The sequence below is a fragment of the Streptomyces durocortorensis genome, assembly GCF_031760065.1.
Lineage (GTDB): Bacteria > Actinomycetota > Actinomycetes > Streptomycetales > Streptomycetaceae > Streptomyces.
The window spans coordinates 5,556,840-5,614,510 of record NZ_CP134500.1; the positions used below are offsets into that span (position 1 = coordinate 5,556,840).

The following is a 57,671-nucleotide window of genomic DNA, read 5'->3' on the forward strand; positions in this document are numbered from 1 at the left end:
ACCCGCGACGGGGTGATCCGGCAGAACTACCTCTACCGGGGCGTACGCCACGACTCGGAGGTCTGGTCCGTCCTCGCCCCGGAATGGCGGGCCCGCGCCGGGCGCTGAGCTTCGGGTGAGGCCGGGGTCTCGCGGATTCCGGCCCTTGCGTTAAGGGCGCTCTCATCCGGGGCCCCTAGCGTGCGGCGTATGAAGACCACCCCCTCCAAGACGACCACGCCCGCCGACGACCCCGAGAAGAGCACCGACGCCGCCGCCGTTACGGAGGACCTGCCCACGGACGGGGCGCCGGAGACCGAGGCCTCCGACGAGGCCGGGACTTCCAAGGAGGCCGGGGCTTCCAGCGAGGCTGAGGCTTCCAAGGAGGCCGAGACCTTCACCCAGGCCGAGGCTTCCAACGAGGTCGGGGCCGAGGCCGACGACCTGGAGCCCGACCCCTTCACCGAGGCCCGGCACGGCGTCGGCGCGGGCGCGGCGGCCGTCGTCTCCGCCGCCCTCGGCGTCGTCGCCCTGACCGGCGCCTGGTCCGGCCGGGTCGCCGCCGAGCGCGAGACCCTGATGGGCCAGATCCAGACGGCCGGCGGCTCCAGCGCGGCCGAGCAGATCTCCGCGATCTACGGGGACGCCTGGCACACCACCGCCCTGGTCAACGGCGTCTTCGCCGTCCTGGCCCTCCTCGTCGGCATCTTCGTCCTCGTCCGCCCCGCCTTCGGCGCCCCCTCCGACCGGCCGCAGCCCGCCTGGGTCCGGGCGGTCGCCCTGGCCGGCATCGCCCTCGGCGTACTGGGCGTACTGATCTCCGCGGGCATGTACTTCGACCTCTTCGTCTCCCTGCCCAGCGCGGGCGCACCCGCGGGCGGCTGACCCGGGCCCGGGGTGAGCCGAAGCCTGGGCCCAGTACGGCACGGGCCTAAGGCTTCTGCTCACTTCCTGATCACCCCGGTCCAGCACGGCATGCTGCTGGCGGCGGGGCAGGGACGGCTCGCCGAGGCGCGGGCCGCCTTCCAGGAGCTGGCCCGGCCCGGCTTCCCGCCCGGCACCCAGCGCTACGCCCTGCCGCTGCTCCAGTCCGCCGCCATGATCGAGGCGGACGCCCGGGGGCTCCCCGCCGCCGAAGCCGGGCGGCCGGAGATCCTCGCCCTGATCCGCCGGTGCGCGAAGAGCCTGCCGCTGCTCGTGCCCGTGTGGGCCGCCCACGGCGTCTTCATCGAAGCGGAGCTGGCACGTGCGGAGGGCGCGGACACCCCTGAGCACTGGGCACGGGCCGCCGAGGCCTTCGGCCCGCTGAGCCGCCCCTACGAACTGGCCCGGATCCACCACCGCTGGGCCGAGTCCCTGCTCATCGCCCCCGGCGACCGGTCCACCGCCACGGCCCTGCTGCACCGGGCCCACACGGTCGCCCGCCGGCTCGGCGCCCGCCCGCTGGCCGAGGCGGTCGGACAGCTGGCGGCCCGGGCCAGGATCACCCTGGACACGGCGGACCCCGGCGAGGGGGACCACCCGGTCATCCTGACCGCACCCGTCGATGCCACCGGGGAGGAGGCCGAGCCGTTCACCGACGAGAAGGCTGGCCCCGCGATCGCCGCCGTCGAGTCCTTCGGGCTGACCCCGCGCGAGCAGGACGTACACCGGCTGGTCGCGGCCGGGCACACCAACCGGAGGATCGCCGAGGAGCTGTTCATCTCGCCGAAGACCGCGAGCGTGCACGTCTCCAACATCCTGGCCAAGCTCGGCGTCTCCAGCCGCGGTGAGGCGGCAGCCCTGGCCCACCGCCTCCGCCTCTACCCGGTCGCATAGGGAGATTTCCAGCGTGTGAGGAGGCTTCCAGGGGGTTGTGTCCGGCGCCCGCCCTCGCGGGATCGCCCCGACCCTAATGCTCCTCGTCCTCACCGCGCTCCGGACCGCTCACCGGCCTTCCCGGGCGGGGCCGGTCGAGCACGGCGTCCTGCTCGGGGGCTGTCGGCCGCATACGCCGGGGGCCGGGCTCGGGCGGACCGCCCGTGCCCGGGTCTGTGTCCGGGGCGCGGACGGTCACCTTGCCGGAGGACAGGTCTATCGGCCCCCGGCCGGGATCGCCGACGCCGAAATCCACCCGGCTCAGCTCCAGCCGCTTCTGCTCGTCCGCGGCGTGCCTGCGCCCCGGGGCGAACAGCTCCTCGAAGAAATTGAACACCGGCCGTGCTCCCTCCGACGCGCAGCGCGGACGGGCGGCTACTCCACCTCCACCAGGAGAATCCTGTCGTCTCCCGGCTGCGGCGTCCCCCGGCCGTCCGTGTTGCTGGTGACCAGCCACATCCGGTCGCTTCCCGCACTCACCACCGTACGCAGGCGGCCGTGCTCCTCATCCAGGAACGACTGGGGATCCGCCAAAGGTTCCTCGGCCTTGTCGCCCGACAGCGGAATCCGCCAGAGCCGTTCACCGCGCAGCCCCGCCATCCAGATCGATCCCTCGGCGTACGCGATCCCGCTGGGCGAGGCCTCGGAGGTCTCCCACTGGGCCACAGGGTCGATGAACCCCTCTTCGCCCTCACGGCCCTCGGCCTCGGGCCAGCCGTAGTTCCCGCCGGGCTCGATCAGGTTCAGCTCGTCCCAGGTGTTCTGGCCGAACTCGGCCGCCCACAGCCGCTTCTGCGCGTCCCAGGCGAGCCCCTGCACATTGCGGTGCCCGTACGAGTACACCACCGAGTCCGCCTCGGGGTTGCCGTGCACCGGCTCCCCGTCGGGGGTCATCCGAAGGATCTTGCCCGCCAGCGACTCCTTGTCCTGGGACAGGCCCGTGTCCCCGGTCTCGCCCGTGCCCGCGTACAGCATCTTGTCCGGACCGAACGCGATCCGTCCGCCGTTGTGGACGCTGCCCTTCGGGATGCCGCGCAAGACGGTGTCCGGCGCCCCCAGCCGCTGTCCCACCGGGCGCCTCTCGTCGTAACTCATCCGTACGATCCGGTTGTCGGACGTGGTCGTGAGGTAGGCGTACACCAGCTGGTCCGCGCCGAAGGTCGAGGAGACGGCGAGCCCGAGCAGCCCGCCCTCGCCCGACGGGGACACCCCGGGCACCGAGCCCAGCAGCGTCTGCTTCCCGCTCTCGCCGTCGATGAGGTGGACGGTCCCCTCGTCCCGTGAGGCGACCAGCAGATCACCGTCCGGCAGCGCGGCCAGCCCCCAGGGCGACTCCAGGCCCTCGGTCAGCGTCGAGACCACCTTCACCGAGCCCTTGGCGGGCGGCTGGTCGGCCGACGCGCCCGGCGAGGGGGAGCCGGAGCTCCGCGAGGCGGTCGGTGAGGCGGAGGCCGTACCGGACGGTGATCCCTCCGCCCCGCCCGAGGAGCACGCGGCGGACAGGAGCAGCGAGGCCGTCGCCAGCGCGGCCACCACCCCCCTGCGCACCGCGGGGGACTGAACAGCTCCGAACACAGCACCGCGCACTGAACCGATCCTTTCGACGGCCGTCCGACTCTCTGCCCGTACTACCTGCTGCTTGCCGCCCGCTACCTGTTTCATACACGGCGGCCATGCCAGGAGTTCCCGGTGCGGCCCATTCTCCCGCCACCTTCCGCCGGGCGCGCGGTCTCAGTCCCAGGAGCCCCGCGCCGGGGGCAGCCCGGCTATCTCCGCCAGGTCCCGCTCGTCCAGGGCCACCCCCGCCGCCCCCGCGTTCTCCACCGCCCACCGTTCCCGCTTCGCCCCCGGCACCGGCACCACATGCGGGCCCTGGCGCAGCACCCACGCGAGTGCCACCTGTGCCACCGTCGCCCCGCGCCGCTCCGCGATCCGCCGCAGTCCGGCCACCACCGGCTGGTTCGCCGCCATCATCTCCGCCGTGAACCGCGGATGCCTGGCCCGCAGATCCTCCGGCTCGAACCCCTGGCCCGGTTTCAGCGTCCCGGTCAGATAGCCGCTGCCCAGCGGCATCGCGGCCAGCAGCCCGACCCCGCGCGCCGCGCACCAGGGCAGCAGCTCCTCCAGCGCCTCCGGCGACCACACCGACAGCTCCGCCTCCACGGCGCTGACCGGGAAGACCTGCTGAATCCGCGCCAACTGCCGGATCGTTCCCGCATACAGCCCGGCGCCCGACCTGCGCGGGGCGTGCGCCCCCACCGCGCAGAGCCCCAGCGAACGGACCTTGCCCGCCGTCACCAGCTCCGCCATCGCCCCCCAGGTCTCCTCCACCGGCACCTCGGGGTCGGCCCGGTGCAGCTGGTACAGGTCGATCACATCCGTCTGGAGCCGGCGCAGCGAGGCGTCACAGGCCCGCCGCACATACCCGGGCCGGCCGTTGGCCACGATGTGCTGATCGCCCACCAGCAGCCCGCACTTGGTGGAGACGAACGCCTCGGACCGGCGGCCCTTGAGCGCCCGGCCGACCAGCAGCTCGTTGGTGAACGGCCCGTACATGTCCGCGGTGTCGAGCAGTCGGACGCCCGCATCGAGTGCCGCGTGCACCGTCCGCACCGAACGGTCGCCGCGCTGCTGCGATGCGCTGTAGCCCCAGCTCATCGGCATACAGCCCAGCCCGACCGCGCCCACGGCAAGCCCCGCCGCCCCGATAGTCCTGCACTCCAACTCCCCGAACCCTCCCTCGTTCCCGCGGTCACGGGGCCGTACCGCACCCAAAGCTAACCTCTGGCCGAACCGCATCCGGCGTCAGCCGTCCTGGAGCACTCGCACGCCTGTCGCATAGCCTCCTGACCATGACTGCGACGACTGCCGACGTATGGCTGCCCTTCCGGGCCGACGAGATCGACGCCCTCCCCGAAGGCCTCAACTACCTCTTCTGGGACGGTGGCCCGGACTTCCCCGGCGATCCGGCCGACTGCGCCTACTACGTCGTTCCCTACATGAAGGGTTCCGAGATCGCGGTACGGCCACTCGCCGCCATGAGCACCGTCCAGGTGGTCCAGACGCTCTCCGCGGGCATCGACCACGTGGAGCCGGGCCTCGGACTGCTGCGCGCGGGGGTGCGCCTCTGCAACGCCAAGGGGGTGCACGAGGCGTCGACCGCCGAGCTGACGCTCGCCATCATCCTGGCCTCCTTGCGCGGCATTCCCGGATTCGTGCACGGCCAGGACAAGGAGGAGTGGCGGTCCGGCTTCTATCCGGCGCTCGCCGACAAGTCCGTGCTGATCGTGGGGTACGGCTCCATCGGCTCGGCCATCGAGGACCGGCTCGGCCCCTTCGAGTGCGCGCGGGTGGCGCGCGTCGCGCGCTCCGCACGGACCACCGCACGCGGTCCCGTACACACGCTCGACGATCTCCCCGCGCTGCTGCCCGAGGCCGACGTCGTCATTCTCTCCACCCCGCTGAACCCGTCCACGCGGGGACTGGTGGACGCCGACTTCCTCGCCGCGATGCGGGACGGGGCCCTTCTCGTCAACGTCGCCCGGGGCGGAGTCGTCGACACCAAGGCACTGCTGTCCGAAGTCGAGTCCGGGCGACTGCGGGCCGCGCTCGATGTGACCGACCCGGAACCGCTGCCGTCGGGCCATCCTCTCTGGCATGCTCCGAATGTCTTGATCACACCTCATGTGGGCGGCAGCACCTCGGCGTTCGAGCCGCGCGCCAAGCGGCTGCTGGCCGCACAGCTCACCCGGTTCGCCGCCGGAGAGCCGGTGCGCAACGTGGTACTCACCACCGGCTGACCGGCCCCGGGCGGCCACGCTACGGGGCGGTCCGGATGCACGCAGTGCCGCTCACCTCGCATTTCGTCACAGAGCGTAGAGAAGCTATGGCCCTGAGTGACGGATTTGGTGTATCGTCCGCACCGGAGGGCTGCGCCGTGGAAGGGAAGGCGCGGGGGGAGCATCGGAACGCGAGGGGGCGACGGGCGATGTGCTGGCCATGGAGAGACGATCCGACGCGGGCGGGCGGGCGGCCGGGGCCCTCGGAGCGGATGCGGCGCTCCGCCCGCCCGTGGCCGGATTCCGGCCCCGGTTCCGCACTGGCGACGAGGCCGGGCCCGGGGCGGGGAGCCCTCCGGTGAGCGCGCTGGGGGCCCTGCTCTCCCCGCGCTCCGCCTCCGGCGGTGCGGGCCTGCGGTCCCGGATTCTGCTCGGCGTCGTCTGCGCGGGGTATTCGGTGGGTGCCGCTGTCGGCTGGGGGTCACCCCGACTCGCGCTCGTCATGGGGGACTTCGGCCTCGCAGTGGCGGCGCTGGTCGCCGCCGTCTCCTGCTTCCTCTACGCGCGCACCGGCGCGGGGCGGCTGCGCCCCGCCTGGCTGCTGTTCTCGCTCTCCTCCCTCATGGCGGCCTGCGGAAACGCCGTCTGGGGCTGGTACGAGGTGATCCTCTCGGTCCCCGTGCCGACCCCTTCCCTCGCCGACGTCTTCTTCCTCTGCTTCGCGCCGCCCGCCATCGTCGGGCTGCTCGTGCTCGCCAAGCGCCCCGTCACCCGCGCCGGCTGGGTCTGCCTGGCCCTGGACGCCTGGCTGATCGCCGGCTCCCTGTTGACGCTCGCCTGGAGCCTCGCCCTCGCGCACGCCGCGCACATGGCGGGCTTCCAGGAGGCCAGTGTGGCGCCCGCCGCCCTCTCGCTGGCCTATCCGCTGCTCGACATCGTGCTCGTCTCGATGGTGCTCGCCCTGCACTTCCGCCGGTCCGGCGCCAACCGGTCCGCGGTCAACACCACCATCGCCGCCCTGGCGCTCACCGTCCTGAGCGACGCGGTCTTCACCTCGCCGCTGCTGCGCTCCACCTACCACTCGGGCCAGCTCCTCGACGCGGGCTGGTTCGCCGGTTCGCTGCTCCTCGCCTACGCCCCCTGGGGCGCCCGGCGCGGGGCCGGGGCCGCCGAGCGCCCCGGACCGCCGCGGGCCGCCGCCAGCCGCCCGATCGCCGGTTCGCTGGCCGCCCTGACCCCCTATCTCGCCGCCGCCGTCTGCACCCTGGGCATCCTGTACAACGTGGTCGAGGGCCGCCGGGTGGACCGGGTCGTCGTCCTCACCGGCTGTACGGTCGTCCTGGCGCTCGTCGTCCGCCAGGGCATCATGCTCCTCGACAACATCTCGCTCACCCAGGAGCTGGCCCAGAAGGAGAACCACTTCCGCTCCCTGGTCCAGGGCTCCAGCGACGTCATCATGATCGCCGCACCCAGCGGGACCCTGCGCTACGTCAGCCCCGCCGCCGCCGGGGTCTACGGGCGCGAGGCGGAAGATCTCGTCGGCTCCGAGCTGTCCTCGATCATCCATCCCGAGGACCTCGGCCGGGTGGTCCACGAAGTGCGGCGCTTCCTCGCCGCCCCACCGCACGAAGAGCCCACCACGCGCATCGAGTGCCGCTTCCGCTCCGGAACCGGCGACTGGCTCAACGTCGAGTCCACCGTCAACCGCCACCAGGGCGGCCTCCTCCTCAACAGCCGCGACGTCACCGAACGGGTCAGGCTCCAGGCCCAGTTGCAGCACAACGCCGAGCACGACCCGCTCACCGACCTGCCCAACCGGGCGCTGTTCACCGCCCGGGTCCGCAAGGCGCTCGGCGGCCGCCGAGCGGGCGACTCCGGCACCGCCGTCCTCTTCATCGACCTCGACGGCTTCAAGGCGGTCAACGACACCATCGGCCACCAGGCGGGCGACGAACTGCTCATCCAGGCTGGCCGCCGCCTCCAGGAGTCCGTCCGGGCCGGGGACACCGCGGCGAGGCTCGGCGGTGACGAGTTCGCGGCGCTCATCATCGGCGACGGCACCCGCGACCAGGGCGCCCGGGAGTATCAGGTCCACGAGATCGCCGACCGACTGCGCCTCACCCTCTCCCAGCCCTACCGGATCGGCTCCAGCGAGGTCCGGGTGGCCGCCTCCATCGGCGTCGCCTTCGCCGAGCCCGCCATCAGCCCCACCGACCTCATGCGCAACGCCGACCTCGCGATGTACCGGGCCAAGGCGGGCGGCAAGGACCGGGTCGAGCTGTACGCCCCGCAGATGCAGGCCGATGTCGTACGCCGCTCCGAGCTGGCCACCCGGCTGCGGACCGCCCTGCGCGACGGCGAGTTCGCCCTGCTCCACCAGCCAGTGGTCCATCTCGCCAGTGGGTCCGTGGCCGCCGTCGCCGCCCAGGCCCGCTGGAGATCCGCCCAGGGCATCCTGTTCACCCCCGCCGAGTTCCTCCGGGTCACCGGCGACGACGACCGCACCGCCGAGCTCGGCCGCTGGCTCCTGGAGGAGTCCGTCGCCCAGGCCGCCGACCGGGCCAGGGCCGGGCACCCCGTACCGGTCGCCGTCCGGCTGTCCGCCGCCCGGCTGCTGGACACCGCCGAGCCCTTCGGCTCCATCGAAGCGCTGCTGACCCGGCACGGCCTGCCCTCGGGCGCCCTGATGATCGAGGTGGCCGACAGTGACCCCCGCGTCTCCTTCGACGCCCTGGAGCAGCGCCTCGTGGCCCTGCGCCGGCTCGGCGTACGGATCGCGCTCGACGGCTTCGGCAGCGGCTTCGCGGCGATCAACGCCCTGCGGCGGCTCCCCATCGACGTACTGAAGCTCGACCGGAATCTGGTCGAGGGGGTGGTCGAATCGGCCAGACTGCACAAGATCACCAGCGGGCTGCTGCGGATCGCCTGCGACCTCGGCCTCCAGTCCGTCGCCGACGGCGTCGACGTCCCCGACCAGGTCCTCGCCCTGCGCGCCATGGGATGCACGCACGGCCAGGGGATGGCCTTCTCCGGGCCGCTCGACGAATACCGGCTGCGGCGGGCGCTGGTCCGCGGGGAGTTCCCCGTGCCGGGCATTCCGGGCCCCCGGCCGGCCATGGCGGGCGGCTCGATCCCGCTGCTCACCGGATCACATACTGAGACGCCCGTCCCACCCCCTTGACACGTCATGCGTGCCGGAGAGAGGGTCAATGCCATGCGCACCCGAATTCTCGTACTTGGAAAGCGCGTCGGCTGAAGCAGAGTCACTCCACGACACTCTGCGGACCACTCCGGCGCGCTCCCCTCGCTTGCCTCACGGCACGAGGGGTTTTTTGTTGCACCGACACCGCTCAAACCGCTGCAAAACACCCGCGAAAACCCTCAGCTTCGAGAAGAGAATGCCGATGACCGAGCAGGCCACCGGGGCCCATCACCCGCAGCCGCGCGCCCGTAACGGCGGACAGCCGTCCGCCACCGTCGAGCACGTCACGGGCGCCCAGTCCCTCATCCGTTCTCTTGAGGAAGTCGGCGCCGACACGGTATTCGGCATCCCCGGCGGTGCGATCCTCCCCGCCTACGACCCGATGATGGACTCCACCCGCGTCCGTCACGTCCTGGTCCGCCACGAGCAGGGCGCCGGTCACGCCGCCACGGGGTACGCGCAGGCCACCGGCAAGGTCGGCGTCTGCATGGCCACCTCGGGGCCCGGCGCCACCAATCTGGTCACCCCGATCGCCGACGCACACATGGACTCCGTGCCGCTCGTCGCGATCACCGGCCAGGTCGCCTCCAAGGCCATCGGCACCGACGCCTTCCAGGAAGCCGACATCTGCGGCATCACGATGCCGATCACCAAGCACAACTTCCTGGTGACCAAGGCCGAGGACATCCCGCACACCATCGCCGAGGCCTTCCACATCGCCTCCACCGGCCGCCCCGGACCGGTCCTCGTCGACATCGCCAAGGACGCCCTCCAGGCCCGGACCACCTTCAGCTGGCCGCCCACCCAGGACCTGCCCGGCTACCGCCCGGTGACCAAGCCGCACGCCAAGCAGATCCGCGAGGCCGCCAAGCTGATCACCCAGGCCAGGCGCCCCGTGCTGTACGTCGGCGGCGGCGTCCTCAAGGCCAGGGCCACCGCCGAGCTGAAGGTCCTCGCGGAGCTGACCGGAGCGCCCGTCACCACCACCCTGATGGCGCTCGGCGCGTTCCCCGACAGCCACCCGCTGCACGTGGGAATGCCGGGCATGCACGGCGCGGTCACCGCCGTCACCGCGCTGCAGAAGGCCGACCTGATCGTCGCCCTCGGCGCCCGCTTCGACGACCGCGTCACCGGCAAGCTGGACAGCTTCGCCCCGTACGCCAAGATCGTCCACGCCGACATCGACCCGGCCGAGATCGGCAAGAACCGCACCGCGGACGTCCCGATCGTGGGCGACGCCCGCGAGGTCCTGGCCGACCTGGTCCAGGCCGTCCAGGCCGAGCACACCGAGGGCCGCACCGGCGACTACGCCGCATGGTGGAAGGACCTCAACCGCTGGCGCGACACCTACCCGCTCGGCTACGACCTGCCCGAGGACGGCAGCCTCTCCCCGCAGCAGGTCATCCAGCGCATCGGCAAGCTCGCCCCCGAGGGCACGATCTTCGCGGCGGGCGTCGGCCAGCACCAGATGTGGGCCTCCCACTTCATCGACTACAAGCAGCCCGCCACCTGGCTCAACAGCGGCGGCGCCGGGACGATGGGCTACGCGGTCCCGGCCGCGATGGGCGCCAAGGCCGGCATGCCCGACCGCACGGTCTGGGCCATCGACGGCGACGGCTGCTTCCAGATGACCAACCAGGAACTGACCACCTGCGCGCTCAACAACATCCCGATCAAGGTCGCCGTCATCAACAACGGCGCCCTCGGAATGGTCCGCCAGTGGCAGACCCTCTTCTACAACCAGCGCTACTCCAACACCGTCCTGCACTCCGGCCCCGACAGCGACGGCGGTCCGGCCAGGGGCACCCGCGTCCCGGACTTCGTCAAGCTCTCCGAGGCCATGGGCTGCTACGCCATCCGCTGCGAGGACCCGGCCGAACTGGACAAGGTCATCGAAGAGGCCAACTCCATCAACGACCGCCCCGTCGTGATCGACTTCATCGTCCACGAGGACGCCATGGTCTGGCCGATGGTCGCCGCCGGCACCTCCAACGACGAGGTCCAGGCCGCACGCGGCGTCCGCCCCGACTTCGGCGACAACGAAGACGACTGAGAGACAGAGAGAGAACGACTCCATGTCCAGCAAGCACACGCTCTCCGTCCTGGTCGAGAACAAGCCCGGTGTCCTCGCCCGGATCACCGCCCTGTTCTCCCGACGCGGCTTCAACATCGACTCGCTCGCGGTCGGTACCACCGAGCACCCCGACATCTCCCGCATCACCATCGTCGTGAATGTCGAGGACCTGCCCCTGGAGCAGGTGACCAAGCAGCTCAACAAGCTGGTCAACGTCCTGAAGATCGTCGAACTCGAGCCCGCCGCTGCGATCCAGCGGGAGCTCGTCCTGGTGAAGGTCCGCGCCGACAGCGAGACCCGCTCCCAGATCGTCGAGATCGTCCAGCTGTTCCGCGCCAAGACCGTCGACGTCTCCCCGGAGGCCGTCACGATCGAGGCGACCGGAGGGGCCGACAAGCTGGAGGCGATGCTCAAGATGCTGGAGCAGTACGGCATCAAGGAGCTCGTCCAGTCCGGCACCATCGCCATAGGGCGCGGCGCGCGCTCGATCACCGACCGGTCCCTGCGCGCCCTCGACCGCTCGGCCTGAGCCGACGCGCCCGAGCGGGGCGGCCGTCCGCCCCGCTCGGATGGCGAGACCCGACCACACTCACGACGCACCCCGCCGTACGGTGGGACGCAACACCTGCACACCAAGGAGAAGACCCAGTGGCCGAGCTGTTCTACGACGACGATGCCGACCTGTCCATCATCCAGGGCCGCAAGGTCGCGGTCATCGGCTACGGCAGCCAGGGCCACGCCCACGCGCTGTCGCTCCGTGACTCCGGCGTCGACGTCCGCGTCGGTCTGCACGAGGGCTCGAAGTCCAAGGCCAAGGCCGAGGAGCAGGGCCTGCGCGTGGTGACCCCCGCCGAGGCCGCCGCCGAGGCCGACGTCATCATGATCCTCGTCCCGGACCCGATCCAGGCCCAGGTCTACGAGGAGTCCATCAAGGACAACCTCAAGGACGGCGACGCCCTGTTCTTCGGCCACGGCCTGAACGTCCGCTTCGGCTTCATCAAGCCGCCGGCCAACGTCGACGTCTGCATGGTCGCCCCCAAGGGCCCCGGCCACCTGGTCCGCCGCCAGTACGAGGAGGGCCGCGGCGTCCCGTGCATCGTGGCCGTCGAGCAGGACGCCTCGGGCAAGGGCCTGGCGCTCGCCCTGTCGTACGCCAAGGGGATCGGCGGCACCCGTGCCGGCGTCATCAAGACCACCTTCACCGAGGAGACCGAGACCGACCTGTTCGGTGAGCAGGCCGTTCTCTGCGGTGGCACCGCCGCCCTGGTCAAGGCCGGTTTCGAGACGCTGACCGAGGCGGGCTACCAGCCCGAGATCGCGTACTTCGAGTGCCTGCACGAGCTGAAGCTCATCGTCGACCTCATGTACGAGGGCGGCCTGGAGAAGATGCGCTGGTCCATCTCGGAGACCGCCGAGTGGGGCGACTACGTCACCGGCCCCCGGATCATCACCGACGCCACCAAGGCCGAGATGAAGAAGGTCCTCACCGAGATCCAGGACGGCACCTTCGCCAAGAACTGGATGGCCGAGTACCACAACGGTCTGCCCAAGTACAACGAGTACAAGAAGGCCGACAGCGACCACCTGCTGGAGACCACCGGCCGTGAGCTGCGCAAGCTCATGAGCTGGGTGAACGACGAAGAGGCCTAGGCCTCGGGGAGCGGGGCGGGTCCGGAAGGGCCCGCCCCGCTCCGCATCACCGGGAGCACTACCGGAAGGTGCGGGTTCTGTGCGGGTGTACACCACGTCCACCCCGTGCGGGTGATCCTTCCACCAGGGCGCAGTAGAAGGCCCTCCGCATGACTACACTTCTCAACACATACACGCGTCAGGGCCCACAGTGTCGTGCGTCTACCACGCGGCTAGCCCCTCCACCGCCTGCGGCCGTCGGGACGGCCGTCCGCACTGGACTTGTGAGGACTCACGTGAGCTCGAAACCTGTCGTACTCATCGCTGAAGAGCTGTCGCCCGCCACGGTCGACGCTCTGGGTCCGGATTTCGAGATCCGGCACTGCAACGGCGCGGACCGCGCCGAGTTGCTCCCCGCGATCGCCGATGTCGACGCGATCCTGGTGCGCTCCGCTACCAAGGTCGACGCCGAGGCCATCGCCGCCGCCAGGAAGCTCCGGGTCGTGGCCCGCGCGGGCGTCGGTCTGGACAACGTCGATGTCTCCTCGGCCACCAAGGCCGGCGTGATGGTCGTCAACGCCCCGACCTCCAACATCGTCACCGCCGCCGAGCTGGCCTGCGGTCTGCTGGTCGCCACCGCGCGGAACATCCCGCAGGCCAACACCGCCCTGAAGAACGGCGAGTGGAAGCGCTCCAAGTACACCGGCGTCGAGCTCAGCGAGAAGGTCCTCGGCGTCGTGGGCCTCGGCCGCATCGGTGTCCTGGTCGCCCAGCGCATGTCGGCCTTCGGCATGAAGGTCGTCGCCTACGACCCCTACGTCCAGCCCGCCCGCGCCGCGCAGATGGGCGTCAAGCTCCTCAGCCTGGACGAGCTGCTGGAGGTCGCCGACTTCATCACCGTGCATCTGCCCAAGACCCCCGAGACCCTCGGCCTCATCGGGGACGAGGCGCTGCACAAGGTGAAGCCCTCGGTGCGCATCGTCAACGCCGCGCGCGGCGGGATCGTCGACGAGGAGGCGCTGTACTCCGCGCTCAAGGAGGGTCGCGTCGCGGGCGCGGGCCTCGATGTGTACGCGAAGGAGCCCTGCACGGACTCCCCGCTCTTCCAGTTCGACCAGGTCGTCTGCACCCCGCACCTGGGCGCCTCCACCGACGAGGCCCAGGAGAAGGCGGGCATCGCGGTCGCCAAGTCCGTCCGCCTCGCGCTCGCGGGTGAGCTGGTCCCGGACGCGGTCAACGTCCAGGGCGGCGTCATCGCCGAGGACGTACGCCCCGGCCTCCCGCTCGCCGAGAAGCTCGGCCGGATCTTCACCGCACTCGCGGGCGAGGTCGCGGCCCGGCTCGACGTCGAGGTGTACGGCGAGATCACCCAGCACGACGTGAAGGTGCTGGAGCTCTCGGCGCTCAAGGGCGTCTTCGAGGACGTCGTAGACGAGACCGTCAGCTACGTCAACGCCCCGCTCTTCGCGCAGGAGCGCGGTGTCGAGGTCCGCCTCACCACCAGCTCCGAGTCGCCCGATCACCGCAATGTGGTCACCGTGCGCGGCACGCTCTCCAGCGGCGAGGAGGTCGCGGTCTCCGGCACGCTGGCGGGCCCGAAGCACCTCCAGAAGATCGTGGCCATCGGCGAGCACGACGTGGACCTGGCCCTCGCGGACCACATGGTGGTCCTGCGCTACCAGGACCGTCCCGGTGTGGTCGGCGCGGTCGGCAAGATCCTCGGCGAGGCCGGGCTGAACATCGCGGGCATGCAGGTCTCGCGGGCGGCCGCGGGCGGCGAGGCGCTCGTCGTCCTCACCGTCGACGACACCGTCCCGCAGACGGTGCTGACCGAGATCGCCGACGAGATCGGCGCCTCCTCGGCCCGCTCGGTGAACCTCACCGACTGACACACCCCGCACGACCCCGCCCTGTACCCGGTGGCCGGGCCCCTCGTCCCGTACGAGAGGCCCGGACGCCGGGTACAGCGCTTTCCGCGGACAGCCAACCCGCCGGGGTGGGCCCGGGGTTGGGCCCTGGGGCCCACGACGCGCGGCGGCCCCCGACCCTAGGGTGACCGATTATCAGGTCACTCAGGGGTACCGGGGGTCGGATCACGTATGTCTGCTGTCGGTGGCATACCCGTAGCGGGAGGGCCGGCCCCGGCCGCCGCCCCGCGGCGTGAAATCCCGGGCCCCCTCGTCCTCGTAAGAGCGCTGCTCCTCGTCCTTCTCGGCGCGACGGTCCTGGGCGCGATCGGTCTCTCCGGCTCCGCGCTCGCCGTGGACGCGATGGGCGCCGAGGTGCTCGGCATCCTGCTGTACGCCTCCGCGCCAGGGGTGCTCGGCGCGCTGCTGGCGCGGCACGTACGGACCGGCGGCACGCGGGTGCGGTGGGGGATCGTCGCCGTTCAGGGGTGGCTGATCCTCGGCGGGCTCGCCAACCTCGGGAACGGTTCTCCGGACGGGCTGACCCAGCTGGTCCTGCCGATCCTGATCATCGTCCTGATCAGCCGGTCGCCGAGCCGTGCGTGGTTCCGGCTGCCGTCGGCCGAGCGGGGCCGGCCGCCGAAGTTCTCGCTCCCGCACATGATCACCTGGCGCCGGGACCGGGGGCAGACCGCCCTGGAGTACCTGGGCCTCGTCCTGATCGTCGTCGCGCTGATCGCGGCCCTGACAGTGGGCGGCCTCGGCGGCCGGATCACCGACGGCCTCCAGTCGGCGATCTGCTCGCTGACCGGCAGCTCCTGCCCGGTGTCCGGAGGCAGCGACTCCGTCGAGGCGGGGGACGGCCCGGGCGGGGGAGCGGACGGCGGAGCCGACGGGGGTACGTCGGGGAGCGCGGACGGCGGTGCGGACGGCGGTGCGGACGGCGGCGCTGATGGCGGCGCTGATGGAGGTGCCGACGGCGGCGCTGACGGTGGGTCGACAACCACGGGCGGGGCGACCGGCGGCGATGCGACGGGCGGGACGGGGAGCACGGGAGGTACGGGAGGTACCGGCAGTACTGAGGGGACGGGCGGGACCAGTGGTACGGGTGGGACCAGTGGTACGGAAGGTACGGGCGGGAGCGCCACCGGCGGCACCGCGTCCGGCGGCTCCGGAAGTACCGGCGGAACCGGGGGCGGCACCGGCGGGCCCGACGACACCGGGCGTCCCGGCACCGGTGAGGACACCTTCCCGGAGAAACACGAGGAGCCCGAGGCCGCCTACGACGTGCCCGCCTCCGCCGAGGGTGAGGACGAGGGCGGTGGGGAGCAGGCCGAGGAGAAGGAGGACTGCGGCGGCTGGGGCTTCTTCGGCTGCGCCTGGGACCGTACGACCCAGGTCTTCAAGGGCGTCGTGGTCGACGGGATCTGGGGCGACATCACCGGGATCATCGACCTGTTCAAGCCCGAGACCTGGTCGGGCCTCGTGGAGTACGGAGGCCGGCTCGCCGACCAGTGGGCGGCTGACTCCGCGGGCGCGGGCGACAAGTGGGCGGACGGCGACTACCTGGGCGCGCTCCGGGACTGGGGCGGGGCCTCGGTCAACACGGTGATCACGGTCGGCGACGACGTCTTCGTCGGGGACGAGGTCCGTGAGCGCTGGAACAACGGGGAGAAGACCCGGGCCGTCACCGATGTGATCTGGAACGTCGGCTCGCTGTTCATCCCCGGCTACAACGTCGCGAAGGTGGTCAGCAAGGCCGGGAAGCTCGGCAAGGTCGGCAAGGCGGCCTCCGAGGTCGCCGACGCGGCGGGCGACGCGAGCGCGGCCGCCCGCCGGGCCCGGCAAGCCGCGGAGGCGGGCGACCTGGACGGCGTACGCAAGGCGGCGAAGGAGGCCGACGAGGCGGCGGACAGCGCCGAGGACGCGGCGCGCCGGACCGGTTGTGCCATCGCGTCCGGGACGCCGTCGGTGCGGTACGGGGGAGGCGGCACCGGTGGAGTGCCCGGCTCCGGTACCGGGGTGCTGGCGGGCGGCCCGCCGGGCCGGATCATCCTCGCGGAGGGCGGCTGCGACGAGGCGGCCAGGAAGTCGGCCGAGGAGGCGCGGGCGGCGGAGCGCCAGGCGCATCTGGACCAGAAGCGGCTGGAGGAGCCCGAGCGGGCCCGGAAGGCCGAGCTGGACAAGAAGAAGTACCCCGAGCCGCAGCGCAACGACACCTCCGACCCGCGCAACTACAACCCGCCGTCCTGGGCCGAGGGCCTCAAGGACCGTACGCTCGGCGACGCCGACGCGGGCGACGGCTACTGGGCCGGCCGGGACCGCAACCCCGCGCCGAACTGGAAGAACGAGTCCTGGCTCCGCTACCAGGAGCAGATCACCGGGACGAACCGGGGCCAGGAGTACGTCGTACCGCACCCGCGCGAGGGCAAACCGGCCGTGGAGTACGACGGGTGGGACTCCTCCCGGCAGACCTACCTGGAGGCCAAGAACGGCTACGGCAGCTATCTGTCCAAGACCGACCGCTCCAGCCTCACCCCGTCCGGCAAGGACAAGTTCGTCGCCGAGGCACGGGCCCAGGTGGAGGCGTCCGGCGGCCGCGCCGTGGAGTGGCACTTCTCCGACCCGGACGTGGCCAAGGCGGCCCGCAAGGCGTTCCGCGAGGAGGGGCTGCCGATCAAGGTGATCAACACCAAGCCGCACCCCGGCGACAGCACCAGGAAACCGGAAGCATTCGACTGAGGGCTGTCCCGCCAGGGATGACCCGACAGCCCTCAGCGGCCGAGTAGCCTGCAACGCGTGGTGCCCCCGGCCGCCGGGCCCCGTCGGCGTGCGACTGGGGGAGCCGCGCGACGCGGGACGGCCGGCCGACGGAGGAGAGACGAGAATGCGACGTGTAGTGCGGGGTTTCTGGGGCCCGAGGCCCGAACCGGTCGAGGCCCTGGCCGACCGGTGGCAGCGGACCCTGGACGGGTTCGCCGAGCTGGTCCCGCAGGCGGCCGACGTCTGGAGCCAGGTGCACGGGAGCGGACCCGCGACCGCCTTCACCGCGGGAGGGGACGGTCTGCTCGGCGCGCTGCGGACCGCCCAGGACGCGGCCGACTGGTCGGACCTCACCGGTACCGGGCTGCGGCTCGTCGGCACGGGGGCGCCCGGCTGGGAGGCGGAGGTCAGCGGACTGGCCGGGGGCTCACCGCGGTTCCTGCTCCAGTCGCTCGCGATCGTCCTCCACGCACCGGACATCGCCGTGGTCCCGGAGGAGGAGATCCTGTCCCTCCTGGCCCGGGTGTGGGAGCCGGACTTCGGTGACGTGAGCGACGACGACGTGCTGGACGCCCTGGAGGACGACGCCGGGTACTCCGTCGGCGACCCGGTCGTCGGCCGCACCGGCTACCTCTCCCCGGCCCGCGCCGCCCTGATCCCGGTCGGCCTGGAGGTGGTCCGGCAGCAACTCCCGGCAGGCGGCGAGCTGCTGAGCATCGCGGCCCCCGGCGACAGTGCGACGGTGGTGCGGGTGTACGAACGGCTGCGCGAGGCGGGGGCGCTGGCCCCGCTGCCCCGCCCGTTGGACCGGCCGGTACTGTGACCGCCCGGGCCGGGGAGGCCTTCGAGGCGGACCGGGCGGTCGCCGAGGTCGAGGAGCTCCTCGCCGCCCCCGTACCGGCCACCGGCCCCACCGCCGCCGAGGGCGACCCGGCCACCGGCGAGTGGACGCTCAGCACGGGGGCGGGGTTCCAGATCGTGCCGCTGTGGGAGGGCGACCCGCTGACCGGCGTGTACGCCCCCGAGTGGAACGACGCCGAGGAGGCGGCGGCCGCCCGGCTCGACTCCCTGGCCCGAGTACTGGACGCCCGCTGGGGTCCGCGCCGCACGGTCCCGCTGCACGGGCCGCTGCTGCGGTGGCGGGGCGGTTCGCCCGTGGAGCCGCTGTTCGAGGCGCTGTTCGCGGAAGATCTGTACGGGGACCTGAGCGTCTGGGGTCCGGTCGGCTCCGGCGGAGCGGCCCCGGGCGGGCGCTGGGTCGCGCTGACCGTCGGTCACAGCGACGCGGACGCGCCGATGGTGCTGGCCGCACTGGTCAGCGACCGGCCGGTGGTCGAACCGGAGGGCGCGGACGGCCCGTTGTGAGGCCCCCAGGCCCCGCCGTCGCGCTCCCGTGCGACCCCGCCGGGGGTGGCCGCGGACGCTGGTAGGGTCCTTCGGCACCACCCATCCCGTGATGGAGAAGGTCCATGAAGCTGCTCCCCCTGTTCCTGCGACGCCCGATCGAAGCGGTGTACGAGCGCCGGCTCGCCGCCACCCTGGTGGGGCTGCCCCGCCCGCAGCACGTCGGGATCATGGTGGACGGCAACCGGCGGTGGGCCCGCAAGGCCGGGCACACGGACGTCCGGGAGGGGTACCGGGCGGGCGGCGCCAAGGTGACCACGTTCCTCGGCTGGTGCACCGCCGCGGGGATCGAGCACGTCACCCTCTTCATGCTCTCCGACGACAACCTGGGCCGCCCCGCCGAGGAGCTCGGCCCGCTGATCGAGGTCATCGAGGAGACCGTCCGCGACATCACCGCCGAGGGCCGAGACTGGGAGGTCCAGGTGATCGGCTCGCTCGACATGCTGCCCGGCTCCAGCGCCCGGGTGCTCAAGGAGGCCACCGCCGCCACGAGCGGGCGCGGCGGGCTCAAGGTGGACGTGGCGGTCGGCTACGGCGGCCGGCGCGAGATCGTCGACGCGGTGAAGGCCGCCTTCGAGGAGCACATGGCCGCCGGGGGCGACCCGGCCGAGCTGGTCGCGCGGTTCGGGATCGACGACATCTCCCGGCACCTCTACTCGCCGATCGCCGACCACACCGACTTCATCATCCGGACCTCCGGCGAGCAGCGGCTCTCCGGCTTCCTGCTCTGGCAGTCCGCGTACGCCGAGATGCACTGGGTGGACTGCTACTGGCCCGCTTTCCGGCACGTGGACTTCCTGCGGGCGCTGCGCTCGTACGCGAACAGGGAACGCCGCTTCGGCAAGTGACGCTCCCGGCACCGCACTCAGGTCTCGGAGCGATCCGTCGCGGTGTGCGGGCCGCCCGTGGACGACCGTGAGCAGCACCGGCAGATCCGGCAGCCCGGTGGCCGCGGTGGTCAGCGGGCTGTCGGCCAGGACCGTGAGGGCGGCGCGGCAGCCGAAGGCGAGCCGCCCCGCCTCGGCCCCGCGCCGTCCGTCGCAGGCCGATGTCACGGGCCCCGGTGCAGCGGACTACAGCCGCGCCCGCTTCACCGCCATGTGCAGCAGCAGCCGGTCCTCGCCCTCGTTGAGGTCGAGGCCGGTGATCTGCTGGATGCGGGAGAGCCGGTAGTAGAGCGTCTGGCGGTGGATGCCCAGGGCGGCGGCCGTCCGGCTCGCCTGACCCGCGCAGTCCAGGAACACCTCCGCCGTGTGCGCCAGCTCCCGGTGCGGCGGGGTCAGCAGCGAGGCGACCGCCGGGTCCCCGGCGTCCGTGCCGGTGCCCGGGAGCGCGGTCAGCAGGCGGTACGGGCCGATCGCCGACCACCGGGCGACCGGGCCGAGACGGGTCTCCGCCCGGGCCGCGCGGGCCGCCGCCACCGCCTCCCGCCACGAGACCGTCAGCTCGTCCAGCCCTCGGCGGGGGCCGGCGATCCCCCCGGTGGCCGCCGGGGGGCCACTCGCGCGCAACCGGTCCGCCGCGTTCAGGGCCGGGTCCAGGCGGTCCGCCGAGCGCAGCCGGATCAGTGCCGCCAGCGCCGCGGGCCCGGCGGCCCCGGGCGCGGCGACCGTCGCCAGCGCGGCCGCCGAGGCCACGCCCCGTACCGAAGGCGTGTCGTCCGTCCACGGGGTCACGCACACCACCGCGTGCAGCCCCTCCGCGTCCCGCCCCAGCGCCTCGCCCAGCGCGGCGACAGCGCTGTCGTGCTGCCGCCCCGGCCCGGCGGTCAGGACAGCGCCCAACTCCCGCGAGAGGTCGGCACCCGCCCGCGCCTCGTCGGCGAGCAGCGCCCCGATCCGGGCGGTGACCTCCATCGCGGCGGCCAGCCGTTCGTCGGCAGGCCCCGGGTCGGTGTCGAGCAGCCAGACGTAACCGAGGACGACACCCCGATGGCGTACCGGAAGGCAGATGCGGTCCCGGAACACCCCGGCCTCGGGGGCGGCGGGGATGCGGACGGGGCCGGTGGCCCGGGTGATGCCGAAGCCCTCGAACCAGGCGCGGACGGCGGGGGTGGAGCGGCGGGTCAGGATCGAGCGGGTGCGGACCGGGTCCATCGCCGTGTCGTCGTCGCTGTCGTGGGCCCCGAAGGCGACCAGTCCGAAGTCCCGGTTCTCCAGGGTGGCCGGGGCGCCGAGGAGGGCGGAGATCTCGTCGACCAGTTCCTGGTAATCGCCTGTCACCCGGCCATTCTCGCACCCCCTCCCGGCCATCTTCAGACAGATGTCTGAGATGGCGGCCACGGATGCGTGACAGGTGTCGATGGCACAGGGCCGACGGGGTGCCTAGATTTCACGGTGGTTATCCGTGCCGTACCAGTGTGTTCATGTCTGTACACCTACGTTCATGTACGTACCGTTACGGCCCTTCGTTCGTTCATCCGTGGAGGTACCCCGTGCTGGGTCCCGTGATTCTCGCCGCATCGCGCAGCGACAAGATGCGCCGGTTCGTCTCGGCCGCGCCCGGCACCAAGCAGGTCGTCGACCGCTTCATCGCCGGGGAGACCGTCGACCAGGTCGTGCCGATCGTCGTGGACGCCGCGGACAAGGGCCTGGAGGTCACGCTCGACGTCGTCGGTGAGGACATCACCACCCCCGGGCAGGCCGAGGCCGCGCGCGACGCGTACCTGGAGCTCATCGAGCGTCTGAAGGCCCTGGACCTGGGCCCCCGCGCCGAGATGTCCGTCAAGCTGTCGATGTTCGGCCAGGCGCTGGAGAACGGCCACGAGCTCGCCCTCGCCAATGTGCGCCCCGTCGTCGAGGCGGCGGCCGCCATCGGCACCACGGTCACCCTGGACGCCGAGGACCACACCACCCTCGACTCGATGTTCGCCATCCACGAGGAGCTGCGGAAGGACTTCCCGCAGACCGGATGCGTCATCCAGTCCTACCTGTTCCGCACCGAGGACGACGCCCGTCGGCTCGCCGCCGCGGGCAGCCGCGTACGCATCGTGAAGGGCGCCTACAAGGAGCCCGCCTCCGTCGCGTACCAGGACAAGGCCGAGATCGACAAGGCGTACGTCCGTATCACCAGGATCCTGATGGAGGGCGAGGGCTACCCGATGATCGGGTCCCACGATCCCCGTCTCATCGCCATCGCCCAGGAGCTGGGCCGCCAGGCGGGGCGCAAACTGGATGAGTACGAGTTCCAGATGCTGTACGGCATCCGCAGCGACGAGCACATCCGGCTCGCGGCCGAGGGCCACCGGATGCGCGTCTACACGGCGTACGGCACCGACTGGTACGGATACTTCATGCGACGCCTCGCGGAGAAGCCGGCCAACCTGCTGTTCTTCGCCCGTTCGGTCCTCACCAAGGGCTGAGCACCCGGCCCCGACCCCGGGCTGAACCGGCCACGGCCGACACACCCATCCCCGCCGACACCAAGGAGACAAGGCAACCATGGACGCCGTCACCCAGGTCCCCGCGCCGGTCAACGAGCCGGTCCACTCCTACGCCCCGGGTTCCCCGGAGCGCGCCCGCCTGGAGGTGAAGCTCAAGGAGCTCGCCGACAATCCGATCGACCTGCCGATGACCATCGGCGGCGAGAAGCGGATGGGCGGCGGCGAGCGTGTGAACGTCGTACAGCCGCACAACCACAAGGCCGTCATCGGCACCTTCGCGGGCGCCACCGAGCAGGACGCGCAGGACGCCATCGACGCGGCCCTCGCCGCCGCTCCGGCCTGGCGCGCGATGTCCTTCGACGACCGCGCGGCGATCATCCTGCGCGCCGCCGAGCTGCTGTCGGGCCCCTGGCGCGAGACGCTGGCCGCCTCCACGATGCTCGGCCAGTCCAAGACCGCCCAGCAGGCCGAGATCGACACCCCCTGCGAGCTGATCGACTTCTGGCGCTTCAACGTGCACTACGCGCGCCAGATCCTCGCCGAGCAGCCCCCGGCGAACTCCCCGGGCGTGTGGAACCGCATGGACCACCGCCCGCTGGAGGGCTTCGTCTACGCGATCACGCCGTTCAACTTCACGGCCATCGCGGGCAACCTCCCCACCGCCCCCGCCCTCATGGGCAACGTCGTGGTGTGGAAGCCGTCCCCGACCCAGACCCACGCCGCCGTGCTGCTGATGCAGCTCCTGGAGGAGGCCGGTCTGCCCAAGGGCGTCATCAACCTGGTCACCGGCGACGGCAAGGCCGTCTCCGAGGTGGCGCTGAACCACCGCGACCTGGCCGGTATCCACTTCACCGGCTCGACCCCCACCTTCCAGCACCTGTGGAAGACCGTCGGCAACAACATCGCCAACTACCGCACCTACCCGCGGCTCGTCGGCGAGACCGGCGGCAAGGACTTCGTCGTCGCGCACCCCAGCGCCGACCGCGCCGTCCTGAAGACCGCGCTGACCCGCGGCTCCTTCGAGTTCCAGGGCCAGAAGTGCTCGGCGTCCTCCCGGGCGTACGTCCCGGCCTCCATCTGGAACTCCGGTTTCAAGGAGGAGTTCGCGGCCGAGGTCGACTCCATCAAGATGGGTGACGTCACCGACCTGACGAACTTCATCGGAGCCGTCATCGACGAGCGCTCGTTCGCCAAGAACAAGGCCGCGATCGACCGCGCCAAGTCCGACCCGGCGTGCACGGTCGTCGCGGGCGGCACCTACGACGACTCGGTGGGCTACTTCGTCCGTCCGACCGTCATCGAGTGCTCCGACCCCGAGAACGAGGTCTTCACGACCGAGTACTTCGGCCCGATCCTCGCGATCCACGTCTACGAGGACGAGAAGTACGACGCCATGCTGGAGCAGATGGAGTCGGTGTCCGACTACGCGCTGACCGGCTCGGTCATCGCGGGCGACCGCGCGGCCGCCGCGTACACGATGGACAAGCTCCGCTACGCCGCGGGCAACTTCTACATCAACGACAAGTCGACCGGCGCCGTCGTCGGCCAGCAGCCCTTCGGCGGCGGCCGTGCCTCCGGCACCAACGACAAGGCGGGCGCCCCGCAGAACCTCCAGCGCTGGACTCTGACCCGGGCCATCAAGGAGACGCTGGTCCCGCCGACCGACTACACCTACCCCCACCAGGGCTGACGCCCTCCCGGGGCGCCGCAGCACGCCGCCCCGGGCCCCAGGGGCTCTCCGCCGCGGGAGAGCCCTTCCTGAGCACCGCCCCCCGACCGGTCCCCCTACCGGCCGGGGGGCGGTTTCCATGGCGGGGCCTTTCTGCGAGGCGGCCCGTCAGATCTCCACCAGCACCTGATCCAGCGACTTGCGTACCAGGTCGGGGACCTCGCAGTCGTCCGCGGGATGGCCGACGGGGATCACGGCGAACGCCTTCTCGTTCTCGGGCCGGCCCAGCACCTCGCCGAGGAAGCGCATCGGGCTCGGGGTGTGGATCAGCGCGGCGAGCCCGGACAGATGCAGGGCGGTGAGCAGCATGCCCACCGCGATCCCGACCGACTCGTCGACGTAGTAGTGCTTGCGCTTGGTGCCGTCCTCGCCCAGCCAGTAGCGCTGCTGGAAGACCACGATCAGGGCGGGCGCGTCCGTCATATGGGCCTTGACCTCGTCGGTGCCCAGCGGGCGCAGGGCGGCGAGCCACTCCTCGCCGAGCCGCCCGTCGTAGCTCAGCTTCTCCTCGTGCTCGGCGGCCTCCCGGATGTGGCGGCGTACCTCCGGGTCCTTGACCAGGACGAAGGTCCACGGCTGCTGGTGGGCGCCCGAGGGGGCGGTGGCCGCGCAGGCGATGGCGTCGCGCAGCACCTGCTCGGGGACGGGGTCGGGGGAGAAGGCGCGGACGGTCCTGCGCTCGTCCATCCGGCGGCGCAGCCGGGCGGCATGGGCCAGGGATGTCCCCGGGGCGATCCGTTCGGGGCGGTAGGGCGTGGGGCGGTACGGGTCGCCATGGGTGGGCGACCACTGCTGAGGTGCGGGTGTCGTGTCGGACATGGGCGCAGTGTGCGCGGTGGCGGAGGCCGGGGGAAGCGGTGCTTCGGACAGGACGGGAGCGGGTCCCGGTCAGTGTCCGATGACCGGGACCGACCGTCCGCCGATGCCCCTGGGGTGCGCGGCCTTGGATGCCCCCGGGGCACGCACCCTTGTGGTTAGGTAATGAACATGTCAAATTCCTTTTCGGTACGTCCCCACACGTCACCCGAGAAGGAGTCCCCCCCATGAGACGCAACTCCCGCGCGCGCCTCGGCGTTTCCCTGCTGCTCGTCGCCGGCGCCCTCGGCCTCGGCGCGGCTCCCTCCGCCTCCGCCGCCGACCCGTCCGCCTCCGCCGCCCCCTCGGCGATCCCCGCCCCGTCCGCGTACGCGCTCGACGCCAAGGTCGAACGCGTGCTCGGTGCCGACACCGCGGGAAGCTACCTCGACCGCAGGACCGGCGACCTGGTCGTCACCGTCACCACCGACCGGGCCGAGGAGCAGGCCCGCGCCGCCGGGGCCACCGTCCGCCGGGTGACCCGCAGCGCCGCCGAACTCCGGTCGGCCATGGACACCCTGGAGGCCGAGGCGAAGATCACCGGCACCTCCTGGGGCGTCGACCCGCGCACCAACCAGGTCGTGGTCGAGGCCGACTCCTCCGTCTCCGCCCGCGACATGGCCCGCCTGGAGGCCGTCGCCGAACGACTCGGCGGCGCGGCCGCCATCAAGCGCGTCCCCGGCGAATTCCGCCGCGAGGTGCTGGGCGGCGGCGCGATCCACGGCGGCGGCAGCCGCTGCTCGGCGGCCTTCAACGTCACCAAGGGCGGGGCCCGCTACTTCGTGACCGCCGGACACTGCACCAACATCTCCGCCAACTGGTCGGCCCGCTCCGGCGGTCCGGTCATCGGCGTCCGGGAGGGCAGCAGCTTCCCGACCAACGACTACGGCATCGTCCGCTACACCGACGGCTCGTCGCCCGCCGGAACCGTCGACCTCTACAACGGCTCCACCCAGGACATCACCTCCGCGGGCAACGCCGTCGTCGGCCAGGCGATCCGGAAGAGCGGGTCCACGACCAAGGTGACCTCCGGAACGGTCACCGCCGTCAACGTCACCGTCAACTACAGCGACGGGCCCGTCTACAACATGGTCCGCACCACCGCCTGCTCGGCCGGAGGGGACAGCGGCGGCGCGCACTTCGCCGGATCCGTCGCCCTCGGCATCCACTCCGGCAGCTCCGGCTGCTCGGGCACCAACGGCTCGGCCATCCACCAGCCGGTGACCGAGGCGCTGTCCGCGTACGGCGTCACGGTGTACTGATCCGCCACCGGTTCCCCGCTCCACGGTCCGCCCGGACCGGCACGCGCCGGGTCCGGGCGGGCTACCGGTCTTTCTCACGTGCGGACCGGACCGCCCGCGCGCGAGGATGGGCGGCATGACCGAGCCCGCCCCCGCCGTCCCCAGGTCGGATGCCGTCCTCAGGCCGGACGCTGCCGCCACGCCGGACACCGCCCCCAGGCCGGGCGCCGCCCCCGCCGTGCGTACCGTCCACACCTTCGAGCTGACCGCCGCCGAGCGCGCGAAGATCCGCGCCCTGCTCGACACCGCCTTCGACGGCGACTTCGCGGACCAGGACTGGGAGCACGCACTCGGCGGCATCCACGCCCTGATCCACGACGAGGACGGCCTCCTGGTCGCCCACGGCGCCGTAGTCCAGCGCCGCGTCCTGCACGCGAACCGCTCCTACCGCGTCGGATACGTCGAAGCCGTCGCCGTCCGAGCCGGCCACCGCCGGGGCGGCCTCGGCCACCGGGTGATGGCCGCGTTGGAACACGTCATCGACACGGCCCACGACTTCGGGGCCCTGTCCGCCTCCGACGCGGGCGCCGCCCTGTACGCGGCACGTGGCTGGCAGGTGTGGCCGGGCCGCCTCACCGCCCTCGGCCCGGACGGCCCGGTCCCGCTCCCCGAGGAGGAGGGAAGCACGTACGTACGCCCCGCGGCCGGACGCCCACTGCCAGCCCCCGCCCACCCGCTCGCCTTCGACTGGCGGGAGGGCGACCTGCTGTGACGGCCTCCTGTGACGGCGATCCGCTGTGACCGGGGAGGGGCGCGCCCGACGCGCTCAGTCGGCGATCCGGATCAGCATCTTCCCGGTGTTCTCGCCCCGCAGCATCCCGAGGAACCCGTCCACAGTCCGCTCGAACCCCTCCACCACGGTGACGTCCGGCACGACCAGCCCGCTCCGCAGATGCGGCACCAGAAGGGCGTCCAACTCCTGCTGCACGTCGTAGTGGTTGCGGACCATCACCCCTTCCAGGCGCAGGCTCTTGCCCACGATGTCGAACAGGTTGCGCGGGGCGGCGGGCGGCTCGTGCGCCGAGTGGTACTGGGAGATCGCACCCACCCACGCGATCCGGCCGTGCTCGCGGAGCACCGAGATCGCGCCCTCCAGATGGTCCCCGCCGACGTTGTCGACGTACGCGTCGATGCCGTCGGGCGCCGCCTTCGCCAGCAGCTCGCCGACCGGTCCTTCGTGGTAGTCGAAGGCCGCGTCGAAGCCGAGCTCCCCGGTCAGCCGGGCCACCTTCGCGGGCGACCCGGCGCTGCCGATCAGGCGCCCCGCGCCGAGCAGCCGGGCCATCCGCCCCACCGCCGTGCCGACCCCGCCCGCGGCCGCGGAGACGAACAGGTCCTGGCCCGGCCGGAACTCCAGGGTGCGGGTGAGCGCCACATACGCGGTGAGCCCGGTGCCGCCGAGCAGTGAGAGGTGGGCGGTGAGCGGGACCCCTTCGTACGCCGGGACCTTGCGCACCCCGGCCGTGCCGAGGGAGACCAGCGCATGGGTCCGCCAGCCCTCGCGGTGCAGGACGAGATCGCCCTCCGCCAGCCCCGGGTCGCGCGAGGCCGTCACCCGGCCCAGCGCCCGCCCCTCCAGCGGCACGCCCAGCTCCCAGCCGCCGTCCATCTCCTCCCGGTGGTAGGGGTCCACCGACAGATACAGGTTCTCCACCAGCGCTGTGCCGGGGGCCGGCTCCGGTGCGGGGGAGGTGTCGGCGGCGAAGAGGTCGGGCGTGGGGAAGCCGTCCGGGCGGGCGGTCAGCCGGAAGGTGCGGGCGGTGCGCTGTGTCGTCATGCCGCTGACGGTAGAAGGGGCCGGGAGTGTTCTGGCAGGGGGTGGCGTCGATGGAAGAATCGTTTCCATGAACAGCTCTCATAAGCAGAGGTCACGGGCGTTCGGGCGGAGGTCTCGGGCGTTGCGCGGCGGGTGGTGCGGGTCGCGATGACGGACCTCGCCCCGCGTGAACTCCGCGTCATCGTCGCCGTGGCCGAGGGCCGCGGGTTCTCCACCGCCGCCCAGGCCCTCGGCATGACCCAGTCCGCCGTGTCCCACTCCGTACGCACCAGCGAGCGCAAGATCGGCGCCGTGCTGTTCGACCGGGGCCGCCTCGGCGCGACCCCCACCCCTGCCGGGGCGGCGGTCGCCGGCCACGCCCGGCGCGTCCTGCGGCTGCTCGACGTGCTGGGTGCCGAGGCCCGGGGGATCGCGGCGGGGCCCGGCTCCGCGGACACGGTGAGCGGACCGCTGCGGATCGCCGCGTTCCGCAGCGCCGCCCTGTATCTGCTGCCGCCCGCACTGGAACGCCTCACCGCCCGCCATCCGGGCATCGAGCCGGTGGTGCGGATGGTCCGCGAGCTGGGCCCGGGCACGGCGGGCGAGGTGCTGGACGGGCGGGCCGACGTGGCGGTCGCGACGCTCGGGACCACCTCTCCCCTGCCGCCCGGGCTGGTGGGCGGAGTGCTGCTGGAGGAGGAGTACGCCCTGGTGCACCCCGCCGGGCACGCCGCGCCCCGGAGCCTGCCGTTGGTCGACTGGGCCGAGAACTGCACCTCGTACACCCGCGACTGGTGGGCGGCCCAGGAGTGGATCCCCCGGGCGACCGTGGAGGCCGAGGACGACGGAGCGGTGCTCTCGATGGTGTCCCGCGGTCTCGGCATGGCGATCATGCCCGCTCTGTCCCTGCGCGGCGCACCCGACGGCATGGACATCACCGCTCTCGGACCCGACCGGCCCACGCGCTCGATCGGCTACGTCACCACGCCTGAGCAGGCGCGATCCCTCGCCGTACGCGCGCTGATCCGGGAACTGCGGGCGGAGCGCGGAGTGGAGGCCGTCTCAGATAGTAGGAAGTCCGACTAACTGTGGAGACAGAGCGGCTCGGCTGTCCTAGCTTGGTAGGAGCCGAACGAATCGCTCGATCGAGCGACTGCGGCGGTCGCGGGCGCACGCCCCGAAGCAGGTAACCCCTGCGGCGTACGCTCCCCGCCCCTTCCGGCGCCTCGAAATCCGATCCCGGCCCGGCCCCGGCACCGCACCGCCCCGCAATGCCCCGCACGGCGCTGTCCTGCACGGCACTGCATCGCGATGCGCCTGCCCGCCCGCCCCTCCCGGCATCCATGCGATCTCAAGGAGTCGATCCATCATGGCCAACACCACCACCCGCCGCGTCCGCCGCAGCTCCCGTCCGGCCGAGGCCGAGCGCAAGAACGCCGCCGCCGCCCTCCAGCGCGCCCTCGACCGCCGCGACAACGGTGGCGAGACCGGCCACTGAGCCACCGGCCCACTGAGTCACCGGCCCACCGCCTGCGGCCCCGGAGTCGCAGGCGCACCGCCCGCGCGCACCGTCCCCACCCCGAACACCCTTGCCGCGTCCGTATGGTGGACATCGGATGTCATGGGGTGGGACGCACCGTTAGGCTTCCCGCATGTCTCGCAGCATCGATCTCGCAGTGATCCCCGGTGACGGAATCGGCCAGGAAGTTGTGGCCCAGGGCCTCAAAGTCCTCAACGCTGTCCTCCCGCAGGATGTGAAGCTGGAGACCAAGGAGTACGACCTTGGCGCCCAGCGCTGGCACCGCACCGGCGACACCCTCCCGGACGCGGAGCTGGAGGCGCTCAAGAACCACGACGCCATCCTCCTCGGCGCGATCGGCGACCCGTCCGTGCCGTCCGGCGTCCTGGAGCGCGGGCTGCTGCTGAAGCTGCGTTTCGCCTTCGACCACTTCATCAACCTGCGGCCCTCCAAGCTCTTCCCGAACACCGCGACCCCGCTCGCCGGCCGCCCCGACATCGACTTCGTCGTCGTCCGCGAGGGCACCGAGGGCCCGTACACCGGTAACGGCGGCTCGCTGCGCACCGGCACGCCCGCCGAGGTCGCCACCGAGGTCAGCGTCAACACGGCGTACGGCGTCGAGCGCGTGGTCCGGGACGCCTTCGAGCGCGCGGCCGCCCGCCCGCGCAAGAAGCTGACGCTGGTCCACAAGAACAACGTCCTCGTCTACGCCGGCCACCTGTGGAAGAACACCTTCGACCGGGTCGCCGCCGAGTACCCGCAGGTCAGCACCGACTATCTGCACGTCGACGCCGCGACGATCTTCTTCGTCACCCAGCCGGAGCGCTTCGACGTCATCGTCACCGACAACCTCTTCGGCGACATCCTCACCGACCTCGCCGCCGCCGTGACCGGCGGTATCGGCCTGGCCGCCTCCGGCAACATCAACCCGACGGGCGCGTTCCCGTCGATGTTCGAGCCGGTCCACGGCTCCGCCCCCGACATCGCGGGGCAGGGCAAGGCCGACCCGACCGCCACGGTCCTCTCCGTCGCCCTCCTGCTGCGCCACCTCGGCTACGAGGCCGAGGCCGTACGCATCGAGGACGCCGTCTCCGCCGATCTCGCGGAGCGCGACGGGGCCGCCACGCGTACGACCGACGAGATCGGCGACGCCCTCGCGGTACGCGTAGCGAGCTGACCCGACGACTCCACTTCGAAGCCGCCGGGTCGCAACAGCGCCCGGCGGCTTCACCTGTGCGGCCACCGGGTGCCACCATCGACCCCTGGACCGCATTCACACCGTTTCGTGCACGGCCCCCCGCGAGTGATAATCGAACGCGGGGCCGTGGCTCGCGGTAAAGCTCGGACGTCCTAGGACCTGACCGAAAAGCGTCGGGCATGAACGGGCGTGGGCGCGGTCCATCACACACAAGACCGGTGAAGGACACGCACTCATGACGACGCCCACGATCGAGCTCAAGCCCTCCTCGAACCCGCTGTCCGACGCGGAGCGCGAGGCGATCCTGGCCAGCCCCGGATTCGGCCGGCACTTCACCGATCACATGGTGACGATCCGCTGGACCGAGGGCCGCGGCTGGCACGACGCCGAGCTGGTTCCGTACGGCCCGCTGTCGCTGGACCCGGCCAACATGACCCTGCACTACGCGCAGGAGATCTTCGAGGGCCTCAAGGCCTACCGCCAGCCCGACGGCTCGGTCGCCTCCTTCCGCCCCGACGCCAACGCCCGCCGCTTCCAGCGCTCGGCCGCCCGCCTGGCCATGCCCGAGCTGCCCGTCGAGACGTTCATCGCGGCCTGCGACGCGCTGGTGCAGCAGGACAAGGCGTGGGTCCCGGCGCACGGTGGCGAGGAGTCGCTCTACCTGCGCCCGTTCATGATCGCCACCGAGGTCGGCCTCGGCGTGAAGCCGGCCAACGAGTACCTCTTCCTGGTGATCGCCTCGCCCGCCGGCGCCTACTTCCCCGGCGGCGTGAAGCCCGTCTCCATCTGGCTCTCCGAGAACCGCGTCCGCGCAGTCCCGGGCGGCATGGGCGACGCCAAGACCGGCGGCAACTACGCGGCCTCCCTCCTCGCCCAGGCCGAGGCCGCCGAGCACGGCTGCGCCCAGGTCGCCTACCTCGACGCGGTCGAGCACAAGTGGGTCGAGGAGCTCGGCGGCATGAACCTGTACTTCGTGTACGAGCAGGAGGACGGCTCCAAGAAGATCGTCACGCCCGCCCTCACCGGCTCGCTCCTCGCGGGCGTCACCCGCGACTCCCTCCTCAAGGTCGCCCGCGACCTCGGTTACGGCTCCGAGGAGGGCCGGATCTCCATCGACCAGTGGCGCGAGGACACCGCGAACGGCACCCTCGTCGAGGTCTTCGCCTGCGGCACCGCCGCCGTCATCACCCCGGTCGGCCTGGTGAAGTCCGAGGGTGGCGAGTGGACCCAGAGCGGCGGCGAGCCCGGCGAGGTCACCATGAAGCTGCGGGAGCGTCTTCTCGACATCCAGCGCGGTGTCGTCGAGGACGCCCACGGCTGGATGCACCCGCTCGGCTAGGGGCTCCTCAGTCCAGGATCAGGCCGCACCGGGCTTCCCGCCGGTGCGGCCTTTCCGTCCCCGGAGATTAGAGTGCCACTCGAAAGGCCATGAGGAAACTTCCGTTCCAGCCTCGGCCGCCGTTAGAGTGGCACTCAAATAATCGAGTCCAGGAGCCCCCCATGGCAGTCACCCCGGCCCCCGCCCCCTTCCGCATGCCCCCCGAGTGGGCGCCCCACGAGCGCACCTGGATGGCCTGGCCGGGACCCAACCCCACCTTCGCCTCCGGCGCCGAGCTGGACGAGGCCCGCCACGCCTGGGCCGCCGTCGCCCGGGCCGTACGACGGTTCGAGCCCGTCACGATGGTCGTCGGGCCCGGGCAGGAGGAGGGCGCGGCGGCGCTCCTCGGGCCGGACGTGGAACTGGTCCTGCGGCCGCTCGACGACGCCTGGATGCGCGACATCGGGCCCACCTTCGTCACCGACGGCCGGGCGCTCGCCGCCGTCGACTGGAAGTTCAACGGCTGGGGCGCCCAGGGCTGGGCCCGCTGGGAGAGCGACCAGCACATCGCCCGGGCCGTCGCCGAGCTGACCGGTGTCCCCGCGCACAGCTCCCCGCTCGTCAACGAGGGCGGCGCGATCCACGTCGACGGCGAGGGCACCGTCCTGCTCACCGAGACCGTCCAGCTCGGCAAGGAGCGCAACCCCGAGTGGACCCGCGAGCAGGTCGAGGCGGAGATCCACGCCCGCCTCGGCACCGAGAAGGCCATCTGGCTGCCGCGCGGACTGACCGGTGACTACGGGACGTACGGCACGCTCGGCCATGTCGACATCGTCGCCGCCTTCGTCCGCCCGGGCACCGTCGTCGCCCACGTCCAGCCGGACCCGGCCCACCCCGACCACGAGGTCAGCCGGGAGCTCCTGGCCGTGCTGCGGGCCGCCACGGACGCCAGGGGGCGCCCGCTGGAGGTGGTCGAGGTGCCCGCGCCCACCGTGCTGCGCGACGAGGACGGGGAGTGGGTCGACTACTCCTACATCAACCACTACCTCTGCAACGACGGCGTGGTCCTCTGCGCCTTCGACGACCCGCGCGACGAGGAGGCGGCGGCGATCTTCCGGAGCCTGTTCCCAGACCGTACGGTGACCCTGGTCGATGCCCGTACGATCTTCGCCGGTGGTGGAGGCATCCACTGCATCACCCAGCAGCAGCCCAGGATCTGAACCCCTCAGCAGCCCAGGATCTGAACCCCCGCAGCAGCCAGGGATCTGACCCCGGCAGCAGCCCGGGATCTGAACCCGGACCCGTCCCGAAAGCCCCGCCCATGACCCCCGCCCCCCGCCGCACCCACCACGCCGCACCGCCCCGCGAGGACGTCCTCGCCGCCGCCATGGCCACCATCGCCGAGCGCGGGCTCGACGGGCTGACCATGGCGGGGCTCGGGCGCGAGGTCGGGATGAGCAGCGGGCACCTGCTCTACTACTTCCGCACCAAGGACGAGCTGCTGCTCCAGACCCTGGAGTGGAGCGAGAACCGCCTCGGGGCCGAGCGCCGTGCCCTCCTCGCCGGACCGGGGGCCGCCCGCGAGCGGCTGGACGCGTACATCGACCTCTACCTGCCCGCCGGGCACCGCGACCCCCACTGGACGCTCTGGCTGGAGGTCTGGGGCCGCTCGCAGAACGCGGACGACGAGGCCAGGGCCCGGCAGGCCGCCATCGAGGGGGCCTGGCACCGGGACCTGGTCGCGCTGCTCGCCGAGGGGGTCTCGCGCGGGGAGTTCCGGGCGGTGGACGCCGACCGGTTCGCCGCCCGGCTGCGGGCGCTGCTGGACGGTTTCAGCGTCCATGTGACGGTGGGGATTCCGGGGACGGGCCGGGAGCAGGTGCTCGCCCAGGCCGCGGAGTTCCTGGACGAGACGCTGACGGCGGGCGCCGCGTGAGAGGTGCGACGAGCGGGTCACGACCGCATCCTGAGACACCCCCGTCACGGGCGCGTCACTGTGCGAGACTTCTGCCGTGTCCTCGTTCGTCATGATTATTGGCAGCAGGCGCGCCGGTCCGCAGTGACCGTGCCGTACCACCCCGTACGGCACGGACATCGTGCCCCAGACCCGCGCGCAGACCTCTCGCACCCGCGAGGGGTTTTTTCGTTTTCCGGCCCGCACCCCGGGCCGGGGAGGAGCGCGCGGGATGATGGGGGCAAGTGGAGCCCGATCGTCCGGATCCACTCATCCGACAGGAGTCAGATTCAGCATGACCACCAAGGCCAACGCCACCGACGACAGTTTCCATGTCTTCGACACCACACTGCGCGACGGTGCTCAGCGTGAGGGCATCAACCTGACGGTCGCCGACAAGCTGACCATCGCCCGGCATCTGGACACCTTCGGGGTCGGCTACATCGAGGGCGGCTGGCCGGGGGCCAACCCGCGCGACACGGAGTTCTTCGCCCGCGCCCAGCAGGAGATCACGTTCGAGAACGCCCAGCTCGTGGCGTTCGGTGCGACCCGCAGGGCGGGCGGCAGCGCGGCCGACGACCCGCAGGTCAAGGCGCTTCTGAACTCCGGGGCCCCGGTGATCACGCTGGTCGCCAAGGCGCACGACCGCCATGTCGAGCTGGCCCTGCGCACCACGCTGGACGAGAACCTGGAGATGGTCCGCGACACCGTCTCCCACCTGCGCGAACAGGGCCGCCGCGTCTTCGTGGACTGCGAGCACTTCTTCGACGGCTACCGCGCCAACGCCTCGTACGCCAAGTCCGTGGTCCGTACCGCGCACGAGGCGGGCGCCGAGGTCGTCATCCTCTGCGACACCAACGGCGGCATGCTCCCCGCCCAGATCCAGGCCGTCGTCTCCACCGTCATCGCCGACACCGGCGCCCGGCTCGGCATCCACGCCCAGGACGACACCGGCTGCGCGGTCGCCAACACCCTGGCCGCCGTCGACGCGGGCGCCACCCACGTCCAGTGCACGGCCAACGGCTACGGCGAGCGCGTCGGCAACGCCAACCTCTTCCCGGTGGTCGCCGCCCTGGAGCTCAAGTACGGCATGAAGGTGCTGCCCGAGGGCGCCCTCGCCGAGATGACCCGGATCTCGCACGCCATCGCCGAGGTCGTCAACCTCACCCCCTCCACCCACCAGCCGTACGTGGGCGTCTCGGCCTTCGCTCACAAGGCCGGGCTGCACGCCTCCGCGATCAAGGTCGACCCCGACCTGTACCAGCACATCGACCCGGAGCTGGTCGGCAACACCATGCGGATGCTGGTCTCCGACATGGCGGGCCGCGCCTCCATCGAGCTGAAGGGCAAGGAGCTCGGCGTCGACCTCGGCGACGACCGCGCCCTGGTCGGCCGGGTCGTGGAGCGCGTCAAGGAACGCGAACTGAAGGGCTACACCTACGAGGCCGCCGACGCCTCCTTCGAGCTGCTGCTGCGCGGCGAGGTCGAGGGCCGGGCCCGGCGCTACTTCCGTACGGAGTCCTGGCGGGCCATCGTCGAGGACCGCCCCGACGGCACGCACGCCAACGAGGCCACCGTGAAGCTCTGGGCCAAGGGCGAGCGGATCGTCGCCACCGCCGAGGGCAACGGCCCGGTCAACGCCCTGGACCGGGCCCTGCGCGTCGCCCTGGAACGGATCTACCCGCAGCTCGCCAAGCTGGAGCTGATCGACTACAAGGTCCGCATCCTGGAGGGCCGCACCGGCACCGAGTCCACCACCCGGGTCCTGATCACCACGGGCGACGGCACGGGCGACTGGTCGACCGTGGGGGTCGCCGAGAACGTCATCGCCGCGTCCTGGCAGGCGCTGGAGGACGCGTACACCTACGGGCTGCTGCGCGCGGGCATCGAGCCCACGGAATAGCCCGGCCGTACCGCAGTATGCCGGAGCCGCCGCCCCGATCCCGGGGCGGCGGCTCTCTCGCGTTCAAAAGGTGAACACGCAACGCCTTCTGCCCGCCCGGCAGTTGAGACCTGCCCAATCTCGGTGTGAAGTATTGACGGCCCTGTATCGGCGCGGTTAACTCCAGCCGCAACGCCGGTACCGGTTCCGGAACCGGTACCGAACGCCTCGCCCGGCATGACCACCGCCCTGCACCTGCCCGTCCCTTTTGCCTGCCCTGCCGCCCTGCAAGGCCCTCTGGAGGACCAGATGCGCGTCACCATCGCCGATGTCGCCCGTGAGGCCGGCGTCAGCAAGACGACCGTGTCACGGGTCATCAACACCAAGGGTGAGGTGGACCGTTCCACGGCCGCCCGCGTTCGTGAAGTGATCGCACAGCTCGGCTATGTGCCCAGCTCCGGCGCCGTCGGTCTCGCCCGCGGCTCCAGCCGGACGGTCGGCATGCTGGTGCCCTCGCTGACCTGGCCGTGGATGGGGGAGCTGCTCCAGGGCGTCGTCGACACCGTCGAGGCCGCCGACTACGGGCTGCTGCTCTTCACCTGCAACCGCGGGGCCGAGTCCGTCCAGCGCTTCACCAGCCAGGTGTCCGCGCGCGCCTTCGACGGGCTCGTCGTCGTGGAGCCCGAGAACACCCTCGGCCACCTCACCGAACTGCACCGCGGCGGCCTGCCGATCGTGCTCATCGACGACCGCGGCCACCACCCCGAATTCCCCTCCGTCGTGACCACCAACCACGAGGGAGGCGCGTCCGCGGCCCGCCACCTGCGCGCCGCCGGACGCACCCGCCCCCTGGTCCTGACCGGCCCCCGGAACTTCGGCTGCGTACGGGACCGGCGAGACGGATTCCACTCCGTCCTGCCCACCGATCTCGTCGTCGAGGGAGACTTCACCGAACGCGGCGGCCGTCTTGCCGTCGAGGAACTCCTCGCGCGGGGTGCCGAGTTCGACTCGGTCTTCGCGCACAACGACATCAGCGCGGCAGGCGTGCTCCGCGCCCTGCGGGCGGCCGGGCGCCGGGTCCCGGACGACATCGCCGTCGTCGGCTTCGACGACATCCCGATGGCCGAACACACCGAACCGCCGCTGACCACCGTGCGCCAGCCCACCCGCCGGATGGGCGAGACGGCGGCCCGGATGCTGCTCTCCCGCCTCGGCGGCACGCCCGTACCCGACGGCCCGGCCGTGCTGCCCACCGAACTGGTCGTGCGCCACTCGGCGCCGTGAGCGACCCGGCCGCCCGGCCGCGCCCCGCTTCGCACCCTTCCGCCCGCCGGATCTCCCCGACCCGGCAGCCCCTCCCTGGAGTCGTCATGTCCGTACGCCGTCGTACCACCCTCAGAGCGGTCGCCGCCGCCACCGCCGTGGTGGCGCTCGCCGCCGGTTGCTCGAACGCCAACTCGGGAGCCGACAAGGGGGGCGACGCCGCCGGCGTACTGACCCTGGGCAAGCCGGACGGGCCGCAGACGAACAACAGCAACCCGTTCCTCAACACCTCGGCCGGCGCGGTCCTCGGCTACCGCTACATGATCTACGAGCCGCTGGCGATGACGAACATGATCAAGCCCGCCGAGAAGGCCGACCCGTGGCTCGCCACCGCGTGGGAGTGGCAGGACAACTTCACCGAGGTCACCTTCACCCTGGACGAGCGGGCCAAGTGGGCCGACGGCAGGCCCCTGACCGCCGCCGATGTGGAGTTCACCTTCAACCTCCTGAAGAAGCACCCGGCGCTCAACGGGAACGGCATCCCCTTCGACGGGATCGCGGTCGAGGGCGAGAAGGTCGTCCTGACCTTCAAGGAGTCCCAGTTCGTCAACCAGAACAAGATCATCCAGACCTTCATCGTGCCCAAGCACATCTGGGAGAAGGTCGAGAACCCGGAGACCTGGCCCAACCGCACCCCGGTCGGCTCCGGACCGTACAAGCTCAAGACGTTCACCCCGCAGACCACCACCCTGACCGCCACGCCGAGCTACTGGAACGGCGACACCAAGGTCAAGGAGCTGCGCTACACCGCGTACAACGACAACAGCGCCGCCACCACCGCCCTGGCCACCGGCAAGGTCGAGTGGTCCTTCGTCTTCATGCCGAACCACAAGCGGCTGTTCATCGACAAGGACCCCCAGCACCACCACCTCTGGTTCCCCTCCGGCCTCGGCATCCACGGCCTGTGGTTCAACACCGCCCGCAAGCCCTTCGACAACCCGGCCCTGCGCAGGGCGATGGCCATGGTCGTCGACCGCAAGGCCATCCACATCCAGGCGCAGGCCACGCTCTACCCGGAGATCACCAACCCCACCGGCATCCCGCTGCCCGCCGGTGAGCCCTTCCTCGCCCCCGAGTACGAGAACGCCACCACCGAGCCCGACGTCGCCGGGGCCAAGAAGGTGCTCGCCGAGGCAGGGTTCACGCTCAGCGGCGGCGTGCTCAAGGACCCGGGCGGCAAGCCGGTGAAGCTGACCTTCACCGACCCGGCCGGGTGGAACGACTACATCACCGGTCTCGCGATCATCAAGGACGACATCAAGGAGATCGGCATCGAGGCCGAGGTCAGGACCCAGACCGCGGAGGCCTGGGGCACCGACGTGGCCAACGGCAACTTCGACGCCACCCTGCACTGGACCAACAGCGGCGCCACGCCCTACGACATGTACCAGAACGTCATGGACGGGGCGATCCTCCAGCCCATCGGCAAGAGCTCACAGGCGGGCAACTTCGGGCGCTTCAAGAGCCCGGAGGCCACCGCCGCGCTCAAGGAGTACGCCAACGCCACCACGGACGGCGCCCGCACCAAGGCCCTCAACACCCTCCAGAAGATCTTCGTCGAGCAGGCCCCCATGATCCCGACGGCCGCCGCGCCCATCGGAGCCGAGTACTCCACGAAGAACTGGACCGGCTGGCCCACCGAGGCCGACCCCTACGCCCCGCCGCAGCACACCCAGCCGTCCGCGCTGGAGATCGTGCTGAGCCTCAAGCCCACCGCCAAGTAGGCGCGGGGAGACGGGAGGAAGCGGCCATGACCACCGATCAGTCCGAGAACGTGCGGACCGGCGCCGCCGTAGGCACCGACGCCGCCATGAGCACCGACCCGACCGGCGCCGACGTCGTGCTCGAAGCACGCGGAGTCACCAAGCACTTCCCCCTGCGCCGCACCGCGCGCGACCTGTTCGCCCGCGAGCGCCGCAGCGTCCACGCCGTCGACGACGTCTCGCTCCGGCTGGCACGCGGCACCGTCACGGCCCTGGTGGGGGAGTCCGGCTCGGGCAAGTCCACCGTCGCCCGCCTGCTGGCCCAGCTCCACCCGCTCACCTCGGGGGAGATCCGGCTGGGCGGGACGCCGGTGGTGGCCGGTCGTGGCCGGTCCTTCCGCCGTTACGTACGCCGGGTCCAGCTGATCTTCCAGGACCCGTTCGCCTCGCTGAACCCGGTGCACACCGTGCGCTACCACCTGACCCGCTCCCTGAAGATCCACGGCCGGGCGGGGCGCGGGGGAGCGGAGCTGGAGGAGAACCTGGCGGCGCTGCTGAACCGGGTCCAGCTGACCCCGCCCCAGCAGTTCCTGGAAAAGTTCCCGCACGAGCTGTCGGGCGGCCAGCGCCAGCGCGTCGCGATCGCCCGGGCGCTCGGTGCCGACCCGCAGGTCCTCCTCGCCGACGAACCCGTCTCCATGCTCGACGTGTCGATCCGGCTCGGCGTCCTCAACCTGCTGCGCGACCTCAAGGAACGCCTCCACCTGGCGATCCTCTACATCACCCACGACATCGCCTCCGCCCGCTACTTCGCCGACACCACCCTCGTGATGTACGCGGGCCGGATCGTCGAGGGCGGCGACAGCGAGCGCGTCACCCAGCACCCCGCCCACCCCTACACCCAGCTCCTGATCGCCTCCGCGCCCGACCCCGACCGGGTCGTCGCCCAGGAGGAACAGGAGGAGACCGGCACGGGCGAGCCGCCCTCGCTGATCGCCCCGCCCGCCGGCTGCCGCTTCCACCCCCGCTGCCCGAAGGCCATGGAGCGCTGCCGCACCGAGCCGCCGCCGCGCTTCGACCTGGCGGACGGTCAGTGGGCGGCCTGCTGGCTCTACGAGGGCACGGGCACGCGGGTCGACGAAGGCGCGAGCACCAAGGAGGTCTCCCGGTGAAGTACGTCCTCCAGCGCGTCGCCTTCTACACCGTCACCGCCTGGGCCGCGATCACCATCAACTTCCTCATCCCCCGGCTCATGCCGGGCGACCCCGTCCAGGCCCTGCTCAGCCGCTATCAGGGCCAGCTCGACACCAAGGCCATCGACTCCCTGAAGGCCCTGTTCGGCCTCGACGAGCAGCAGTCGATGTGGCAGCAGTACACCGACTACTGGGCCCACCTCCTCGACGGCGACCTCGGCCTCTCCTTCACCTTCTTCCCCACCCCGGTCAGCGAGGTCATCGGCCAGTCCCTGCCCTGGACGCTCGCCCTGGTCGGCGTGACCACCCTCATCAGCTTCGTCCTCGGCACCGGCATCGGCGTCTACAGCGGCTGGAAGCGCGGCTCCTGGCTGGACGGGCTGCTGCCCGTCACCACCTTCATCTCCTCCATCCCCTACTTCTGGCTGGGCCTCGTCGCCATCGCCCTGTTCGCCGAGAAGTGGTCGCTGTTCCCCGGCTCCGGCGGCTACGACAACGCGCTGGTCCCCGCCTTCGACTGGCCGTTCGTCTCCAGCGCCCTCTACCACGCGGTCCTGCCCGGCGTGACGATCGTCCTCAGCGCAGTGGCGGGCTGGATTCTCGGCATGCGGAACATGATGGTCACCGTCTCCTCCGAGGACTACGTGATGGTGGCGCAGGCCAAGGGGCTGCCCGAGCGGCGCGTGATGTTCGGCTACGCCGCCCGCAACGCCGTCCTCCCCAACATCTCCGGCTTCGCCCTCTCCCTCGGCTTCATCGTCGGCGGCACCCTGCTCGTCGAGATGGTCTTCACCTATCCCGGCATCGGCTTCCAGCTGCTCCAGGCGGTCGGCGCCAAGGACTACCCCCTGATGCAGGGCGTCTTCCTGATCATCACGCTCTCCGTGCTCGCCGCGAACCTGCTGGCCGACCTCGTCTACGCCGCCCTCGACCCCCGCACCCGGAAGGAGGCGTAGGGCTCCGTGTCCAGCACCCTCGTCCACGCCGCCCGCCCCCGTATCCGGAAGGCCTGAGGCCCCATGTCCGCCACCCCCACCGACGCCGCCGTCCTCGGCGGCGCACCCGCGCCCGCGGCGCCCACCCGGCGGGCCCGGCTCCGCTTCCTGCGCGGCGGGAAGACCCGCACCGGCCTGATCATGCTGGCGTTCTTCGTCCTGCTGGCCGTCGCAGGACCGTGGCTCGCCCCGTACGACCCCGACGCCATGAGCGACCAGCTGCTCCAGCCGCCCTCCGGAGCCCACTGGTTCGGCACCACGCACACCGGGCAGGACGTCTTCTCGCAGATCCTCATCGGAACCCGGGGCGTCCTCGTCGTCGGACTGCTGGCCGCCGTCATCGCGACCGTGCTGTCCGTGCTGGTCGGGGTGAGCGCCGGATTCCTCGGCGGGGCGGCCGACGAGATCCTCTCCGCACTCTCCAACATCTTCCTGGTGCTGCCCGGGCTCCCGCTGATCATCATCGTCGCGAGCTTCGTCCCCGACACCGGGGACCTGATCATCGCCGTCGCCATCGCACTGACCTCCTGGGCCTGGGGCGCCCGCATCCTGCGCGCCCAGACCCTGTCGCTGCGCCGCCGCGACTACGTGGAGGCCGCCCGCGCCACCGGCGAGTCCACTCCGCGGATCATCCTGTTCGAGATCCTGCCGAACCTCACCGCCGTCATCGCCTCCGGCTTCGTCGGCACGGTCATCTTCGCCGTCCTCACCGAGATCACCCTCGCCTTCATCGGGGTCGCCGACATCTCCCACTGGAACTGGGGCACCGTCCTCTTCTGGGCCCAGTCCAACCAGGCCCTCGCCCAGGGCGCCTGGTGGTGGTTCGTCCCGGCCGGCCTGTGCATCGCCCTGCTGGGCACCGCACTCGCCCTGATCAACTTCGGCATCGACGAGTTCGTCAACCCCCGCCTGCGCACCGCCACCGGCTCCTCCCGGAAGGTCAGGATGCGGGTCGGCTTCACCCCCGTGGCCCGGAGGTCCGCCGGTGACGGACCTCGTCGGCACAGCAGCAAGGAGCCGCGCACATGAGCGCCGAGCCGGTCCTGACCATCAGCGGACTCAACGTCGACTACGGCACCGACAGAGCCGCCGTCCACGCCCTGCGCGACATCGACCTCACCCTCCACCGCGGCGAAGTCCTGGGCCTGGCGGGGGAGTCGGGCTCCGGGAAGTCGACGCTCGCCTACGCCGCGACCCGGCTGCTGTCGCCGCCCGGCGTCATCACCGGGGGAGAGGTCCACTACCACCGGCCCGGCGGCGACCGGATCGACATCCTCTCCCTCGCCCCGGAGCAGCTGCGAGCCTTCCGCTGGCAGGAGCTGTCCATCGTGTTCCAGGGGGCGATGAACTCCCTCAACCCGGTGCACACCGTCCACAGCCAGCTCACCGATGTCCTGAAAGCCCACCGCCCTGACCTCAGGAAGTCCCAACGCGCCGACCGGGCAAAGGAGTTGCTCGGCCTGGTCGGCATCTCCGCCGACCGGCTCGCCGCCTACCCGCACCAGCTCTCCGGCGGCATGCGGCAGCGTGTGATGATCGCGATGGCCCTCGCCCTGGATCCCGAGATCGTCATCATGGACGAGCCCACCACCGCGCTGGACGTCGTGATGCAGCGGCAGATCCTGCGACGGCTGGTCCGGTTGAGGGAACAGCTGAACTTCTCGGTCGTGTTCATCACCCACGACATCTCGCTCCTGATCGAATTCTCGGACCGGATCGCGATCATGTACGGGGGCCGCATCGTGGAGGAGGCGGGCGCGGCGGAGATCTACCGCGACCCACGCCACCCCTACAGCGACGGGCTGCTCCACTCCTTCCCCGCGCTGCACGGCCCCCGCCGCGAAATGACCGGCATCCCCGGCTCTCCGCCCCACCTGTCCGCGATGCCCAACGGCTGCGCCTTCCACCCGCGCTGCGCCCAGGCCTTCGCACCCTGCGCCACACAGATCCCGCCGCTCGCCCCGCCCGCGCCGGGACCGGCCGCTGAGGCCGCCGTCCCGGGCGAGGCACCCGCATCCGGCCGCCGCGAGGTCGCCTGCCACCTGCACGCCCCCGGCCCCGATTCCGCTCGCGCCCCCGGAGCACCGCTGCCCGAGCCGACCGTCTAGCGCCGCCCCCGCCCGCGCATGCCCACGCCTACGCCTACGGAGACCGATGAACCCCGCCACCACCCCGCAGCGACAGAGGCTCCTCCGTCCCGCCCCGGTACGCGGGCTCCCGGCCGACTTCCGCTGGGGCGTCGCCACCTCCTCGTACCAGATCGAGGGCGCGGCCGCCGAGGACGGCCGCACCCCGTCCATCTGGGACACCTTCTGCCGGGTGCCCGGGGCCGTCGAGGGCGGTGAGCGCGGCGATGTGGCCTGCGACCACTACCACCGGATGTCCGAGGACGTGGAGCTGATCGCGGGCCTCGGCGTCGACACGTACCGCTTCTCGCTCGCCTGGCCCCGCATCCAGCCGGGCGGCCGGGGCCCGGTCAACACCAAGGGCCTCGACTTCTACCAGCGGCTGGTCGACGAGCTCCGGGGGCGGGGCGTCACCCCCTGGATCACCCTCTACCACTGGGACCTTCCGCAGGAACTGGAGGACGCGGGAGGCTGGCCCGAGCGGGACACCGCCCTGCGCTTCGCGGAGTACGCGGCCCTCGCCCACGACGCCCTCGGCGACCGGGTCGAGCACTGGACCACACTGAACGAGCCCTGGTGCTCGGCGATGCTCGGTTACGCCTACGGGCTCCACGCCCCCGGCCGCCGCGACCTCGGAGCCGCCCTGCACGCCGTCCACCACCTGCTCCTGGGCCACGGACTGGCCGCCGGTGCGCTGCGGGACGCGGCGGGCGGCAACCCCCTGGAGCTGGGCATCACCCTCAACCTGGGCACCGCCACGCCCGAGACGGACAGCGAGGCCGACCGCGAGGCGTGCCGCCGCGCCGACGGCATGGGCGCCCGGCTCTACCTCGACCCGGTCGTCCACGGCCGCTATCCCGAGGACGTCATCGCGGACCTGGCCGCCCAGAACATCGAACTCCCGGTACGGGACGGCGATGCGGCGGCCATCGCCACCCCGATCGACGTGCTCGGCGTCAACTTCTACCGGGGCGCGCTGTTCTCCGGGGTCACCGACGACGGCTCGCCCATCGACGCCGAAGGGGTGCCGGTGGTCCGGATGGTGGACCGTGATCTGCCGCGTACGGCCATGGGCTGGGAGATCAACCCCACCGAACTGACCGACCTGCTCCTGCGGTTGGAGCGTGACTACGGACTGCCGACCGTCATCACGGAGAACGGCGCGGCCTTCGATGACACCGTGGCCCCCGACGGCTCCGTCCCCGACGCCGACCGCACCGCCTACCTCGCCGACCACATAGCCGCCGTCGTCGCGGCCCGCGCCCAAGGGGCCGACGTCCGGGGCTACTTCGCCTGGTCGCTGATGGACAACTTCGAGTGGGCGTACGGCTACGGCAAGCGGTTCGGCATCGTCCGCGTCGACTACGACACCCAGGTCCGCACGCTCAAGGACAGCGCGAAGTGGTACCGCAACACGATCGGCCTCACCCGCGCCGGGACCGCCTGACCCACCAGAAGCGCCAGGGCACGCCCGGCAACTCCCCGAGCAACTCCACCCCGAGAAGAGAGCGCTCCCATGTCCCGCATCCCGCACCCCCGCTCCCGCCCCCGAAAGGGCGGAAGCAGACCCGCCACGGCCGTCTTCGCCGCCGCGGCCGTCCTGGCCACCCTGCTCGCCGGACCGGCCACCAGCACCGCCGTCGCGGCCGCCGACGACCCGGCCCCCGTCCTCATCGACCGCTTCGAGGGCGAGGTGCCGCTCGGCAGCACCCCGCCCGCCGACGCGATCTTCACCTGGGGCGGTGACGCGGACGACCACCCGCGGCTGGAGCTCGCCGAGCGTGCCGACGCCCCCGAGGGCGGACACGTCCTCGAAGGCTCCTACGACATAAGCGCGTACGGCGGGTTCAGCCATGAGTTCGCCGTGGACACCCCGCCGCAGGACTGGACCGCGCACCAGGGCATCCGCTTCTGGTGGTACGGCCAGAACACCGCGCCCCTGCCGCCCGGTTCGGGCAAACGGATCAACTTCGAGATCAAGGACGGCGGAGCCAACGGCGGCGCGTCCGAGCTGTGGACCACCTCGTTCACGGATGACTGGGAGGGCTGGCAGCTCGTCGAGATCCCCTTCGCGGACTTCGAATACCGCACCGACTACCAGCCCGTCGGCGGCATCGACCAGGTCCTCGGCCTCAACGAGATGTGGGGCTACGCCCTCACCCTGCCCGGGGGCGCACCCGGCGATTTCGCCCTCGACGCCGTCGAGCTGTACGGCAAGGCCGACCCGGCCCTGACAGCAGCCGTGGTCACCGACGCGGCGGTCCACCCGCTGAAGAACGGCGAAACGGCCCAGGTGGCCATCTCCGTCGCCACCACCGGCTCCGTCCCCACCGAGGAACCGGTCACCGTCACGTACGCCACGAAGGGCGGCACGGCCGAGGCGGGCAAGGACTACACCCCGGTCACCGGCAGCCACACCTTCCCCGCGGGCACCCCCTCCGGCACCACGCACAAGGTCGCCGTCCGCACGGCACAGGCGTCGAAGGCCTCCGAGGCGAGGACGATCCCCCTGGAACTGACGGTCACCGGCGCGAAGGCCCCCCGGGAGAACCCGCAGGTCGTCATCGACGCCCACGGACTCCCGTACCAGAACGCCGAGTTGCCCGTTCAGCAGCGGGTCGCGGACCTGCTGGCACGTATGTCACCCGCCGAAAAGGCGGGCCAGATGACCCAGGCCGAACGCAACGCGCTCCGCGCCCCCGGGGACATCGCCGCCTACGACCTGGGCTCGCTGCTCTCCGGCGGCGGCTCGGTCCCCACCCCCAACACGGCCGCCGCCTGGGCGAAGATGGTCGACGCCTACCAGCTGCGCGCCCGGGCCACCCGCTTCCAGATCCCGCTGATCTACGGCGTGGACGCGGTGCACGGCCACAACAACGTCGTCGGCGCCACGATCATGCCGCACAACATCGGCATCGGCGCGGGCCGCGACCCCAGGAGCGCCGAGAGGACCGGTGCGATCACCGCCAAGGAAGTCCGCTCCACCGGCGTCCCGTGGGACTTCGCCCCGTGCGTCTGCGTCACCCGTGACGAGCGCTGGGGCCGCTCCTACGAGGCGTTCGGCGAGGACCCGGCGCTCGTCGAGGCCATGGAGACGGTCATCCAGGGCATGCAGGGCAGCCCCTCCGGCAAGGACCTGCACCGCAATGACAAGGTGCTCGGAAGCGCGAAGCACTTCGTCGGCGACGGCGGCACCGCGTACGGCTCATCCACCACCGGCTCGTACACGACCGACCAGGGCGTCACCAAGGTCACCCGCCAGGAACTGGAAGCGGTCCACCTGTCCCCGTTCGCGGAGTCGGTGAAGCGGGGCGTCGGCACGATCATGCCCTCGTACTCCTCGCTCGACGTCATCGGCGACGGCCGGGGCCCGGTGAAGATGCACGCCCACGCCGAGATGATCAACGGCGTCCTCAAGGACCGGATGGGCTTCGAGGGCTTCGTGATCAGCGACTGGCAGGCCATCGACCAGATCCCCGGCGACTACCCGAGCGACGTCCGTACGGCGGTCAACGCCGGTCTGGACATGATCATGGTCCCGACGGCATACCAGGACTTCACCAGGACGCTGAAGGAAGAGGTCGCGGCGGGCCGGATCAGCCAGGCCCGGATCGACGACGCGGTCTCCCGCATCCTCACCCAGAAGTTCCGCCTCGGCCTCTTCGAGAAGCCGTACGCGGACACCACCCACCTGGACAAGGTCGGCTCGGCCGAACACCGTGCGGTGGCCCGCGAGGCGGTGGCGAAGTCGCAGGTCCTGCTGAAGAACGGCAACAGGAACGAGGGGGCGGTCCTGCCCCTCAAGCCCTCCCAGAAGGTGTACGTCGCCGGGTCCAACGCCGACGACATCGGCAACCAGGCCGGCGGCTGGACGATCAGCTGGCAGGGCTCGTCCGGGAAGATCACCCCGGGCACGACGATCCTTGAGGGTATGAGAAAGGCGGCCGGGGACCCGGACTCGGTCACGTACTCGCAAGACGCCTCCGCCGCCACGGACGGACACGACGTGGGCGTGGTCGTCGTCGGGGAGACCCCGTACGCCGAAGGCATCGGAGACGTCGGCAACGGACACGACCTGGAGCTGACCGACGCCGACCAGGCGGCGGTGGACAAGGTCTGCGCGGCCATGAAGTGCGCGGTCCTGATCGTCTCGGGCCGCCCGCAGCTCATCGGCGACCAGCTCGGGGACATGGACGCGCTGGTGGCCTCCTGGCTGCCGGGTTCCGAGGGCGACGGCGTGGCCGACGTGCTCTACGGCAAGCGCCCCTTCACCGGGCAGCTCCCGGTGACCTGGCCGAAGTCGGAGGCGCAGCTTCCGATCAACGTGGGGGACACGGCATACGACCCGCAGTTCCCGTACGGCTGGGGCCTGACCACCCTGAAGAAGCCCCCGGCCGGCGGTGAGCTGACCCTCGCGGCCCTCGCCGTGGCCGCCCAGGTCGCCGAGACGGCGAAGCTGGGCAGGACCCCGGCGGGCAAGGCGATCGTGGACCGGGCGAGGCTGCTGGTCCAGCAGAGGATCAACGGGAAGTTCACCCAGGCGGTGTCGAAGCCGTTCGCGGAGGCGGACCACCTGCTGCTCACGGGCGATCTGACGGGCGCGGTGGCCAAGCTGCGTACGGCGTACCGAGCCGCGTAGGCCGCGCAGCGACCAAGGGCTCCAGGCGGGCGACGCCGTTCTTCGCCCGCCTGGAGTAGCGTTAAGTATGAGGAAAAGGCTCTTCCCCTCGCTGTTGGCGGGCCTGCTGCTCATCTTGGCAGCGGCTGTACTCGCCCTGACCTCCCCTACGTCGACTGCCGCCCCCGCCGCCCCCGCCGCAACCATCCAAGACGCCGCCCAGGCCCTGCGCGACGACCCGGTGTATGTGGACCCGGACGCTCGCGATCAGCTTTCCGTCGCTGACGAGAAGGCCCTGGAAGAGAAGATCACGGACGCCGACAAGCCGGTGTTCGTGGCAGTCCTGCCCGACACCGAGGCCTTCCCTGAGGAAGGCCTTCTCCAGACCCTGCGCAGCGACACCGGCATCACCGGCGTCTACGCGGTCCGGCTCGGCGACGGCTTCGACGCGGGCGCGGACCCGCAGGTCATGCCGGTCCGGGCGGTGCAGAACCTCACGGCCTCCGTGGAGAACCCCGCCATCGCCACGGACACGAACGCCCAGCTCAACGCCTTCGTCGACAGAGCCGTGGAACAGGCCAGGGGCACGGCCCCCGCGTCCTGGTCCGGCGGCGGTGCGGCCGACGACCCGGGAGCCCCGGTCTCCGGCCTGATCACGCTCGGCGCACTGGTGGCAGCGGGCGGTGCGGGCGCGTACGCGATCTCCCGCCGCAACAAGCGCCGCAAGGAGGAAGAGGAGCGCATCGCGCTCGACAAGCTCCGGGTCGTCGTCGACGAGGACATCACCGCGTACGGCGAAACCCTGGAGCGCCTGGACTTCCACCCCGCCGAACCGGGCGCGGACGACACCATGCGCACCGACTACGAACGGGCCCTGGACTCCTACGAGAGCGCCAAGATGAAGATGGACAAGGCCGCGCACCCCTCTGACGTGCGCGGAGTCACCCAGTCCCTGGAGGAAGGCCGCTACGCCCTCGCGGTCCTGGAGGCCCGCCGCACCGGCGCGGAACTCCCGGCCCGCCGCCCGCCGTGCTTCTTCGACCCGCGCCACGGCCCCGCGGTCACGGAGGTCCTGTGGACCCCGTCCGGCGGCGCGACCCGCGAGGTCCCGGTCTGCGGCGCGGACGAGATCCGGCTCAGCCGGGGCGAGGACCCCATGAGCCGTACGGTCGACGTGGGCGACGGCAACCGCCGCCCGTACTGGGAGGCGGGCCCGGCCTACGGCCCCTGGGCGGGCGGCTACTTCGGCGGCGGCCTGCTCCCCGGCCTCCTCATGGGCACCATGCTCGGCTCGATGCTCGCGACCCCGGCGTACGCCTCCGAATACGGCGGCGGTGACTTCGGCGGCGGCGCGGGCGGCGACTGGGGCGGCGGCGACTTCTCCGGCTCCGACTTCGACTCCTCCGGTTTCGGCGGGGGCGGCTTCGGTGACGGCGGAGGCTTCGGGGGCGGAGGCTTCGACGGAGGCGGCTTCTGAGCGCCCAGGCGTCCAGGATTCCAAGCGTCCCGGGTTCCGGCCGATCCCCTCAGCCGGGGCCCGGGGCTCGGGGCTCGGCCCCCGGGGGAGAGCCGGAGGCAGCCCCTGTGCGAGGCTGCGGCGCATGGGGTGGACATGCAAACTGCACGGGGGCGTCGCGGCGGGGCTGGGCGCGGTGCTTCTGACGATGGCCGCGCTCGCCTGGGTGCCGGGGACGTGGCAGTGGGGCGGCGCGCAGTGGGTGGCGCTGGCCGGGTTCGTGTCGGCCTTCCTGGCCCTGGTGTCGGCGCTCGTGCGCCTCGCTGTTGCAGGGGCGGACAAGTATGTACTGGGGCAGGCCTTCCGGTGTCTTCCCGGCAGGGTGCGGGCCGGGCTTGCGGCCTTGATCGTGGCAGGTGTGGCCATCGCAGTGTTCGACATTGCGGGGTCGCGGGGACTGCAACACCCCGAGGTGCGGGACGGCCGATACTTCGCCCTGGACACGACGCCGGGGGCGCGCGGCACGGTCGAGATCTCGAAGAGCCAGTACCAGGCTCTGGAGCGGAGCGGCCTTCGGGCGATGCTCGCGGTACCGGGCGTGCTTCTCGTCGGCGCCGCGTGCATGGTGCTGGCGGCCGGAGAACTGCGCCGGGCGGACCGTGGACAGAACACGGGCGTGCCCTTTACCGGCGGGAGCCGTTGAACCGGGCATGAAGAAGCGAAGCGTACTTGCCGTTGTCACTCTCGCCACCGGGGCCGTCATCGCCGCCATCAGCCCGCCCCCGGGAGGCGGGGACTCGGCCCACGCGGCCGAACCGCCCGTCTCGCTGGGTGCACTCGACAACGTCGGCGACCTCGGCAAGCTGGTCGACGGCGCGGCGGACACGACGACCTCCACCGCGGGCACGGTGACCACGACGGTCTCCGAGGCCCGGTTCAGCTGACCCCCCGCAGGATTACTCACCACGTACCGCGCTGAGGGCTGCCGGAATCCGGCAAGGCGCGAGGACGTGCCGAGCCCACCGCATGCTGGTGCCCGTCGACAGAGGGCGAGGGCACCAGCATGGCCGAGGCCGGGGCCGAAGCGGAAACAGAAGTAGAAGCAGATCCGACCGGCGTAGGGGCGCGGTCCCGAACCCCGAAGGCACACCCATCGTGCTCGGTCTGGTCTGTCCGGTCGTGGCCTATGTGCTTCCCCTCTCCCTCCGCGAAGAAGCCTCGGAAAGCTGCGCCGAGCGGCCGGACCTACCCGACCGATCCGTGCCCGGATCGGTCGGGTGCGGCAGGCTGAACCCTTCCTACGGTGAACGAGAAAGGAAGAAGGGGAAGGTAGCGGGTTGCTGGAACGAATGAACGAGGCGATGGAGCACATCGAGGCGCACCTCGGTGAGCACATCGAGGCCGCGGAGTTGGCGCGCATCGCGATGACGTCCGAATACCACCTCCGCCGGATGTTCTCCGCGCTGGCTGGCGTCCCGCTCGCGGAGTACATCCGCCGACGTCGTATGACCCTCGCGGGCGCCGAGGTGCTCGGTGCCCCCGACCGGACGCTGCTGGAAGTGGCGGTGCGGTACGGCTACGACACGGGGGAGGGCTTCGCCCGCGCGTTCCGGGCGGTGCACGGCATCGGACCGGGCGAGGCGAGACGTACCCGCGCGGCCCTGCGGTCCCAGCAACGCCTGACCTTCCGACTCGTCGTCGAAGGGAGCACAGACATGCGCTACAAGCTGGTGGATAAAGAGGAATTCCGCGTGGTGGGGAAGAGGGCCCGGGTCCCCCTGATCCACGAGGGCCCGAACCCGGCGATCGCGGAGTTCATCCGGGGCATCGGCAAGGAGACGCTGGAGCACATCGCGGCCCTCTCCGACCAGGACCCGGCCGGGCTTGTCGGCGTCAGCGACCAGCTCGACCCCAGTCGCGCGGAAGGCACCGAACTCGACTACTACCACGGGGTGGTGACGAGCGCGGAGCCGCCGGAGGACCTGGACGCCCTGACCGTACCGGCCGGGACCTGGGCGGTCTTCGAGAACGAGGGCGAGTTCCCGCAGGCCCTTCAGTACCTCTGGCGGGACGTGTTCACGCAGTGGTTCCCGTCGAACCCGTACGCTTCCAGGCCGGGCCCGGAGATCCTGCGGGTTCGGGTCTCCGGGGACGGGAAGCGGGCGGAGGCGGAGCTGTGGATCCCAGTGGAACGGTCGGAGCAGCCTACGGGTTGAGCTGAGCTCCGCGCACGAAGGTGCTCCAGGCGGCGGGCTCGACGGTGAGGACGGGACCGTCGGTCACTTTGGAGTCGCGGATGTGGATGGCGGAGGGATGGGCGGCGACTTCGACGCAGTCTCCGCCGTCACCGTTGCTGTAGCTGGACTTGTGCCAGTGGTAGGCGACTTCGATGCAGTTGCCGCCGTCGCCGTCGCTGTAGCTGGACTTGAACCAGTGGAGGGCTGTGGGACCGGGGGCGGGGTGTGCTGCGCGAGGCATGTCTCTCCAAGCAGTGCGTCAAGCAGTGCGTCCAGTAGCCGGGTGCTCTCCGCGACGGTGAGCGCCTGGGATCGCAGCATCCCATACCTCTGCATAAGTGCGCTGACGTCGGCGGGTTCGTCGTACAGCTCTCCGCGCAGCTGGCCGTCGACGTAAGCGAGCCCGTCGTGGTCGGGCGTCTCCAGTAGAACGAGCGGCCCCGCGAGCCCGGCGTGCCGAGGAGTGTTCCGGGGCATGATCTGAATGGTGACGAACGGCAGATCCATGCAGCGCCGCAGATGGAGAAGCTGCTCCCGCATCACGTCGGGTTCGCCCAGCTGGGTGTGCAGGATGCTCTCCTCCAGGATGAAGTGGAGGATCGGCCGGGGCTTGCGCTCCAGGATCTTCTGGCGGCCGAGCCGGTCCGCCATCCGCTTCTCGACCTCATCCTCCTCCAGCGGCGGGTAGTTGCAGCCGAAGATGAAGCGTGCGTACGCCTCGGTCTGGAGCAGTCCCGGGATGAGCTGCGACTGGTACGAGAACAGGCTCACCGCGTCCTGCTCGTACTGCACGAAGTCCTTGACCAGCGCTTGGTAGCGCTCCTTCCGTGGAATCCTCTCCACCGCGACCCGCAGCACGCCTTTGGTCTCCAGCAGTTCGTCGAGCTGGACGGCCAGGTCCAGCTGAAGTGCCCGTCGGCCCTGCTCGATCGAGGCGATCGTGTCCTCGCCCACCCCGAGCTGCTCGGCGAGGGCCGCTTGGGTCAGCCCGGCGAGTTTGCGGAGGTGGCGCAGCTGCGCCCCGACCAGCTGCCATGAGGTAACTCGCCTGATGCTGCTCTGCTTCCCGGTTTGCATGACCTGGCTCTCCCCGTTCCGGTCCCGCTGTCAACCCGTCAGAACCCGTACAAAAGCATTTGTACGTCTCTCCGCTCTGCTGAAGCGTAGTCACGTTGTGTGAGCGTGGAAGCATGAACGAGGCAACCCAACTCCCCTACTTCCGCGCCGCTTTCTACTGCCGAGAGCGCAGGTCGATCCCCGTCGTACGCAAGTTCACCCGCAAGGCTCTGGTCGATTGGGAGTGTGAGGAGCGCGCCGACGACGTACTGCTCTGCGTAACCGAACTGGCGACCAACGCGCTCCGCCACGGCGTCCCGCCGGGCCGTGGGTTCCGTGTCCACATCTACCTGGAGCGGATCGAGAACATGATCCGCGTCGAGCTGCACGACAGTGGCGACGGTGAGGTGCGCCCGGCGGACGGGTTGCCCGAGGCCGACGACGAAGGCGGGCGCGGGTTGCTGCTCGTCGCGGCGCTGGCGGACAAGTGGGGGGTGGCCGAGCGGAGCCCCGGCAAGGTCGTGTGGTGCGAATTCGGCATCGCGTGATTTGCTGTTTCGGCAAGGATGTTTGTCGTTTCTGCCTCGCTGGCGCACTCTCGTCATCGAGCGGAGATGCTCCGCAGGGGCGAAGGAGGAGCGACATGAAGCAGCAGCGGTACGACGTGGTGATCGTGGGCGGCGGGGCGGCCGGTCTGAGCGGGGCGCTGACCCTGGCGCGGGCCCGGCGCTCCGTCCTGGTGATCGACGCGGGCGAGCCCCGTAACGCGCCCGCGTCCCACGTGCACAACTACCTGGGCCGGGAGTCGACCCCGCCCGGCGAGCTGCTGGCGATCGGCCGGGGCGAGGTGACCGGGTACGGGGCGGAGGTCGTCGAGGCCCGGGTGGTCGCGGCCGAGCGGCTGCCGGGGGAGCGGGGCTTCCGGGTGGTGGTGGAGGGCGGCGGCACGGTGGAGGCGCGGAGGCTCCTGGTGACGACGGGGCTCGTCGACGAACTGCCGCCTGTGCCCGGCCTGGTGGAGCGCTGGGGCCGGGAGGTGCTGCACTGCCCGTACTGCCACGGCCACGAGGTGGCGGACCGCCCGATCGGTGTGCTGGGCGCAGGGCCCCTCTCCGTACATCAGGCGCTGATGTGGCGGCAGTGGAGCGATGACGTCACGCTCTTCCGCCACACGGGTCCGGAGCCGTCGGACGAGGAGTACGAGCAGCTGGCGGCCCGGGGCGTGGCGGTGGTGGACGGGGAGGTGACGGGCCTGGAGATCACGGACGACCGCCTCACCGGCGTACGACTGGTGTCCGGACGGGTGATTCCGCGTGAGGCGCTGGTGGTTCAGGCTCGCTTCACGGCCCGCTCGGCCGTCCTGGAGTCCCTGGGCCTGGTGCCGGTCGCGCAGGAGATGGGCGGCACGGTGATCGGTTCGTACATCGCGGCCGACCCGACCGGTGCGACGGAGGCCCCCGGCGTCTGGGCGGCGGGCAACGTCACCAACCTCACCGAACAAGTCATCGGCGCGGCGGCGGCAGGCCTCCGAGCGGGGGGCGCGATCAACGGGGACCTGATCGCCGAGGACACCCGGCTGGCGGTCGCGGCCCGCAGGGGGTGAGCGGAGGAGAGGAGGGGCGGAGGCTTCGGTGATCGCCGCCGGTTCTATGGTTGACCGCAGGGGGGATGATGCGGCCATACGACTGGTACGACGGTGATGGGGCCGATGGGAACGCCGACGTGGAAGCCGAGGCGCTCAAGGCGAAGGCGCACGCCGGAATCGCGATGGGCTGCGGGGTGACGGTGATGGTGATCGTCGCTCTGGCCGTGGTCGCTCTGGTCCTGCTGGTGACGCCGATCTTCCTGTGGGTGGCCTCGCGCTACTGAGCCCGCGTGGGCGCGCGGGATGTGGGCCGCATCAGGATGCCGAGGCGACGAGGAAACAGCGATCGCGGTGATCAGGCCGCTGGAGGCCACAGCGGTGATGAGCCGCCCGCGACTTCCGGTCAACGCGCGGCCCAGCAGCGCCCCGCCACCGGCGAGCACCACCTGCCAACTGGCGGACGCCGTAAGAGCGGCGAGAACGAATACGGCCTTCTCCGTGGGGCCCGCAGTCGCTGTGGTGCCGCTGCCGAGCACGAGTGCTGCGAAGTGGATCACGCTCATCGGGTTCATCATCGTGAGGGCCAGCAGCCCCGTGCGGGCCCGCACGGGAGTGAGCGGCTGCCTGCCCGTCGGCGCGGGCCGTCGTCTGCCGACGGCGGTACTGGTGTACGGCCGTGGCGGCACCCCGGAGAGCCAGCACGTCGAGCACCGAGGCGGAGGCCCAGGGCAGGGGAAGCGTGGCCGGTCCGATGAAGGGCGTGATCGCGGAGCCCGCGACGACGGTGCCTCCTGCCCCGCCCCCTCGCTCAAGATCATCGGGGTGCAGAATGACCCGTATGTCGATAACGAACATGCCGCAGGCGGCCACGCTCGACGATGCGGAGTCGATCAGCCGCACCCTGGCCCGCGCCTTCGCGGACGACCCGATGATGGGCTGGTTCTTCCCCGGCGCGGCCTCGCGCGAGCCCGACCTCGTCCGCTACTTCACCACGATCTTCACCCGGCAGTACGCCCGTCACGGGGTGTGCGAACGCACCGCGTCGGCGGCCGCGTTCTGGGTGCCGCCGGAGGGCCAGGCCAAGGCCGTTCCCGACGCGGACACCGTCGCGGAGCTGGAGGAGATCCTCGGCGACCGGGCGCCCCTGTTCCGGGACGCGGTCGCGGCGGCCGCCGAGCACGGGCCCCAGGAACCGCACTGGTACTTGGCGGTGGTCGGTGCGGACCCGGCCGCGCGGGGCCAGGGGCACGGGGCGGCTCTGCTGCGTTCCGGACTGGCCAAGGCCGACGCGGCGGGGCTGCCCGTCTACCTGGAGTCCTCCAAGCCGGACAACCTGCCCTTCTACGAGCACTTCGGCTTCACGGTGCTGGGGGAGACCCGGCTTCCGGGGGACGGGCCGCTGCTGTGGGTCATGCGGCGCGAACCGCGCCCGGCCGACGCGTGATACGACTCGGGACCCAGGAAGCGATACGACTTGGGACCCAGGACGAGCGCCCGATGCGCGCGTGATCGCCGGCTTCGTACGGTACGGGGACGAGCAGCCGGTCCACGGGAGGGCCATGCGCCGAACCGGAAGGAATCCGATGCCGGAGTACGCCACCGCCCATGTGCGCATCGCCCGCCCGTCCCGCGACCTGGGGGCGGCCGAACGCTTCTGGGTCGCGGGGCTCGGCCTCGGCGTCCAGTACCGCCACGAGGCGGACGGCACTCCCGGCCACCACTCGCTGCTCATGGTCGGCTGGCCGGACGCCGCCTGGCACCTGGAACTCGTCCACGATCCGGCGGCCCCGGTGGAACCACGCCCGACCCCCGAGGACCTGCTGGTGGTCTACCTCGGCGAAGAGGCGCCGGACGCACTCGTGGAGCGCCTCGAAGAGCACGGCGGCACGAGGGTGCCCGCGCACAATCCGTACTGGGACACCTGGGGCGTCACGCTTCAGGACCCGGACGGCTACCTGCTGGTGCTGTCCAGCCGGACGTGGTCGTCGTTCGCCGACTGACGGCGCGCCGGGAGGGGCTCGCCACCTCCCGCGCCTGAGAAGCTGTCGAGTTGCCTCGGGCCGGGCGGCCACTTCCCAGCACGCGCGCTTGTGACGTTGCCGTCGGTCGACGACGCTCCGCGTCGCCTCCCTCCTCAGCCCTCCCTCCTCCGCCTGGGAATTACCCGCACCGGACCGCCCCCCTGTCCGACCCGAGGCCACCCGACAGCCTCTGGGAACGCGAGGGGATCACCCTCTGCTACGGCGATTCCTGCACCACGCCGGTCGATGTCGTGCCCGAGCCTGAGCCTCGACGTTGGCCAGGCTCGGCGCAAGGGAGCTATGGAGGCGCATCCGTCCACGTTTGCCTACAGGAACTCCGCGTGATGGGCGTGAGGGAACCTCGCAAGATCCTTGTCCGCGTGATCGTGTCAAATCCGCTTGTCCCACGACGAGTTACCGAAGTGACCGACCGGCCGGTCCGTTTTCGTGCAAGCGACCCTAGTGTCTCCCTTCGGTCGAACTCGCCCATCTTTGCTATCGCTACGCGTGGCGATGGTGAGCCGGATCACACTTGACGGGTCCACTGCAACCCCTGATATTTGGCTGACTTTCGTGAAGGCTATGTGGAAACGGGGCGGGTTTGTGGCTGGCGGGGTGTGGCGTCGAGGGCGTCACGGTGTGTGCGTGACGGCTGTTCTGGCCACTGTGTTGAGTGTGGTCCCTGCCCTGAACTCGCAGGCAGTGGCGTTGCCTCCCCTTCAGGTGCCCCTGAACTCGCCAGAGCTCCGGGCCTCGGCTGCCGCCGTCGAGGCGGGCGAACGTGTGGAGGTTGTGGAGGAGCGATCCGAGCGAGAAACGGTTTTCGCCAACCCGGACGGGACGACGTTCACCCTGGAGAAGTCGATCGCTCCGGTCCGCGTGGCTCGCGAAGGGAAATGGGTTGAACCCGACCCGACCCTGGTACGCGACACGGACGGGTCGGTCGGTCCGGCGGCGGCAGCTGTGGACGTTTCGTTCTCCGCCGGGGGCGACGGCGCGGACCTCGTCACCATCGCCAAGGGCGAGCAGTCCGTGTCGCTCGGCTGGCCCGGCGCGCTGCCCGCGCCGCGTCTCGACGGAGCACACGCGGTCTACGAGGACGTCCTGCCGGACGTGAATCTGATTCTCACCGCGACGGTCGAGGGCTTCCGGCAGGTACTGGAGGTGAAGACCCCCCAAGCGGCGGCGAACCCGGCGCTCAAGGCCATCGAGTACCGGTTCGGGGCGGAGAACCTGACGGTCCAAGCCGGAGCCGGCGGGGGACTGGACGCTCTGGACGGCAACGGCCGACCGGTGTTCCGTTCGCCCGCGGCCCGTATGTGGAACTCCGCCGGCGGCGGCACTGCCCCCGCCCCGGCCCGGCGTTCGCTCTACCTCGCCGCTCCCGCCGAATCCGGTACGGACGAGCCCGTCGCTGCTGGCCCGACCGAAGAGGGCGACCGGTTGGCCGGTCCCGAGCCCGGTGACGACTCCTCGGTGATGGACCTGAAGCTCACGAACTCGACGATGACGGTCGAGCCAGACGCCGAGATGCTGTCCAGCACCGAAGAGAAGGACTTCCCCCTCTACATCGACCCGCCGGTCGAACTGAACGAATCCGAGCGCACGGTGCTCTCCTCGGACGGGGATGTGTTCTGGAACTTCTCCGGGGGTGCCAACGGCATGAGCGTCGGCAAGTGCGGTTCGGCGGTCATCGGAGGCGTCTCGTACTACTGCGGCAACGGCTATGTGAACCGTATGTACTTCGAGTTCGCCCCCGGAAAGCTCAAGGGCAAGCACGTCCTGGACGCCACCTTCGCCGTCACGGAGACGTGGTCGTTCTCCTGCGACGCGCGCTGGGTCGACCTGGAGCGCACGAACAACATCTCGT

The 57,671-nt window shown here is 71.4% G+C and carries 48 protein-coding genes and 2 pseudogenes (2 of these 50 cut by a window edge); 42 read left to right on the forward strand and 8 right to left on the reverse strand.

What is annotated here, in order from left to right:
- The 3 genes and pseudogenes from RI138_RS24670 to RI138_RS24680 all read left to right on the forward strand — a co-directional run.
- On the forward strand, window positions 1-108 hold the 3' portion of the coding sequence (locus tag RI138_RS24670; protein WP_096626679.1) for a GNAT family N-acetyltransferase. 450 nt of this gene lie to the left of the window's left edge; the window shows 108 of its 558 coding nt (coding positions 451-558); the start codon falls outside the window, past its left edge; its stop codon occupies window positions 106-108.
- A 72-nt stretch (window positions 109-180) separates the two neighbouring features.
- Window positions 181-864 carry a hypothetical protein gene (locus RI138_RS24675; protein WP_398863652.1) on the forward strand — a complete coding sequence of 228 codons (684 nt, stop codon included), beginning with the start codon at window positions 181-183 and terminating at the stop codon, window positions 862-864.
- 69 nt (window positions 865-933) lie between these two features.
- A pseudogene (locus tag RI138_RS24680) lies at window positions 934-1,797 on the forward strand (helix-turn-helix domain-containing protein); the annotation flags it as partial.
- A gap of 73 nt (window positions 1,798-1,870) precedes the next feature.
- On the opposite strand, the gene RI138_RS24685 reads toward RI138_RS24680, so the two are convergent.
- The 3 genes from RI138_RS24685 to RI138_RS24695 form a co-directional block, all read right to left on the reverse strand.
- Entirely contained in the window at window positions 1,871-2,173 is a 303-nt protein-coding gene (locus tag RI138_RS24685; RefSeq protein ID WP_311121663.1) for a DUF6191 domain-containing protein, read from the reverse strand.
- Between the two features lie 38 nt (window positions 2,174-2,211).
- Window positions 2,212-3,423, reverse strand: coding sequence for a PQQ-dependent sugar dehydrogenase (locus tag RI138_RS24690; RefSeq protein ID WP_311121664.1), 1,212 nt, complete (start codon window positions 3,421-3,423; stop codon window positions 2,212-2,214).
- 144 nt (window positions 3,424-3,567) lie between these two features.
- Window positions 3,568-4,524, reverse strand: coding sequence for an aldo/keto reductase (locus RI138_RS24695; RefSeq protein ID WP_311123000.1), 957 nt, complete (start codon window positions 4,522-4,524; stop codon window positions 3,568-3,570).
- Between the two features lie 164 nt (window positions 4,525-4,688).
- Between RI138_RS24695 and RI138_RS24700 the strand changes: the two genes are divergently transcribed.
- From RI138_RS24700 to RI138_RS24745, 10 genes are all read left to right on the forward strand, one after another.
- Window positions 4,689-5,636 (forward strand): 2-hydroxyacid dehydrogenase, encoded by a 948-nt coding sequence (locus RI138_RS24700; RefSeq protein WP_311121665.1) that lies wholly within the window; start codon window positions 4,689-4,691, stop codon window positions 5,634-5,636.
- Between the two features lie 337 nt (window positions 5,637-5,973).
- Window positions 5,974-8,796 (forward strand): putative bifunctional diguanylate cyclase/phosphodiesterase, encoded by a 2,823-nt coding sequence (locus RI138_RS24705; RefSeq protein WP_311123001.1) that lies wholly within the window; start codon window positions 5,974-5,976, stop codon window positions 8,794-8,796.
- 217 nt (window positions 8,797-9,013) lie between these two features.
- Complete coding sequence (locus RI138_RS24710) at window positions 9,014-10,870, forward strand: acetolactate synthase large subunit (protein WP_311121666.1); 1,857 nt, start codon at window positions 9,014-9,016, stop codon at window positions 10,868-10,870.
- A gap of 22 nt (window positions 10,871-10,892) precedes the next feature.
- Window positions 10,893-11,420 carry an acetolactate synthase small subunit gene (ilvN, locus tag RI138_RS24715; RefSeq protein WP_096626687.1) on the forward strand — a complete coding sequence of 176 codons (528 nt, stop codon included), beginning with the start codon at window positions 10,893-10,895 and terminating at the stop codon, window positions 11,418-11,420.
- Between the two features lie 119 nt (window positions 11,421-11,539).
- Entirely contained in the window at window positions 11,540-12,541 is a 1,002-nt protein-coding gene (ilvC, locus tag RI138_RS24720) for a ketol-acid reductoisomerase (RefSeq protein ID WP_096626688.1), read from the forward strand.
- 275 nt (window positions 12,542-12,816) lie between these two features.
- Window positions 12,817-14,409: a phosphoglycerate dehydrogenase gene (gene serA, locus RI138_RS24725; protein WP_311121667.1), complete on the forward strand. Its 1,593-nt coding sequence runs from the start codon at window positions 12,817-12,819 to the stop codon at window positions 14,407-14,409.
- 210 nt (window positions 14,410-14,619) lie between these two features.
- Window positions 14,620-17,169 (forward strand): Tox-REase-5 domain-containing protein, encoded by a 2,550-nt coding sequence (locus tag RI138_RS24730; RefSeq protein ID WP_311121668.1) that lies wholly within the window; start codon window positions 14,620-14,622, stop codon window positions 17,167-17,169.
- Window positions 17,170-17,314: 145 nt separating this feature from the next.
- Window positions 17,315-18,013, forward strand: a complete 699-nt coding sequence (locus RI138_RS24735) for a hypothetical protein (protein WP_311121669.1) — start codon at window positions 17,315-17,317, stop codon at window positions 18,011-18,013.
- Window positions 18,010-18,555: a hypothetical protein gene (locus RI138_RS24740; RefSeq protein ID WP_311121670.1), complete on the forward strand. Its 546-nt coding sequence runs from the start codon at window positions 18,010-18,012 to the stop codon at window positions 18,553-18,555. The genes RI138_RS24735 and RI138_RS24740 overlap by 4 nt, the downstream gene beginning before the upstream one ends.
- A 104-nt stretch (window positions 18,556-18,659) precedes the next feature.
- On the forward strand, window positions 18,660-19,442 hold the full coding sequence (locus tag RI138_RS24745; RefSeq protein WP_096626693.1) for an isoprenyl transferase: 783 nt from the start codon (window positions 18,660-18,662) through the stop codon (window positions 19,440-19,442).
- Window positions 19,443-19,667: 225 nt separating this feature from the next.
- Here RI138_RS24745 and RI138_RS24750 read toward each other — a convergent pair whose 3' ends face one another.
- A complete protein-coding gene (locus tag RI138_RS24750) occupies window positions 19,668-20,816 on the reverse strand; it encodes a PucR family transcriptional regulator (RefSeq protein ID WP_311121671.1) in 1,149 nt (382 codons plus the stop codon).
- Window positions 20,817-21,028: 212 nt separating this feature from the next.
- Here RI138_RS24750 and RI138_RS24755 point away from each other — a divergent pair, with 212 nt between their 5' ends.
- Both RI138_RS24755 and pruA read left to right on the forward strand, forming a co-directional pair.
- Window positions 21,029-21,955: a proline dehydrogenase family protein gene (locus RI138_RS24755; RefSeq protein WP_311121672.1), complete on the forward strand. Its 927-nt coding sequence runs from the start codon at window positions 21,029-21,031 to the stop codon at window positions 21,953-21,955.
- Between the two features lie 79 nt (window positions 21,956-22,034).
- Window positions 22,035-23,666, forward strand: coding sequence for an L-glutamate gamma-semialdehyde dehydrogenase (gene pruA / locus RI138_RS24760; RefSeq protein WP_096626696.1), 1,632 nt, complete (start codon window positions 22,035-22,037; stop codon window positions 23,664-23,666).
- A 147-nt stretch (window positions 23,667-23,813) separates the two neighbouring features.
- Here the strand turns inward: pruA and RI138_RS24765 are convergent, their stop codons facing one another.
- A complete protein-coding gene (locus tag RI138_RS24765) occupies window positions 23,814-24,524 on the reverse strand; it encodes a nitroreductase family protein (RefSeq protein ID WP_311121673.1) in 711 nt (236 codons plus the stop codon).
- Window positions 24,525-24,748: 224 nt separating this feature from the next.
- On the opposite strand from RI138_RS24765, the gene RI138_RS24770 reads away from it, so the two are divergent.
- Together RI138_RS24770 and RI138_RS24775 are read left to right on the forward strand one after the other, a co-directional pair.
- On the forward strand, window positions 24,749-25,822 hold the full coding sequence (locus RI138_RS24770) for a S1 family peptidase (protein WP_311121674.1): 1,074 nt from the start codon (window positions 24,749-24,751) through the stop codon (window positions 25,820-25,822).
- A gap of 115 nt (window positions 25,823-25,937) precedes the next feature.
- Window positions 25,938-26,573, forward strand: a complete 636-nt coding sequence (locus tag RI138_RS24775) for a GNAT family N-acetyltransferase (protein ID WP_311121675.1) — start codon at window positions 25,938-25,940, stop codon at window positions 26,571-26,573.
- 54 nt (window positions 26,574-26,627) lie between these two features.
- On the opposite strand, the gene RI138_RS24780 is transcribed toward RI138_RS24775, so the two are convergent.
- On the reverse strand, window positions 26,628-27,638 hold the full coding sequence (locus tag RI138_RS24780) for an NADP-dependent oxidoreductase (protein WP_311121676.1): 1,011 nt from the start codon (window positions 27,636-27,638) through the stop codon (window positions 26,628-26,630).
- Between the two features lie 147 nt (window positions 27,639-27,785).
- Here RI138_RS24780 and RI138_RS24785 point away from each other — a divergent pair, with 147 nt between their 5' ends.
- The 19 genes from RI138_RS24785 to RI138_RS24875 all read left to right on the forward strand — a co-directional run bounded on the left by RI138_RS24785 (window position 27,786) and on the right by RI138_RS24875 (window position 51,118).
- The gene (locus RI138_RS24785; RefSeq protein ID WP_311121677.1) at window positions 27,786-28,703 is read left to right on the forward strand and encodes a LysR family transcriptional regulator; all 918 of its coding nucleotides are present in this window, start codon (window positions 27,786-27,788) and stop codon (window positions 28,701-28,703) included.
- A gap of 283 nt (window positions 28,704-28,986) precedes the next feature.
- Entirely contained in the window at window positions 28,987-29,115 is a 129-nt protein-coding gene (locus RI138_RS24790) for a hypothetical protein (RefSeq protein ID WP_096626700.1), read from the forward strand.
- A 154-nt stretch (window positions 29,116-29,269) separates the two neighbouring features.
- Complete coding sequence (locus RI138_RS24795; RefSeq protein WP_311121678.1) at window positions 29,270-30,313, forward strand: 3-isopropylmalate dehydrogenase; 1,044 nt, start codon at window positions 29,270-29,272, stop codon at window positions 30,311-30,313.
- A gap of 256 nt (window positions 30,314-30,569) precedes the next feature.
- Window positions 30,570-31,673 carry a branched-chain amino acid aminotransferase gene (locus RI138_RS24800; RefSeq protein WP_311121679.1) on the forward strand — a complete coding sequence of 368 codons (1,104 nt, stop codon included), beginning with the start codon at window positions 30,570-30,572 and terminating at the stop codon, window positions 31,671-31,673.
- 161 nt (window positions 31,674-31,834) lie between these two features.
- Complete coding sequence (locus RI138_RS24805) at window positions 31,835-32,872, forward strand: agmatine deiminase family protein (protein WP_311121680.1); 1,038 nt, start codon at window positions 31,835-31,837, stop codon at window positions 32,870-32,872.
- Between the two features lie 101 nt (window positions 32,873-32,973).
- On the forward strand, window positions 32,974-33,588 hold the full coding sequence (locus tag RI138_RS24810) for a TetR/AcrR family transcriptional regulator (protein ID WP_311121681.1): 615 nt from the start codon (window positions 32,974-32,976) through the stop codon (window positions 33,586-33,588).
- A gap of 313 nt (window positions 33,589-33,901) precedes the next feature.
- Window positions 33,902-35,509: a citramalate synthase gene (cimA, locus tag RI138_RS24815; RefSeq protein ID WP_311121682.1), complete on the forward strand. Its 1,608-nt coding sequence runs from the start codon at window positions 33,902-33,904 to the stop codon at window positions 35,507-35,509.
- Window positions 35,510-35,797: 288 nt separating this feature from the next.
- Window positions 35,798-36,772: a LacI family DNA-binding transcriptional regulator gene (locus RI138_RS24820; protein WP_311121683.1), complete on the forward strand. Its 975-nt coding sequence runs from the start codon at window positions 35,798-35,800 to the stop codon at window positions 36,770-36,772.
- Window positions 36,773-36,858: 86 nt separating this feature from the next.
- Window positions 36,859-38,535, forward strand: a complete 1,677-nt coding sequence (locus tag RI138_RS24825; RefSeq protein WP_311121684.1) for an ABC transporter substrate-binding protein — start codon at window positions 36,859-36,861, stop codon at window positions 38,533-38,535.
- Between the two features lie 26 nt (window positions 38,536-38,561).
- Window positions 38,562-39,686 (forward strand): oligopeptide/dipeptide ABC transporter ATP-binding protein, encoded by a 1,125-nt coding sequence (locus tag RI138_RS24830; RefSeq protein WP_398863664.1) that lies wholly within the window; start codon window positions 38,562-38,564, stop codon window positions 39,684-39,686.
- Window positions 39,683-40,663 carry an ABC transporter permease gene (locus tag RI138_RS24835; RefSeq protein ID WP_311121685.1) on the forward strand — a complete coding sequence of 327 codons (981 nt, stop codon included), beginning with the start codon at window positions 39,683-39,685 and terminating at the stop codon, window positions 40,661-40,663. Before RI138_RS24830 ends, RI138_RS24835 begins: the two co-directional genes overlap by 4 nt.
- A gap of 63 nt (window positions 40,664-40,726) precedes the next feature.
- Window positions 40,727-41,731: an ABC transporter permease gene (locus RI138_RS24840; protein ID WP_311121686.1), complete on the forward strand. Its 1,005-nt coding sequence runs from the start codon at window positions 40,727-40,729 to the stop codon at window positions 41,729-41,731.
- On the forward strand, window positions 41,728-42,810 hold the full coding sequence (locus RI138_RS24845) for an ABC transporter ATP-binding protein (protein ID WP_311121687.1): 1,083 nt from the start codon (window positions 41,728-41,730) through the stop codon (window positions 42,808-42,810). The genes RI138_RS24840 and RI138_RS24845 overlap by 4 nt, the downstream gene beginning before the upstream one ends.
- Before the next feature lie 46 nt (window positions 42,811-42,856).
- Window positions 42,857-44,275: a GH1 family beta-glucosidase gene (locus RI138_RS24850; protein ID WP_311121688.1), complete on the forward strand. Its 1,419-nt coding sequence runs from the start codon at window positions 42,857-42,859 to the stop codon at window positions 44,273-44,275.
- A 69-nt stretch (window positions 44,276-44,344) separates the two neighbouring features.
- Complete coding sequence (locus tag RI138_RS24855) at window positions 44,345-47,467, forward strand: glycoside hydrolase family 3 N-terminal domain-containing protein (RefSeq protein ID WP_311121689.1); 3,123 nt, start codon at window positions 44,345-44,347, stop codon at window positions 47,465-47,467.
- Window positions 47,468-47,534: 67 nt separating this feature from the next.
- Complete coding sequence (locus tag RI138_RS24860) at window positions 47,535-48,923, forward strand: hypothetical protein (protein ID WP_311121690.1); 1,389 nt, start codon at window positions 47,535-47,537, stop codon at window positions 48,921-48,923.
- 187 nt (window positions 48,924-49,110) lie between these two features.
- Window positions 49,111-49,605 carry a hypothetical protein gene (locus tag RI138_RS24865; RefSeq protein WP_311121691.1) on the forward strand — a complete coding sequence of 165 codons (495 nt, stop codon included), beginning with the start codon at window positions 49,111-49,113 and terminating at the stop codon, window positions 49,603-49,605.
- Window positions 49,606-49,612: 7 nt separating this feature from the next.
- Window positions 49,613-49,846 carry a hypothetical protein gene (locus tag RI138_RS24870; RefSeq protein WP_311121692.1) on the forward strand — a complete coding sequence of 78 codons (234 nt, stop codon included), beginning with the start codon at window positions 49,613-49,615 and terminating at the stop codon, window positions 49,844-49,846.
- A gap of 393 nt (window positions 49,847-50,239) precedes the next feature.
- Window positions 50,240-51,118 carry an AraC family transcriptional regulator gene (locus tag RI138_RS24875; RefSeq protein WP_311121693.1) on the forward strand — a complete coding sequence of 293 codons (879 nt, stop codon included), beginning with the start codon at window positions 50,240-50,242 and terminating at the stop codon, window positions 51,116-51,118.
- Here the strand turns inward: RI138_RS24875 and RI138_RS24880 are convergent.
- Entirely contained in the window at window positions 51,108-51,380 is a 273-nt protein-coding gene (locus RI138_RS24880; protein ID WP_311121694.1) for a DUF397 domain-containing protein, read from the reverse strand. The two genes, RI138_RS24875 and RI138_RS24880, sit on opposite strands and share 11 nt — an antisense overlap.
- Window positions 51,381-51,421: 41 nt before the next feature.
- Window positions 51,422-52,216 (reverse strand): annotated as a pseudogene (locus RI138_RS24885) (helix-turn-helix domain-containing protein); the annotation flags it as partial.
- A 113-nt stretch (window positions 52,217-52,329) separates the two neighbouring features.
- Between RI138_RS24885 and RI138_RS24890 the strand changes: the two are divergent.
- The 6 genes from RI138_RS24890 to RI138_RS24915 form a co-directional block, all read left to right on the forward strand.
- Window positions 52,330-52,743, forward strand: coding sequence for an ATP-binding protein (locus RI138_RS24890; RefSeq protein WP_311121695.1), 414 nt, complete (start codon window positions 52,330-52,332; stop codon window positions 52,741-52,743).
- 95 nt (window positions 52,744-52,838) lie between these two features.
- On the forward strand, window positions 52,839-53,798 hold the full coding sequence (locus RI138_RS24895) for an NAD(P)/FAD-dependent oxidoreductase (RefSeq protein WP_311121696.1): 960 nt from the start codon (window positions 52,839-52,841) through the stop codon (window positions 53,796-53,798).
- A gap of 65 nt (window positions 53,799-53,863) precedes the next feature.
- Window positions 53,864-54,064 carry a hypothetical protein gene (locus RI138_RS24900; protein WP_096626715.1) on the forward strand — a complete coding sequence of 67 codons (201 nt, stop codon included), beginning with the start codon at window positions 53,864-53,866 and terminating at the stop codon, window positions 54,062-54,064.
- 545 nt (window positions 54,065-54,609) lie between these two features.
- Window positions 54,610-55,224, forward strand: a complete 615-nt coding sequence (locus RI138_RS24905) for a GNAT family N-acetyltransferase (protein WP_311121697.1) — start codon at window positions 54,610-54,612, stop codon at window positions 55,222-55,224.
- A gap of 139 nt (window positions 55,225-55,363) precedes the next feature.
- Window positions 55,364-55,780: a VOC family protein gene (locus RI138_RS24910; protein ID WP_311121698.1), complete on the forward strand. Its 417-nt coding sequence runs from the start codon at window positions 55,364-55,366 to the stop codon at window positions 55,778-55,780.
- Between the two features lie 483 nt (window positions 55,781-56,263).
- A protein-coding gene (locus RI138_RS24915; RefSeq protein WP_311121699.1) for a LamG domain-containing protein crosses the window boundary here: on the forward strand, window positions 56,264-57,671 show its beginning. It continues 2,468 nt past the right edge of the window; the window shows 1,408 of its 3,876 coding nt (coding positions 1-1,408); it begins with the start codon at window positions 56,264-56,266; its stop codon lies beyond the right edge, outside the window.

Excerpts from the sequence above, each read along its gene's own strand:
- RI138_RS24730 (WP_311121668.1), top strand. The coding sequence starts at position 14,620 with ATGTCTGCTGTCGGTGGCATACCCGTAGCGGGAGGGCCGGCCCCGGCC.
- ilvN (WP_096626687.1), top strand. The coding sequence starts at position 10,893 with ATGTCCAGCAAGCACACGCTCTCCGTCCTGGTCGAGAACAAGCCCGGT.
- RI138_RS24770 (WP_311121674.1), top strand. The coding sequence starts at position 24,749 with ATGAGACGCAACTCCCGCGCGCGCCTCGGCGTTTCCCTGCTGCTCGTC.
- RI138_RS24855 (WP_311121689.1), top strand. The coding sequence starts at position 44,345 with ATGTCCCGCATCCCGCACCCCCGCTCCCGCCCCCGAAAGGGCGGAAGC.
- RI138_RS24775 (WP_311121675.1), top strand. The coding sequence starts at position 25,938 with ATGACCGAGCCCGCCCCCGCCGTCCCCAGGTCGGATGCCGTCCTCAGG.
- RI138_RS24780 (WP_311121676.1), bottom strand. The coding sequence starts at position 27,638 with ATGACGACACAGCGCACCGCCCGCACCTTCCGGCTGACCGCCCGCCCG.
- RI138_RS24860 (WP_311121690.1), top strand. The coding sequence starts at position 47,535 with ATGAGGAAAAGGCTCTTCCCCTCGCTGTTGGCGGGCCTGCTGCTCATC.
- RI138_RS24890 (WP_311121695.1), top strand. The coding sequence starts at position 52,330 with ATGAACGAGGCAACCCAACTCCCCTACTTCCGCGCCGCTTTCTACTGC.
- RI138_RS24850 (WP_311121688.1), top strand. The coding sequence starts at position 42,857 with ATGAACCCCGCCACCACCCCGCAGCGACAGAGGCTCCTCCGTCCCGCC.
- RI138_RS24790 (WP_096626700.1), top strand. The coding sequence starts at position 28,987 with ATGGCCAACACCACCACCCGCCGCGTCCGCCGCAGCTCCCGTCCGGCC.
- RI138_RS24735 (WP_311121669.1), top strand. The coding sequence starts at position 17,315 with ATGCGACGTGTAGTGCGGGGTTTCTGGGGCCCGAGGCCCGAACCGGTC.
- pruA (WP_096626696.1), top strand. The coding sequence starts at position 22,035 with ATGGACGCCGTCACCCAGGTCCCCGCGCCGGTCAACGAGCCGGTCCAC.
- RI138_RS24805 (WP_311121680.1), top strand. The coding sequence starts at position 31,835 with ATGGCAGTCACCCCGGCCCCCGCCCCCTTCCGCATGCCCCCCGAGTGG.
- RI138_RS24905 (WP_311121697.1), top strand. The coding sequence starts at position 54,610 with ATGACCCGTATGTCGATAACGAACATGCCGCAGGCGGCCACGCTCGAC.
- RI138_RS24700 (WP_311121665.1), top strand. The coding sequence starts at position 4,689 with ATGACTGCGACGACTGCCGACGTATGGCTGCCCTTCCGGGCCGACGAG.
- RI138_RS24795 (WP_311121678.1), top strand. The coding sequence starts at position 29,270 with ATGTCTCGCAGCATCGATCTCGCAGTGATCCCCGGTGACGGAATCGGC.
- RI138_RS24820 (WP_311121683.1), top strand. The coding sequence starts at position 35,798 with ATGCGCGTCACCATCGCCGATGTCGCCCGTGAGGCCGGCGTCAGCAAG.
- RI138_RS24865 (WP_311121691.1), top strand. The coding sequence starts at position 49,111 with ATGGCCGCGCTCGCCTGGGTGCCGGGGACGTGGCAGTGGGGCGGCGCG.
- cimA (WP_311121682.1), top strand. The coding sequence starts at position 33,902 with ATGACCACCAAGGCCAACGCCACCGACGACAGTTTCCATGTCTTCGAC.
- RI138_RS24845 (WP_311121687.1), top strand. The coding sequence starts at position 41,728 with ATGAGCGCCGAGCCGGTCCTGACCATCAGCGGACTCAACGTCGACTAC.
- RI138_RS24830 (WP_398863664.1), top strand. The coding sequence starts at position 38,562 with ATGACCACCGATCAGTCCGAGAACGTGCGGACCGGCGCCGCCGTAGGC.
- RI138_RS24765 (WP_311121673.1), bottom strand. The coding sequence starts at position 24,524 with ATGTCCGACACGACACCCGCACCTCAGCAGTGGTCGCCCACCCATGGC.
- RI138_RS24900 (WP_096626715.1), top strand. The coding sequence starts at position 53,864 with ATGATGCGGCCATACGACTGGTACGACGGTGATGGGGCCGATGGGAAC.
- RI138_RS24895 (WP_311121696.1), top strand. The coding sequence starts at position 52,839 with ATGAAGCAGCAGCGGTACGACGTGGTGATCGTGGGCGGCGGGGCGGCC.
- RI138_RS24800 (WP_311121679.1), top strand. The coding sequence starts at position 30,570 with ATGACGACGCCCACGATCGAGCTCAAGCCCTCCTCGAACCCGCTGTCC.
- RI138_RS24910 (WP_311121698.1), top strand. The coding sequence starts at position 55,364 with ATGCCGGAGTACGCCACCGCCCATGTGCGCATCGCCCGCCCGTCCCGC.
- RI138_RS24825 (WP_311121684.1), top strand. The coding sequence starts at position 36,859 with ATGTCCGTACGCCGTCGTACCACCCTCAGAGCGGTCGCCGCCGCCACC.
- RI138_RS24745 (WP_096626693.1), top strand. The coding sequence starts at position 18,660 with ATGAAGCTGCTCCCCCTGTTCCTGCGACGCCCGATCGAAGCGGTGTAC.
- RI138_RS24810 (WP_311121681.1), top strand. The coding sequence starts at position 32,974 with ATGACCCCCGCCCCCCGCCGCACCCACCACGCCGCACCGCCCCGCGAG.
- RI138_RS24840 (WP_311121686.1), top strand. The coding sequence starts at position 40,727 with ATGTCCGCCACCCCCACCGACGCCGCCGTCCTCGGCGGCGCACCCGCG.
- RI138_RS24870 (WP_311121692.1), top strand. The coding sequence starts at position 49,613 with ATGAAGAAGCGAAGCGTACTTGCCGTTGTCACTCTCGCCACCGGGGCC.
- RI138_RS24785 (WP_311121677.1), top strand. The coding sequence starts at position 27,786 with ATGACGGACCTCGCCCCGCGTGAACTCCGCGTCATCGTCGCCGTGGCC.
- RI138_RS24710 (WP_311121666.1), top strand. The coding sequence starts at position 9,014 with ATGCCGATGACCGAGCAGGCCACCGGGGCCCATCACCCGCAGCCGCGC.
- RI138_RS24880 (WP_311121694.1), bottom strand. The coding sequence starts at position 51,380 with ATGCCTCGCGCAGCACACCCCGCCCCCGGTCCCACAGCCCTCCACTGG.